Below are 57,671 nucleotides of genomic sequence, written 5' to 3' on the forward strand. Positions count from 1 at the left end.
TTCCGACTTCATGGAGTCGAGTTGCAGACTCCAATCCGGACTACGACAAGCTTTATGGGATCCGCTTACTCTCGCGAGTTTGCAACCCTTTGTACTTGCCATTGTAGCACGTGTGTAGCCCATCTCGTAAGGGCCATGATGACTTGACGTCGTCCCCACCTTCCTCCGGTTTGTCACCGGCAGTCTCCTTAGAGTTCTCAGCATAACCTGCTAGCAACTAAGGATAAGGGTTGCGCTCGTTGCGGGACTTAACCCAACATTTCACAACACGAGCTGACGACAGCCATGCAGCACCTGTCTCAGAGTTCCCGAAGGCACTAATCTATCTCTAGAAAATTCTCTGGATGTCAAGAGATGGTAAGGTTCTTCGCGTTGCATCGAATTAAACCACATGCTCCACCGCTTGTGCGGGCCCCCGTCAATTCATTTGAGTTTTAACCTTGCGGCCGTACTCCCCAGGCGGTCTACTTATCGCGTTAGCTTCGCAAAACAGCGCTTAAGCGCCAAGCTGCTAGTAGACATCGTTTACGGCGTGGACTACCAGGGTATCTAATCCTGTTTGCTACCCACGCTTTCGTACATGAGCGTCAGTGTCGACCCAGGTGGCTGCCTTCGCCATTGGTATTCCTTCAGATCTCTACGCATTTCACCGCTACACCTGAAATTCTACCACCCTCTGTCGCACTCTAGTCATCCAGTTTCAAATGCAGTTCCCAGGTTGAGCCCGGGGCTTTCACATCTGACTTAAATGACCGCCTGCGTACGCTTTACGCCCAGTAATTCCGATTAACGCTCGGACCCTCCGTATTACCGCGGCTGCTGGCACGGAGTTAGCCGGTCCTTCTTCTGCGAGTAACGTCACACCTAGTAGGTATTAACCACTAAGCTTTCCTCCTCGCTGAAAGTGCTTTACAACCCGAAGGCCTTCTTCACACACGCGGCATGGCTGCATCAGGCTTGCGCCCATTGTGCAATATTCCCCACTGCTGCCTCCCGTAGGAGTCTGGACCGTGTCTCAGTTCCAGTGTGGCTGATCATCCTCTCAGACCAGCTAGGGATCGTTGACTTGGTGCGCCATTACCACACCAACTATCTAATCCCACTTGGGCTTCTCTAAAGGCGAGAGCCGAAGCCCCCTTTAAGCCGTAGCTATTATGCGGTATTAGCAGTCGTTTCCAACTGTTGTCCCCCACCTAAAGGCAAATTCCCAAGCATTACTCACCCGTCCGCCACTCGTCAGCAACTAGCAAGCTAGTTCTGTTACCGTTCGACTTGCATGTGTTAGGCCTGCCGCCAGCGTTCAATCTGAGCCATGATCAAACTCTTCACTTTAAAGTGTTTCATTTAATCCTACTCAATAAATACTGTTCAAATAAATAAATTTGTTTGCACAGACACTTAAAAAATAGTAAATCTTTTTGTTACTATCATTCACAAGTGCCCACACAGATAATTAATTACAAGTTGTTAAAGAACATTTCGAACCCCGAAGGTTCTGGTTAAGACTGACTCTCATTTGAGTCGCTCAAGGCTTGTCTCAACCGGGATGCGCATTTTACACTTCCCGTTATCGTTGTCAACGATTATTTGAAATCTTTTTTATTTAGTTTTTGCAAACTTCCTAATCAATTTCAATCTCAAACTGCTTACTTAACTTTGTCTTTCTGCCGTTTGATGTCTCCCTGACAACATGGGGCGCATTATAGGGAGTTTCGGATTCAGCGCAAGCCTTTATTTCAAATTAATTACAAAAAACGTTTAAGTGGTCAAATACCAATCAATGCGGGCGATAACTCGTCTAAAAACATCATTTAACCTTAATAATCCTTGGCTAATTAAAGACAAAATATGAAAAACAGTTAGTATGGATAAATAGATTTTTTAAAGAAAACGCTTATGAATACACAATTTCAGTTATCGAACTTAAGTGAAGAACACTTTACTGACGTAATTCAGTTAGGAAATTTAGTGCATGGTGATGGTTATTTATTTCCTGACACTATTACTGCTATACATAGTAAAGGAATAAAAGACGGATTGAATTCTAGCTTTGTTCTGTATAAAGGAGATTTACTGGTTGGCTTCCGTCTTACTTACGCCCCTAACAATTGGCAACTCGATAGATGGTGTACTCCCGGTCTTTGGCCAATAAAGCAAGAACACGTTGCTTACTTCAAATGTAATACCATTCATCCTGATTTTCAGGGTAAAGGTTTAGGTGGAACTTTATTATCTGAGTCAATTTCAGTTTTAAAGAAAATGGGGGCAAAAGCAGGCTTAAGCCATATTTGGATGCAAAGTCCCGGAAATGCGTCATTTAAGTATTTTACTAAAGCTGGCGGAGTGCTAATTAAGACACATCCTAGACGCTGGCATGAAGATGAAAGCTTACCTAATTATGTATGTATTCTTTGCGGCGAAGATTGTTATTGTGATGCATCTGAAATGCTACTTGAATTTGATAAAGAGTAATTAAGTTTATGTACGATCCTTTAGTTAACAACCAATTGAACAATAAACAAGGCTTCCCTGAGTCTTATTGGAGCTCTACTGCCTTCCCTATCAATTACGATATGTTGGATAAATCTATTAATGCAGATGTGGTCATTGTTGGAGCTGGGTATACTGGTTTAAGTTGTGCTATTCATTTAGCCCAACAAGGTGTTAAAAATATTGTGGTTGTTGAAGCTAACGAAATTGGTTGGGGTTGTAGTGGCCGTAATGCTGGTTTTGTTTTACCTGGTTCAGGTAGGCTAGGCTATACACAGCTAGTTAATCGTTTTGGTCTTAGCCAAACTAAGAATTTACACGACGATTTTATGTCGGCCATTGAGCTAGTTGATACATTAAGTAGTCAAAGTAATACCAGTATAGATAAAACAGAGCTGGGTTATCTAAAGCTTGCCCACAGTAAAAAGTGGTTTGAAAAACTAAAAGACTCTGCTGATTATCTCCATAATGAATTCGACTACGATGTGGAAGTCATTTCTAAAACCGACTTTTGTCAGCAATATGTCGATCATAAAAACGTATTTGGTGCGATTCGCTATACTAATGGCTTTGGCATAAATCCACTTAAGCTAGTAAATAGTTACGCTGAGTTAGCGAGTTCTTTAGGTGTTAAAATTTATAACCAAAGTCCGGTTACTAATATACTCAAAAGTGGTCAACAACATTTGATTACAACCGAATTAGGTTCTGTATTATCCGATAAGTTAGTGATCGCAACGAATGGATATACACCTAAAGCATTAAACACCCCGATAAAAAACAAAATATTGCCAGTATTAACCAATGTTATTGTTACCCGTCCTCTTACCGCTGATGAATTAAAACGTTCTAACTTTAAAACGCATCAAGTGATGATGGATACGCGGGAATTAAAATATTATTACCGTCTTTTACCAGACAATCGTATTTTGTTTGGTGGGCGAGGCGCGATATCTGGCAAAGATGCTAAAAATCCTATTTATGCGGCTCGTTTATTATCCGAGCTCAAATCTTCATTTCCTGAATTGTCGGCATTAACGATTGATTATAATTGGATTGGTTGGATTTCTGTTGCCTTTGATCAAATGCCACATATACATAAAACAGCAGATAATATTTTTTATTCCACAGGATATTGTGGTTCAGGTGTGTCTTTTAGCGCTTATGCCGGTAAGTTATTGGCCAACCTTATCCAAGAACAAAAGGTGGACTCGCCATTAATATCGGAATTGCCGTATTTACCCTTTGCTCAATTTAGAAGAACCGGACAACGATTCTTTTATCAGTATGGTCGAATGAAAGACTGGTTAAGTTAATTCGTGCAGTTTCAATCGACTCTTTATAAAAAAGCCTCAATATTTGAGGCTTTTTTAGTTTCTTGGATTTAGGTGTAATACATCCTATCTATCTTCAAGAGCTTAATATAATAAGGTATAAAGTTTACGGCGGTATTTTCCTGCTAACACATCACCATCTGGCAAGTTAGCAATAATGTCTAAATAGAATTTTTTTGCTTCAGCAAAATTCATATCTGATTTTAGTATTTCAAACAGTAATTCTAAAGCTTCCTCGTTCCTATTAACTTGGCTAAAAGCCACGGCCAATTGTTGCTTTAATAGTAGTGAATCAGGATCCGCATCTAACTCAGCTTGCAGTTTCAAAACCTCTGGTGACTCAGCCGCATTTGACGCCAAATCTAATTTTGCTACTAACTGCTGATAAATAGAATCTTGGTTTACCAGTAATACACTGTCTAATAGGGTTTTCGCATCTTCTAATTTACCTAACTCAATACTTGCATGAGCAAACGCAAACAAAAACTCCATACGTGCTTGTTCTACTTCAAATGCACGTTTAAACAATGGATATGCTTCTATCCAATTACCTTCTTGGGCAAAAGCCGAAGCGCTGGCATACCAAGCATCTTCTTCTTTTGGTAAGTGTTTATTTAATAGTTCTAAAATTTCAGCTTCAGATTGCACACCAGAGAAACCATCAATCGGTTGGCCATCTTTCATTATGGCAACCGTTGGTAAGCTTTTCACTCCAAACTGTGCAGCAATCTGCTGTTGCTCATCGCAGTTCACTCTAGCTAAGATCAGATTATTTGGAAATTGTGACGCTATAGAAAACAAACTTGGGCTAAGTTGTTTACATGCCTCACACCAATCAGCCCAAAACTGCACCATAACCAAAGTATCTTTAGACTGCTCCAACAACACTTGTTGAAAGTTTTCTAATGTTATATCAACTATATTACTCAATATTCTGCCCCTAGCGACTTTCTCTTTGACTTTGATATGTGGGAAAAATAACTAAATACAATGATAGTCATCATATTTATAACAGCTGGATTAATTAGGTAGTTATATGTTGAATTCAGCCACAATGATTTTTCCCACAAAATAAAAAACCGTCGTTTGACGGTTTTTTTTATTTATTAACTGAAGAGCTTATCTGTTTAAAGATACAGAACTTCAATTATTTCGTATTCAGCGACACCTGATGGTGTTTGAATCTTAGCAACATCATCAACACTTTTTCCTATTAGCCCACGAGCAATAGGAGAACCAACGTAGATTTTACCAAGTTTAATGTCAGCTTCATCTTGTCCAACTATGTGATATTTGGTTTCTTCTTCCGTATCACAATTTAATATTGTTACGGTTGTGCCAAAAATCACTTTACCAGTATTTGGTAATTTAGTGACGTCGATGATTTGAACGTTAGACAACTTAGCTTCAATTTCTTGAATTCTGCCTTCGCAGAAACCTTGCTGTTCACGTGCTGCATGATATTCAGCATTCTCTTTTAGGTCGCCATGTTCGCGAGCAGATGCAATATCTGCCACGATACGAGGACGACTAACCGTCTTTAATTCAATCAACTCTAGACGCAAAGCTTCTGCGCCATGAATTGTCATTGGTACTTGAGTACTCATTTACTGAATTCTCTTATGTAAGTTTTGTAATGATTCTACACTACCACGGTCATCTGCAGTATTAGCTAAACAAGTAGCAAAAGCCGCATTTAATGTTGTTGTGTAGTTCGACTTGTATCTTAATGCACCACGGCGTAATACTTTAGAATCTTCAATCGCTTGACGACCTTCAACAGTATTAACAATATAAGCATACTCACCATTTTTAATACGGTCTAGTATATGTGGACGGCCTTCAAATACTTTATTTACTTTACGGCATTCGATTCCAGCATCTTCCAATACTTTTTGACAGCCTCGAGTTGCATCTAGTACAAAACCAGATTCAATTAGCTTTTTAGCTAAATCAATAACGCGAACTTTGTCTGAATCTCGAACCGAAATTAATGCGCGACCACCACGAGCTATTTCAATACCTGCGCCAAGTTCGGCTTTGGCAAATGCTTCTTCAAACGTATCACCAACCCCCATAACTTCACCAGTTGAGCGCATTTCTGGGCCTAAAATTGGATCCACACCTAGGAATTTATTAAATGGCATAACCACTTCTTTCACTGAAAAATATGGTGGGATGATTTCTTTCAACACACCTTGTTCAGCTAAACTCTTACCAGCCATTACTCTAGCGGCTACTTTAGCTAACGGTACCGCGGTTGCTTTTGAAACAAAAGGAACCGTACGAGCTGCACGTGGGTTAACTTCAATCAAATACACTTTGCCGTCTTTAACTGCAAATTGAGTATTCATCAAACCAACAACACCTAACTCTAACGCCATGTCACGCACCTGTTGGCGCATAACATCTTGTACATCTTGAGGTAATGAATAAGCTGGTAATGAACATGCCGAGTCACCTGAGTGGACGCCCGCTTGTTCAATATGTTCCATAATACCGCCAATAACCACATCGGTACCGTCACAGATAACATCAACGTCAACTTCAATTGCGTTATCTAAGAAGTGATCGAGTAATACCGGAGAATCATTGGATACCGATACGGCATCCGTCATATAACGACGCAAGTCAGCTTCGTCATAAACAATTTCCATTGCTCTTCCGCCTAGTACGTAGGATGGACGAACAACTAATGGAAATCCGATTTCAGCACTTTTTAATATTGCTTGCTCAGTAGAAGTAACCGTTGCATTTTTTGGCTGTAATAAACCTAAACGCTCTACCATTTGTTGGAAACGTTCACGGTCTTCAGCACGGTCAATTGAATCTGGCGACGTACCAATAATTGGCACTCCGTTGGCTTCTAATGCACGAGCTAATTTAAGTGGTGTTTGACCGCCATATTGAACAATAACGCCTTTTGGATTTTCAATACGTACGATTTCTAATACGTCTTCAAGGGTAATTGACTCAAAATATAATCGGTCTGATGTATCGTAATCTGTTGAAACCGTTTCAGGGTTACAGTTAACCATAATGGTTTCATAACCATCTTCACGTAATGCAAGAGAGGCGTGTACACAACAGTAATCAAATTCAATACCTTGGCCGATACGGTTAGGACCGCCACCAAGAACCATGATCTTGTCATTACTTGTTGGGTTTGATTCACATTCTTCATCATAGGTTGAATACATGTAAGCTGTATCTGAACTAAATTCAGCAGCACAAGTATCAACACGTTTATATACTGGGTGAAGATTAAAAGAGTAACGTTTTTTACGTACTTCCGATTCATTCATCGCTAACAAGTCAGCAATACGAAGGTCGGCAAAACCTTTACGTTTAAGTGAACGTAAGAAAGCTTCATCTAAACCTGCAAAGCCACGTGTTACCACTTCACTTTCAGATTTAATAATGTCTTCAATTTGTACTAAGAACCAAGGGTCGACATTGGTTAACTTAAAGATAGCATCTAAGTCCATGCCACTACGGAATGCATCGGCGATATACCAAATACGGTCTGGGCCTGGTTCTTTAAGTTCATGGATGATTTTATCGTGAGCACCTTCAGCTGTGAAGTCGATAATCGGGTCAAAACCAGATACACCCACTTCCAATCCACGAAGAGCTTTTTGTAATGACTCTTGTTGGTTACGGCCAATAGCCATAACTTCACCAACAGATTTCATCTGTGTGGTTAAACGGTCGTTAGAACCGGCGAATTTCTCAAAGTTAAAACGAGGTAACTTAGTGACTACATAATCGATTGTTGGTTCGAAAGAAGCAGGAGTCGCACCACCGGTAATGTCGTTACTTAATTCATCAAGCGTATAACCAACCGCTAACTTAGCGGCAATTTTAGCAATTGGGAAACCCGTTGCTTTTGATGCAAGTGCAGAAGAACGAGACACACGAGGGTTCATCTCAATAATAACCATACGGCCATCTACTGGGTTAACACCAAACTGAACATTTGAACCACCCGTTTCTACGCCAATTTCACGTAAAACTGCAATCGATGCGTTACGCATGATTTGGTATTCTTTGTCCGTTAATGTTTGCGCAGGAGCAACTGTAATTGAGTCACCAGTGTGAACACCCATGGCATCAAAGTTTTCGATAGAACAAATGATGATGCAGTTGTCGTTTTTGTCACGAACCACTTCCATCTCATATTCTTTCCAACCAATCAAAGATTCGTCGATTAATAATTCACTGGTTGGCGATAAATCTAAGCCACGTGTACATATTTCGTCGAATTCTTCTTTGTTGTATGCAATACCGCCGCCGCTGCCACCCATAGTGAATGACGGACGAATAATACAAGGGAAACCAATACGCGTTAATACGTCGTGAGCTTCATCAATTGTGTTACACGTTTCAGCTCTTGGACATTCCAAGCCGATAGACTTCATTGCTTTGTCGAAACGACTTCTGTCTTCTGCTTTATCAATTGCATCAGCAGAGGCACCAATCATTTCAACGTTGTATTTTGCTAACACGCCTTGTTTTTCTAATTCAAGTGCGCAGTTTAATGCCGTTTGACCGCCCATTGTTGGTAGTACTGCGTCTGGGCGTTCTTTTTCAATTATTTTTTCAACAACTTCCCAATGAATTGGCTCGATGTACGTTGCATCAGCCATATCAGGGTCTGTCATTATTGTGGCAGGGTTAGAGTTAACTAGGATAACTCGGTAACCTTCTTCACGTAATGCTTTACAAGCTTGAGCGCCTGAATAGTCAAACTCACAGGCTTGACCGATAACTATTGGACCAGCACCTAATAACAGAATGCTTTTTATGTCGGAACGTTTTGGCATAGGAATTCTTCTCTTAAATCTGTATTAGTTATTATTTACGTTCAGTCATTAGTTCGATGAAATGATCGAACAAAGGTGCTGCGTCGTGTGGACCAGGGCTTGCTTCTGGATGCCCTTGGAAACTAAATGCTGGTTTATCTGTGCGATGAATTCCTTGCAACGTACCGTCAAACAAAGATTTATGTGTCGCAATTAAATTGTCAGGCAGAGTACTTTCTTGAGCTGCGAAACCATGATTTTGCGCTGTGATCATCACTTTTTTGGTTTCAAGATCTTGTACTGGGTGATTACCACCGTGATGACCAAATTTCATTTTCTCTGTTTTAGCACCACTTGCGATGGCAAGTAATTGATGACCTAAACAAATACCAAATACTGGAATGTTAGTTTCTAAAAGAGATTTGATTGCTTCAACTGCATAAGTACATGGCTCTGGATCGCCTGGACCATTTGATAAGAAAATACCGTCGGGATTAAGTGCTAGAACTTCTTCCGCTGAGGTTTGTGCAGGAACAACTGTTAAACGACAACCGCGGTCGACCAACATGCGTAAAATATTGCGTTTAACACCATAGTCATAAGCGACTACATGAAAACGTTCATCTGCTAATTCTGAGTAACCTTGACCAAGCTGCCAACTGCCCATATTCCATTCATACGGTTTATCACAGCTAACTACTTTTGCTAAGTCCATTCCTTTAATACCAGGGAATTTCTTAGCTGCCTCTAACGCTTTTGCTTCATCAACTTCACCTGCAATGATACAACCGTTCTGCGCGCCTTTATCTCGTAAAATACGAGTCAACTTGCGAGTATCAATATCAGCGATGCCAACTACATTGTGTTTTTTTAAGTAACTACTTAAGTCTTGTTCACTACGAAAGTTACTAGCAACTAAAGGTAAGTCACGAATTACTAAGCCTTTGGCCCAGATTTTATCGTTTTCTTCATCTTCAGAATTAGTACCGTAGTTACCAATATGTGGGTAAGTTAAAGTTATGATTTGTTCAGCATAAGATGGGTCGGTAATTATTTCCTGATAGCCTGTCATTGAAGTATTAAATACTACTTCGCCAACTGACATACCTTCAGCACCAATTGCGGTACCTCGGAATATAGTTCCATCTTCTAGAACCAATAGCGCGGGTTGAGTCAAGATAACCTCCTAGCAATGATATGCAGATTTTTACGTTTTTATCTGCAAATGGTTAATCTTAGCCACACAAACCTGTTTTTTTTCATCTGACAAATGAGCAACAGCATTTGTGTTAGGCAAATTTGGATTATTGTAGCTAAGACTGAATCATTAGGCTAGGAAAAATTACATAAATTATATAAATAGTCCGTTTAGACGATTATTTTATGGTAACCCGCTATTTTATAACTTAAGTTGCTTCAAATTAAGCACATCTTGCATATCAAACAAGCCTTTTTGTTTTCCATCCAACCAGTTCGCAGCCCTTACTGCACCTTTAGCAAAGGTCAATCGGCTTGATGCTTTATGTGTTATTTCCAGACGTTCACCTATATCTGCAAACAAAACCGTGTGGTCGCCAACTATGTCTCCGGCTCGGACAGTCGCAAAACCTATGGTTTCTCGGCTGCGTTCGCCGGTATCACCTTCTCGTCCGTATACTGCAACTTTGTCTAAGTCACGATCTAATGTATCTGCAATTACTTGCCCTAACGCCATTGCGGTACCGGATGGCGCATCTTTTTTATATCTATGATGACCTTCTATAATTTCAATATCGCAGTCATCACCTATGGTTTTTGATGTCACTTCCAGTAACTTGTACATCAAATTAACACCCGTAGAAAAGTTAGCAGCAAATACGATAGCGATATGCTTGGAAGCTTGTTTCATCTTCTCTATCAATGACTCTGGCAAACCAGTGACACCAATGACCATGTTTAATTTGTGCTTAACGCAGTAATCTATATTTTCACTTAATGCTTCAGGTAATGTGAAATCTATCCAAACATTACAAGCTTTAGCTAAAGAATCTAAGTCTGAGCTTGCGACAACGCCTTGTTCGCCTATTCCAGCGATTAAGCCTGCATCCATCCCATTAAACGGTGAAGAAGCTCTAACAGAGCAAGCGTTTAGGCTAGCTTGTTGGTCGGCAGTTACCGCTTCAATAAGGTTGCGGCCCATACGGCCATTTGCGCCAAAAATTCCTACGTTTGCCATTATTACTCTCGTATTTTTAATATTGTTATAGATATGATGCTAATTGCATGAATATTACCGCAATACAGATATAAAAAAACCCGCTATCTGCGGGTTTTTAATTTTAATTCTGAATATGCTATACGGTTTAAACTATGGTGCTTTTGAAACCATAACCATGGCAGGTCTTAATAAACGACCATTCAAAGTAAAACCTTTTTGCATAACCGCAATAACGGTATTTGGCTCAACGTCTGCACTTGGTTGCATTGACATTGCCTGATGGAATTCAGCGTTGAATTTTTCGCCTTCCGGATTCACTAATTCGACACCAAACTTAGCAACTGCATCAATAAATGATTTTTGCGTAAGTTCAATCCCTTCGATTAACGGCTTTAATGCTTCATTTTCTTTATCAGAGAATTCAACAGCACGTTCTAGGTTGTCGATGACAGGAAGTAATTCATTCGCAAATTTTTCTAACGCAAATTTACGAGCTTTTTCAACATCAATAGCAGCACGGCGACGAATATTATCGTTATCGGCGGCAGCTCTAATGACAGAGTCTTTTTGCTCGTCAATAGTTGCATTTGCTGTTGCTAATTCTGCTTCTAACTTTGCGATATGCGCAATAGCATCAATTTCTTCTGATTGAACATCAGCTTGTGGGCTAACTGTTTCAGCAGCTTGTTCATTTTCAAATTGTTCGTTGTTTTGATCAGACATGGGGTTATAGACTCCAAACCATTCTAACTATAATAAAAAAAGGTGTTGTCGCATATTATGGGGATTGAAACTCTCGATTCAAGGCTGACGATAGAATATTCGCAGTAACATCAACTGCAGATATTACCGATGCATAATCCATACGTATTGAACCGACCACAGAAATATAACCGACAACTCTATTATCTTTGATTAATGGCTTAACAACAACACTACAATTAGAAAAAAGCTCAACACCTATTTCATCTCCAATGAATACTGATACACCGTTATGGTCTCTACTTTTATTAAACATCTGATTTAGTGACGAAACATTTTCAAATGACTTAATTAATTTACGCAATGTGTCTGTATCGGTTGAGATTTCATTATTTAATAATCGAGTTTGCCCAGATAAATATACAAGGGGCTCGTGAGCCTCCACTATGTCACCAAACAAAGTTTGTTTCACCAGTTCAAACACTTCAGGGTCTGACTGCTTAATTAAATAAGGTAAACGTTCTGCACCTTCGCTCATGGTAAAGCCGGACAATGCAATATTAAGTAACTGTATGGTTTGTTGTAAAATTAATTCAGAAACAGGTTGAGCTAAATCAACAAGCCTATTTTGTACATGGTCATGTTCATCTATTAATACACACAATAAACGCCTATCTGCCAAACGTACTAACTCTAACTGACGGATAACGAGATCGTTACTTTGTGGCATCACAACTAAACCGGTTAACCGAGTCATGTCGGCGATTAGTTTACTGGCCTTAGCACAAATAACTTCTGGATTAGATGAATAACCTAAACTGGCCGACAGCTTTTGCATGGTGTTCGGTTTACATTGGTTATTTTCTAATAAGTGATCAACGTAATGTCTTAACCCTTCTTTTGAAGGAATTCTACCAGCACTGGTATGGGGAGAAAAAATTAACCCTTCTTTTTCTAATGCCACCATTTCATTTCTGATGGTTGCAGAGCTCGCCGAAATCTCATCTGATGCTGAGATAGCCTTAGAGGATGTTGGGCTGCCACACTTTAAATAGTTTCTAATAACTAGATTTAGTATGAGTTCGCAGCGCGTATTGATTACTTTTTTTTGATTCAATGTTTTACCAGTCTTCTAATTCAGTCGAAAAAACGCTATAACCCAACTAGATAATCAATTTCTAGCTTATAGATACATTAATTAGGGCGTTTAGGAAAAATACAATGGCTCAGCACTTCAAAACAATTGGATTAATTGGCAAAGCAAATCACGATGCCACGATGGAGACTGTTGTCGACCTATATAACTTTCTCATTAATAAGGGTTATCAGCCCATAATAGAAGAAAGTGTCGCAAGTTATATTGACGATAAAAACTGTCAGGTTGTGAATTTAGTGGAGCTAGGCAAAAAGTGTGACTTAGCTATTGTCGTCGGTGGTGACGGTAATATGCTAGGTGCTGCTAGAACTCTGAGTAAATACGATGTAGCAGTAATAGGGGTAAACAGAGGTAATCTAGGTTTTTTAACAGACTTAAATCCCGATGATTATGAAACGTCATTAACCCAAGTATTAGCGGGCGATTATAAAACTGAATTACGCTTCTTATTAGATGTGTCGGTTTATCGTGATGGCGAATTAAAAGCCAGTAACTGTGCAGTAAATGAAGTGGTACTGCATGCCGACAAAGTAGCCCATATGATTGAGTTTGAAGCCTTTATTGATGGCTCTTTTGTTTTTCATCAGCGCTCTGATGGGCTTATTGTATGTACACCGACAGGTTCAACGGCCTACTCATTATCTGGTGGCGGACCGATTGTTCATCCTAATTTGAACGCGGTTACCTTAGTACCTATGTTTCCGCATACCTTAACTAGCAGGCCATTAGTTGTTGATGCGGATAGTGAAATCAAAATTATTGTATCAAAAGCAAAAGATTCACTTTTACAAATCAGTTGCGACAGCCACATTATGTTAGCGGTTAGACCTGGTGATGAAATTGTCATTAATAAACATCAGCTCGGTTTACGATTAGTGCACCCAATGGCGCATGATTATTACAGCGTACTAAGAAAGAAATTACATTGGGGTAAACAGAACTACTAATTCAACCAGCATTTAAAATGAATTTTTTATAGACATGTCTAAATTTTTAAACTACTGTACATTACAACAGTTATTAATCTTTTGATGTGTTTATATGTTAATTTCTTTAGCTATTAAAAATTTTGCGATTGTGAGCCAATTAGAAGTCAATTGGCATCACCAAATGACGACGATTACCGGAGAAACCGGCGCTGGTAAATCCATTGCGATCGACGCTTTAGCTCAAGCGCTTGGTGAACGTAGTGAAGCGTCTATGGTTAGAGCAAATACAGACAAAGCAGAGGTGATTGCCTCTTTTGATGTATCTAAACTAACAACAGCTCAAAATTGGCTAAAAGAAAACGAACTATTTAATGATGACGATTGTATTTTACGTCGTGTGGTTACTAAAGAAGGTCGTTCTAAAGCTTATATTAATGGCATCCAAGTTCCTGCATCACAATTAAAAGCAATTGGCAGTTTACTCGTGAGTATTCATGGCCAACACGCACATCAATTATTAATAAAACCAGATCACCAACGTTTTATGTTAGACCAGTACGCTGGTAACTTAGAACTACTTAATAAGTTAAAACTGGTTTATTCAAATCTACAATCTACAACCTCGGAGTTTAAACAACTTACTGAAAAACAAGCCGAATTCAGCGCTCAAAAACAGCTACTACAATATCAAGTTGATGAGCTAAATAATGCTGAACTTACTGACGGCGAGTATCAGGAAATTGAAAACGAACATAAACGTTTACACCATGCTAACTCACTCCAAGGTGATACTCAGAATGCGCTGGATATTCTGCATGAAAACGACAACGGGAATGCATACTCTGCATTACAGTCTGCACTTTCCTTATTACAAAAGTCAGCTAACTTAGACTCAAGACTTAATCCGACTATAGAATTGTTAGATTCTGCCTTAATCCAATTAGATGAAGGAACCAGTGAACTACGTAATTATATTGATCAATTAGAGCTAAACCCACAGCGTTTAATTGAAGTTGAACAAAGATTAAACTTATATGTTGAGTTAAGTAGAAAACATCAAGTGTTCCCAGAGTTACTGATAGAAAAATTAACCTCATTAACTGATGAATTAAACAAGCTAGCTAATTCTGACACTCGTTTGTTAGAACTCGAGTTAGAAATTGAGCAAGCCAAGACTAGCTATAAAGAGTTAGCTCTTGCGTTAACAGAAAAACGTTGTCATTTTGCTCAGCAACTTAATAAAAAAATAACAGCTAGTATGAAACAACTAAATATGGCGGATGCCGTATTTAATATTGATATCAGTTCTGACCCAGAAACATACAGTCAGTTTGGCTCTGATAAGGTTGAATTTCTTGTAAGTGCAAACCCAGGGCAACCATTGCAACCGTTATTAAAAGTTGCTTCAGGTGGTGAATTAAGCCGTATGAGTTTAGCGATACAAGTGATCATTGCTCAGAAAGTAACAACCCCTACCCTATTATTTGATGAAGTCGACGTTGGTGTATCTGGACCTACAGCCTCTGCCGTTGGTAAGTTAATGAGAGAGTTGAGTAACAATACCCAAGTAATATGTGTAACTCATTTACCACAGGTAGCTTGTTATGGTCATCAGCAACAATTTGTAAACAAACAAACCTCTACAGGCACAACCCAAACAAGTATGGAGGCATTAGACCAATTAGGCAGAATTGATGAACTTGCGAGATTATTAGGTGGTGATACCATTTCCGCAACAACAAAAGCTAATGCTCAAGAATTATTATCAATTGCTCATGCACACTAGTTATACACACCAATTCCAATTAGCTATACAGGGAGTTGCCCTAATAATGAATATTGTAAATCCCTTACAGAAAATTAGAGATTTATTGGTTTTACCGTTATATTAATACTTGTGTATTTTTGAGTAAATTGGGAACGGTAATATTTTGCACAATAAGATCTTAGTTCAGACTACGCTATTAGTATTATTTGTTCTATCCAGCAAATTGGCTGCGGAGCAGTTGTCATTTAAAAAAGTTAGGACTGGAGATCAGACTAAGTTTAGCTATAAATGGAAAGATGCTGATTCTGAAATTTTAGAACTGGATTTCAAGCTAGCGACAAAAAATGTTAACGGTGACTTTCGACACTTTAAAGCATTAACGCCGTCTCGTTTGCAAATGTACTCTGTCAAAAAACTAAAACAAGCAATAGCAAAACTAGATCCAAGAAAAGGCAGTGTGAAAATAAAATCTCGTTACCAAAACGTTGATTTTGAATTTAGAAGTTCTGATAAAGCTTGGATGGAACAACAATCAGCTGCATTACATGAAGTATATAATTCATCTTTAAAAGAATTTTTACACAAAGAATACTATATTGAATTTCAACCAATAGGCTACCAACCTGACAAATCGCATCTAACCTATAAACCTGACCACGTAAGGTTTGCTACAGAGAGCCAAGAATCGTTTAGGCCGCTGATCAAAAGTCTCAGTCAAAAATTGCCAGAGGCAACGGCTAGAACCACTGCAATTTTTCTATTATCCTTCTTTCAGTCGATACCTTACAGTACCTTAGAGTCAAGAATAGAAACCAATGGTGCTGGATTTTCACCACCGATAAAAGTGTTAGCAAACAATAGAGGTGATTGTGATAGTAAAGTGACTTTAATGGCCAGCATAATTAAAGCTATGTATCCGAAGCTACAAATAATAATTGTATACGTCCCTGATCACGCTCTAATTGGACTGCACGTCTCCCACCTAAGTACTGACTATCGCTTAGACGTAGAAGGGTTACATTACTCTTTAGCTGAGCCTACAGGGCCTAGCTTAATTGAATTTGCAGAAATATCGGAACGTTCTAAAAGGTTTATCGACTCTGGAATATACCAGGTAGAATCTTTCTAATTGTTATGTTTTTAAAGCTTAATCTATTTACTTTTCCTAGAAAATCACTACAATGCGCGCTGATTAAAAAATGTTCTTTAGTAATTAGTTTATATGCTGAGTAAAATCCGATTTAATTATTGGACTTTACCCATGGCTTTTTGTCACGTATAAATTATTACGTTCTTTCTAAAAATAGGTGATTGAATTATGCAACCGATGTTAAACATCGCAGTTCGTGCTGCTCGTAATGCTGGAAAAATTATTGCTCGTGGATATGAGCAACTAGATTTAGTACAAGCTGAATTAAAAGGTACCAATGACTTTGTGACCAACATTGATAGAGAAGCAGAAGATTCAATCATCTCTACACTAAAAGCTTCATTCCCAGACCATTCATTTGTTGCCGAAGAAAGTGGCGTGACAGAAGGTGACTCCAAATACCAATGGATTATCGACCCTTTAGATGGCACAACAAACTTCATTAAAGGCATACCACACTTTGCAGTTTCAATTGCATTAAAAGTTGACGGTAAATTAGAACAAGCTGTAATTTTTGACCCAATTCGTGGTGAATTATTCACAGCATCTAAAGGTTCTGGTGCTCAACTTGACGGTAAACGTATACGCGTATCTAAAGCAAAAGACTTAGCAGGAACTTTACTTGCGACAGGTTTCCCTTTCAAACAGAAACATCAAATCGCTCCTTACTTAGCAATCTTCTCAGACTTGTTCTTACAAGTTGCTGATATGCGTCGAGCTGGTTCAGCTGCCTTAGACTTAGCCTATGTAGCAGCAGGCCGTATGGAAGGTTTCTGGGAGATGGGTCTTAAGCCCTGGGATACAGCTGCAGGCCAGTTAATTGCAAAAGAAGCCGGTGCCGTAGTATCTGATTTTGAAGGTGGTGATAACTACGATAAATCAGGTAATATCGTTGTAGCAACACCAAAAGTATTAGGCGGGATTTTAAAAGCAATTCGTCCACATTTAAATGATGGTTTACGTAGTAAGTAAGCTCATTATTAATAAAAAAAACCGACTTTATAAGTCGGTTTTTTGATGCCTAGAATTAAGTGAACACGTTCAAGTTATAATTGAAAAATAGAAATTATAATAGAAACATGTTTTGTTATAAGTTAATAATAACTTTAACTTATTATTAATTTATATCTAAGGCTAGATAGCTTGTATAAGCCCTATCTCTGATGTCTATAGAGCAAGCCTAAACATGTTTAAACTTTAGTAACTTTTCGCGCCATATCACTCTATGAATTCAAGACATAAAAAAACCAGCAAATGCTGGTTTTTTATAAGAGTCAAAGTATTAAAGCGCTAAACCTTTACGGCTTGCAGTTTCTTTAACATAACCTAACCAGCTTTTCGCTGTTTTAACTGAACTCTTATCTTTTGTAGCAGCATTAAATGCATCGTATGATGCTTGCCAATTTTCTAAGTAAAAGTGAGATTCACCTCTTAGAAGATTCAGCATACCTTTGTTTTTGTATCCAGCTTTATCAGCTTTCTCAAAAGCAGCTAATGCATCTTTATACTTCTCAAGTATCATAAGATTGTTACCTTGTTTCCGGAAAAGATCTCCATCATTAGATAACTTAGCAGCTTCACCGAAGTAAGCAGCTGCTTTCTTATATTCTTTAGCATTTTGAAAAGTACTAGCCATTATTGATAATGAGTTGTCATTTTTCTCAATCAAACCGCTCTTTATATACTTTTCTTGGATAATAGCCGCTTTATACGGAATCCCCTTAGTAGCATATAACTGAGCAAGACGCTTCATTTCTGAATCTTTTTTCAAATATCCATTTTTATGCGAAACATCAAAAGCAGACAAAGCTTTATCATAATCTTCTATTAGTGCATAGAAGTTACCTAACTGAACCCACCACTTTGGATCTTCTGGAAACGTTTTTACAAGTACTTCTGTAGCTTCTGTCGTTTCCTTATACATCTTTTGCTCATAATAAGCAGCCATCACTAGTATGTAAGGGTTTTGATTCAGTTTTTCTTGTAAAGCAATAGACTTCTTAGCAGGTGCAATGACTTTGTCATATTGCTGCATTTGATGATATGCATTAGCGATACCTAAATAAGCTTGAGCATCTTCATCTAAAGAAAATGTTATATACTCTTTATAATATTTAACAGTATCTTCATATTTCTCAGCTTGCATAGACAAAGCTGCCATATTTTTAAGTAACTCTGCATGATCTCTAAAAGCTAGTTCATTAGACTCTACTGCAGATTTCATTCTTGCAATAGCTTCTAATCCTTTACCTTCGATCCCAGCATACATAGAACCTATATAGCGATCTACATTAGCTTTATCAAAACTCCCTTTAGGGGATAACTCTAATAATATAGCTAACGCTTCCTCAACTTGTTCTTCCTGATAAAGTTCAAATGCTTTTTGCACTTTCTTACCAACACGTTGACCGAGGGCTTTACCTCCACGAGCTTTTTGGCGTTTTTTCAACTCTTCTTGCTTATCTGCAGGCACTTTTGCTTCTACGAAAGGGGCAAAAGTAACGCTTAGCGAAATAACAGCACAAAGGAATAAATTAAAAACATTTTTCATATCTATTAATTCCCTAGTTTAAAGTCTAATTGAACACTTAAACCTGTCTGGTGTTGTGGTTTACCATCAACCATTTTAGGCTTGTATTTCCACTTACGTAAAGCTTTACGGGCTTCACGGTCGAATACACGCTTAGGTTCAGCATTGATAACTTGTACGTTCTCAACACCGCCAATTTTGTTTATTTCAAAACTCAATTGAACCCAACCCTCAATACCATCACGAGCAGCTTTTGTTGGAAACTTAGGCTCAATACGAACGATAGGCGTTGCGTCACCATCACGTAATAAAGCACCAGGCCCACTTAACCCTATAGAACCACCAACATTTACCGACGGCATATTGAAGTTAAAACTACTGTCAGAAATTTGTTGTTCAGGCTCCGGCTGATCAGGCGGTGGTGGCTGTTTCGGCGGCGGCGGCGGCGGCGGCGGAACCAGTTTTCGTTGCTGAGTTTCACTATCTGGTGGAGTAGAATTAATTTCGACTACTATCTTTTCTTTTTCAACATCATCAGGGCTAGAGCCACTTGATATTAAAAAAGCCATAAAGACAAATAAACCGAAAGTGACTACTACACCAAGTATGATTGATGTAATAAATCTTTTCATTCTACTTTTTCTCCGCTGCGATTGAAATTTTATCTATTCCAGCCGCTTTGATAGCATCCATAACTTCAACAACAACACCATGTTTAGCGTCTTCGTCTGCTTGAATAATTACGATATCAGTTGGTTGCTCGGCAAGCATACTCTCTAAACGAGCCCCAACCCTTTCAATATCTACTGCAGATTTGTCCATCCAAACTTCGCCATTTGCTCTAATAGCAATAAAGATGTTGGCTGAAGGTTTTGAACTTGCTTGAGCTGCTTTAGGTTTTAATACGTCAATACCGGCTTCTTTTACGAAAGAGGTAGTAACGATGAAGAAGATAAGCATGATAAACACGATATCAAGCATCGGTGTCATATCAATTGCAGCGTCATCATCTTCACGGAAACGTTGTTTACGTGCCATAGTTCAATCTCCTAATGATGTGGCAAGCTATCTACTAGCTTTTCTTTTGCCACTTTAACTCTTGTTTCTAACCTTGTGCTGAAAAATATTCCAGACAAAGCCGCAACCATTCCTGCCATTGTAGGGATTGTTGCCATAGAAATACCAGCAGCCATCAAACGTGGGTTACCAGTACCTTGTGTTGCCATAGTATCGAATACAGCGATCATACCTGTAACCGTACCTAGTAATCCGATTAACGGACACATAGCAACAAGAGTTTTAATTATTAACATTCTTGCATTTAGTTTTTCGGACGCCTCAGAAACCCAAGCATCACGGATTCTATGTGCACTCCAAGATGTGGTATCTAATCGAGCTTCCCAATTTGAAATAATTGAGTCACGAAGTTTCGGATATTCCAAACTAAGGAAATACCAACGCTCGATCATTAATGCCCACATAATAAGAAGAGCAGCAGCTACGAAATATAATACGAAGCCGCCAGTCGCAATAAAATCCCTGACAGATTCCCATAGGCCTATCAGGTATAACATTACGCTTTCTCCTTCTCAGCATGTGCAGCGATGATACCAGCGCTTTGCTCGTCAAGAACATGAATAATGCTCTTAGCTCTTGCAGCAACAATACTATGCACAAAGATTAATGGTAGTGCAGCAATGATACCCATAGCTGTTGTTACCAATGCCATTGAGATTGAACCAGCCATTAATTTCGGGTCACCCGTACCAAACAATGTAATTTGTTGGAACGTTTCAATCATACCAATAACCGTACCTAATAGACCTAAAAGAGGTGCTACAGCAGCAAGGATCTTGATTGTATTGATACCGCGGTCAATACGTGGTGTTTCACGTAAAATGGCTTCATCTAATTTAAGTTCTAAGTTTTCTACATCAGTAGTCTTATTTTCTTGGTAGATTTTTAAGATACGACCTAATGCATTATCATCAGAAGGATTATCAGTATCTTTAAGCTGAGCTTTCATTTTCGTGCTTTCAGTTAACGTAGTGTATAAGCTGAATGCCGCAATGAATAAACCTAAGAAAAGAACAACAGTAATTACATAACCTGGAGTACCACCTTGATGATAACGGTCAGATAATGTAGCTCGTTGTGTATTAAGACGTAAGATACCACCACGTGAAGGGTCAACATAGAAAGGTACTAATTCGCCAGCACTTGCTTCTTGTAAAGCATTTGCAGAAGAAACATAGTAACCATCAGCAGCTTTACCTAGTGGTTGAATTTTTCCAACATCAGAGTTGTAAATCAAGTACTCATCTTCAGCGATTAAGTTGAACGAACCAACACGAGTAACTTTCTTAGTAACAGAACCACCAGCTAATTGAGCAACTTCAGCATCAAATACTACAACTTTGGCAGATTCAGTCATTTCAGTTTGCAGAGCAATCCAAAGGTCTTCTAATTCTTTAGTTGTTGGTAGTTTTTTAGCTTCAGCAAGTTCAGCTAATAAAGCAGAACGGTCGCCATATCCAGGTTGACCTGAGATATTAGAAGCGGTAATTGAACCAATAGTGTTACTTGCTGCACGGCGTACAACACCAAACATTTCACCTAAAGTGCCTTGGGCATTTTTAAGTTCAGTTGCTCGTTTTATTAACGTAAGGTCGTTTTGAGCATATTGCTTTTGTAAACGGTCTCCACGTGCTTTTTCGTCTTTAAGTTCTTTTTTAGCTTTATTTAATAAAGCTTGTTTGTCCGCTTTAGCAGCCAAAAACTCTTTTTCACGTTTTTTGTTTAATTGGCCTTCAGAGATACGGTCTTTTTTCACCTGATCTAAAAGCTTGTCTAGTTCACCTGCAGCACTAACATTAAAGCTAGTTGCTACTAAAGCTGCAGCTAAAACTAATGAATTTAATACTTGTTTCATGTTTTTACTCCGCTGCAAAAATTGGTAATTTAATTAATTCATATGGTGCTTGTTTGCGCGCCATGCGAATAGTTAAAGTAATATCACTAAGATATTCATCACCTAATTTTTCCCAAGCACGTGTAGTATTATTCCATACCCACGCATTCTTAAGATCTTTTGATTGAGCTACAAGCGCAATACGACCTACGTGAACAAAGTCAGCTGATACTTCTTTACCATCAAAAACTTCCGTTCCTTGCCAAGCAACAACTGCAGAACCGTAATCTTTTTCAATTTCATACGCTTCTAATACTTGACGGTATTTTTCAGAAGTACTTACTTTAGGGTTGATCATTAGAGCACGTAGTTTTTCAACACGGGCTAAACGTCTATCTAATTTAATAGGAATATCAGCATTAACAAACTGGTCTAACATATCGATCATGCTATACATAAGCGGAACAACATTTCGCTTAGTATTTTCAATCTCTGCTATTTGACCTTCAAGTGATGCAATTTCATCATTCTGAGCAGCAACTAGTTTAGCAACATGGTCGTTGTAAACTTTGTTAATTTCAGTTTCATCAACAACTGCACGATATTCGATAACGATATCTTGAGTTTGTTCTTGAATAGAATCGATTTTAACCTGCGATTGTGACGCGGCTTTATGAATTGTACGCTCTGCAGCGTGAATTTTTTCCAGTGGATCTGCCGCCAGTGCAGAACCAGTAAATGCAATCGCACTTACAAGAGCTGACGCTACTAGATTTAGTTTCATCTTAGACATAGTTCCCAACCAATGTGTGTATTTAATTTCTTATTTTTAGAGCAAATACTCTTTGCTCATTAAATTTATACATGAATAATCGCTACAGAGTCTCCCAAACATATTCAACAATGTCAATTTAATAGAGGACCAATATTTGCTCTTAGTATTCACTTGAACAAATTTACAACAATAAAACCTTAATCTCATAGTAAATGCGGCCAATAACCAAGGATTAGGGTCGACAATTTTAATAAAAGTTCATCATTTATTTTGAATTTACAATAAAGTCAGTTGTTGATTAAAAAGTTTTAATGTTTTTGGAGAATATATTGCCAAAATAGCTTCAGCAATTGGATAGATTTGCTTCTCTATATAGTGTTCATAGTCAGGTATAAGATTCGGCTCGTCAATCTTGGGTCCATTAATTCCAATAATGTATTCAATACTACTGCCTTTTCTATAAAGTTCGCGATTACCTTGCGAGTTGGCTAAACGCGCGGCTTTGATATGCGGAGGCGTTGTTTTTACATAACTGGCGATATGTTGCCTAATTCGTTTTCGGTAAATTAGTAAATGGTCAAATTCCCCTTTTTTCAACTTACTAATGATGGATGATATATATTCATCACAATCCAATTTAGCGAACACAAGTTGAAATAATTTCATCTGAAATGTTTTGGCTAACTCAGTCCAATCACTTCTTACTGTTTCCATTCCTTTGAAAATAAGCTCAGGTTCTGCATTTTTATGTTGTTTCATTCCAGCATAACGTTTCTTTGATCCGGATTCTGAGCCTCTAATTGTTGGCATAAAAAACGGAGAAAAATGAGTCTCAAACTCCAATTCCATTTTGTTATCTAAATTAAAGTCCTGCTGAATTTTTTGGTTAAACCAGTTGTTCAACTCTACTCCCAATTGCTCAGCATCTTCAGCCTTAAACTTTGAATCATCCAAACTGACAAAAACAGAGTCTGTATCTCCATAGATAACGCTTAAGCCTTTCTGTTCAAACCATAGTTTTGATTGGTTCAATACCCAATGTCCACGCATAGTAATTGAGCTTGCTAATTTAGTGTCATAAAAGCGACAACCTGAAGAACCTAATACACCATAAAAACTATTCATGATGATCTTAATCGCATTGGATAATACTTTGTTACTATCCGCTTTGGCTTGTTCTCTTGCTTGCCATAATTTATCCAATATAGAAGAGAGTATGGCTTTGTCACGGCTAAACTCTCCCCCTCTAAAACCAGGTATTCTGTGTTCAACGTCTAAAGACCTAGCCTCAAGCAAAGCAACGGGGTCGATATTAAATGTTCTCATAATACTTGGGTACAGGCTTTTAAAGTCAAACACCAAGACATCGTTATGGATGCCAGGTATCGAGTCCATCACAAAACCACCTGGACTATTTACATAATCTTGAGCAGACACTAAGTTTGGCGCTACCCAACCTTTCCTATGAGCATGAGGTAAATATAAATTGGTGAATGCTGCAACTGAACCTCCGACTCGGTCAAGTTCAACACCTGTAAGCTTGGTTCTAGTAATAACAAACTCGACTAATTTTTCTTTACTGAATATTTTGGAAACCAAAATACAATCTTGTAAGTTATATTTTATTAATGAGGTGGGATCGTTCTGGTATAAATGTTTTATCTCTGCGAGTTTATCCCCTGCACTTTCTTGAATTAACTTTTGCTCACCGAGTATTTGACTGGCTACATTGTTCAGTGAAAAGCTAGGAAATGAGTAAGTAGCATTTTTCATTACTTCAATGCCATCAAGTACAACTCTTCCTGCTATATATACTTTATCTGGATAACGTTGTTCGCCATCTCTATTACCATCTATAAATTCTAACTCAGAACCATCACGGCCAAGTTTTAACTTAATGCCATTGCGTTTAGCCGCATTGACTAATACTCGAACATCAAACTTTACAAAGTTCCAACCTATAATTAAATCTGGGTTTAACTCAGCGACGAGTTGATTAAACTTTAACAACAACTCCCATTCGCTATCGAGCCATATAGTGTAATCAGGTAAGCCGTCAGGTTTGATGACGGGTTCATCATCATTTTGCATTCCGTTGTACAGGACAAACTCGACGGAGTCACTTTCACTGCAATTAGCTTGAATCCCAGATGTTTGAATGTCAGGCTCTTGACTGTCAAGCTCTTCAATACCGGCACTTTGAGCACCAGAGATTTGAATAGCCTTATCATTGTGTATGTTGGTACCGTGCAAGCCGATTGAATAAAGGTAGCCTTGCTCGTCACATTCAATATCTATCGATAAGGTGGAGAAAGATGGATTGTAAAAGCCTTGTTTGATTTGAGCGTGATTGATCACGCTTACAGATTTTACGGAGTTAGATTGTGACTTTAATTGCTCTATTCCAGTAAAGCATAATTCGCCTTGGATAAACCTTTCCATTAAGTATCTATCTATTGGCTTTATATCTGCTTCTAACAACTCTATCCTGCGCTCTTCGGTTAACTTTCTTAACCTGTGGTAATCCTTTAAAGATTCACTATACAAACCGAATACAGCTTGACCGTCAAAAGAAGTTAATTCTAGATCTTTAAAGGCTATATTTAATTTAGCTTGCTGGCATAAAGCTAATATCTCAGTCTTGTCTGACTCAAAGGCAAAACAAACGGCTTTTTCATTTTCAATGATCAATTGATGAACTCCATCATCGGATTTCACCCATAATTCAAACACACAACGACCATTGCGGTCATATTGTTTACGAGTTAATAAAAAACCATTTTGTTTTTCTTGTGTCATCAAATTTTTAATTCATGTTAATAAAGCGATATCACCGCTATAATAGCCGCGAAGAATAGCTAATATCAATTGCATTAAACATAACTAAATTATCAATTAGCTAAATAAAATATCCTACGGAGTATTAGTTGGACTGGATAACTGAGTTTTCAGAGTTTATAAATTTATCACCTTCTATAATAGGGGTTCTAATCCTAGCTGCCTTTGCCGCAGGTTATATAGACGCAATTGCAGGCGGAGGCGGATTATTAACGGTCCCAGTGTTGTTATCATCCGGTTTACCACCTCATGTTGTATTAGGTACAAATAAATTAGCATCCACCTTTGGTTCTTTCATGGCCAGTTACACGTTTTATAAACGCCAATTATTTTCTCCAGCATTTTGGAAGTTAAGTGTTATATCAACAGCGGTAGGTGCAACCCTGGGCACAGTAATCGTTAGCTATATTGATGCAGAGAACCTTAACAAAATCTTGCCTATATTTGTCGGATTCAGTGCTCTTTATGCATTATTCAACCGAATGAAAGCGGAAGACTCAAATCAACTCCCAGAAGTTAACTCTACATTAAAAAACAAACAGGTTGGCCAAGGTTTGATCTTAGGGTTTTATGATGGATTTGCAGGCCCTGGCACTGGTGCTTTTTGGACTGTCAGTAACTTATTCTTATACCGACTGAATATTTTATTAGCTTCTGGAGTTGCCAGAAGTATGAACTTCATTAGTAACATATTCTCTTTAGCTGCTTTTATATATCTAGGTTATGTTAATTTTGCAGTTGGCTTATTAATGGGTGTATTTTTGATGTTAGGTTCGTACAGTGGTGCGCATTCAGCGATTAAATACGGTAATAAGTTTATTCGCCCGGTATTTACTGTGGTGGTTTCTTGTATGGCTTTAAAACTTGCCTTTGACGCTTGGGCTTTATAAATTGAATACACTTATTACTCAGCTGACCTTACAGTCAGAAAAACTGAAAGAACAAATCAAGGGCTTAAAGCTCAATTCACAACAATGGTTTGCCAATAGCGATATATTTCGCTCCTCAGGCTTTGCCACTCGTAGTGAAGATATTAGTGATTATTTACTAGAGTTAACGGCGACCATTAACAAACTTGCCAAAGTCACCGACGAACAACATATCGCTTATTTGTCTGAACGAATAACCCAACAGTTTTCGTGCCTCAAAGGCTTGGTTAAGTCCAACGAGATCAATTTAAAAAACAGTCAATATAGTAGAGATAGAATTCGTAACTTAAGTAAAGTTAAGAAATTTACAGTTAAAGCCTCGCAGTCGAGCCAGGAGTTATATGCCGAGCTGTCAAAACTACAAGAGTTTGAGCGTCGCTTACTCGACAAGGTTAGTGAGTCTCAACAACAACTTTCTATGTATAAAGGCAACGCTAATAGAATGGCCTTGCAACAAGACGTGTTAACCAATCAACAAAGACTCGGGCGTTGTCGCCAAGCATTAAGTAAAATAGAAGAGTCTATTCAGAAGCTAGACAATAATAACTAACCTTATGACTACCCTATCTTTACCTTTGGTATTTCACCCTATTTATAGTCAGTTAACACTTCCCAAAAATCACAGATTTCCGATTGAAAAGTATTTAACGTTAAAAGATGCGGCCATAAAAAAGCATGGAAGCAAAGTCAATGTTAACTTAGTAAGTCATCCAATTAGCACCGAGCAACTTAAACAAATTCATCAAACAGATTACATACATAATTTTCTGACTAATAAGCTCACCGACAAAGAAATGAAACGTATTGGTTTTCCCTGGTCGGAGCAATTTGTAAGTCGTACTTTAACCGCTGTTGGCGGAACCTTACAAACCGCAAGACTTGCGGTTGAACATAGCGTAGCGATAAACCTTACAGGTGGATACCACCACGCTCATCCGGATTTTGGCTCTGGCTTTTGTGTATTTAACGACTTGTCCATTGCCGCACAAACGCTTCTTGATGAAGGTAAAGTTAATCGGGTACTTATTTTCGACTGTGACGTACATCAGGGTGATGGAACCGCCACTTGTGTTGCGGATAATCCTGACATTTTTAGTTTGTCTATTCATTGTGAAAAGAACTTCCCAACGAGAAAACAGCAAAGTGACTGGGACATAGGGTTAGATAAACATCTAGAAGATGATCACTATTTAGCACAAGTTAATGACGCGCTAATATCGGCATTTCATTCATTTAAACCTGACTTCATTATTTACGATGCGGGTGTCGATATACATCAAGACGATGACTTAGGTTTGCTGAATATCACCACTGAAGGTATTTACCAACGAGACCTTATGGTCTTTCAACTAGCAAAACAACATAACATTCCAGTTATGGCGGTTATAGGTGGTGGTTATCAAAGAGATATCAAGGCATTGACGGATGTTCATATACAACTTATAAATGCAGCGATTGATACCTTCATTAATTAACTAGTCCGCTAGTATCAACGGTTAATCCCACCTACCAAGATTTTTGATTTGAAAGCCTAAATAATATCGATAGTAATTTTCTGATTGATTCTTATAAATACGGTGCTATTGTCATAAACAAAGGAACTCAGATTAGGAAAATGTTTATGCAACTCAATGACGACATTCACAACTATTACGAAAAATTGGTTCTCGAATACATAATTGCAAATCGTTTGGATAAACGATTCTCAACTGAATTTTTATCTGACTTATGCTGTATCGTATTAAACCAATTACCATCTAAGTACATTAGACATGAAGTGGACATGGCATTTTATTTACCGGTAGCTGAACGTTATGAAATGGAAATGAATGTAAGAGAATCAATTGGCCGAGCGCTTGAATTTATGGACTCCAAAGAATTACGAGAAAACGAAATTGAGTGAAAATTTAACACCCTATAATGAAACACAAACACTAGAAACTGCTGAGCAACATATTCAATTAGCCGTCGATTTGATTTACTTACTTGAGTCAAATGAAATGCCAGCAGAAACAGTACTCAAAGCACTCGATATTGTCGCGGCAGACTTTAAACAAAAGTTGATCCCAAGCTAATATCTCTGCATTAATAAATGAATAATAGCCCAAACAAAAAAAGAGCCTCAAGGCTCTTTTTTGTTTTAACAATTTACCACGTCCTAATTAAGGTTATAAACCTAATACAACCTTTTCAGACTTTAGTGAATTAGCTGTAAATTTGATAATCGCAAACGATACAATAATTGTGATTATAGAGCCTCCAACAAAAGGTAGATAACTTTCTAAGTCCCCTCTTATTAATTGGCTAATCGCTTGTTGTTGAGCAAAAATTGGAATGTAACTAAGCGCTGCATTCTTATAATTCATAATTTCCAATACCATAGGTAAAAATACAGGTACCATGATTGTGTATTGAATATAAGATTGTGCTTCTTTAAACGACTTAGCATGAAAAGCCACGGCCAATTGAAATGCGGCGGCAAACAAAGCTAATGGCAATAACAGTAACCAAATCGTTAGGCCTAACTGCAGATCAAAGTTAAACGCCATTCCAGCCTTATGCAATGGAATAAACGGAATAACCAGGGCGGTTAAGACAATACTTAAAGTAGCACCAACCGCGCCAAAAAAAGCAGTATTCATTGCTTTTGCTATAACAACTTGCAGCGTACTTACCGGTTGCATAATTAACAGTTCTAATGAATTACGCTCACGCTCACCAGCACTACAGTCTATCGCCACATTAGTGGACGACACAAAAGCAGCAACCAAAATCATCACACCTAACATCCCCAAGATCAAGGCAGACTTAGACGACGGTGAACTGGTATCGTTCTCTTCAATATGAATTGGACTTAATAAGCTAGGTGAAATACCTCTTGCGGTTAACTTCATTGTCACTAATTGACTCTGGTATCTATTAACCACGGTTTTGATACGAGATATTTCTTCTCTAGAGCCTTTTTTAGAATAATCAGCTAACAAGGTAATTGTCGCTTTCTGCCCTTGCTCCATCTTCTGCGCAAAGTCATCGGCAAACGTAAGGGTGATTTTAGAATGCTCAAGGCTTTCACCATCTAACTCAAACGTCTTGCCCGCTTCAGGCATATCAGCATGCAGGATTTTACTTTGCTCTAATAAGGCTACAACATGAGGCGCTTGTTGTTGGTTCTCAATACTAATATATAGCTCATCAACCGACGTACTCTCTTCTAATGTAAACGTCATAATAGCCGCAAAGAAAATAGGTGGTAGAAATGCACCTAATAGCGCAGCAAAAATAGAACGCTTATCACGAATTGAGTCCAAGAACTCCTTGGTAAATAATGTTTTTATCATGCTGCTATCCCTTCATCACTTCCTATTAATGCTACAAATGCATCTTCAAATTCTGTTTTACCAGTACGCTCACACAACTCTTGTGGTGTACCTACCGCTGCAACTTTACCGTTAGCAACGACAATAACCTTGTCGCACAAAGCTGCCACTTCTTGCATTACATGTGACGAAAACAATATGCATTTTCCTTGTTGTTTTAATTCCAACAGTATTTCACGCAATATCCGAGTACTCATTACATCAAGACCACGAGTAGGCTCATCTAGTATTAAATTTTGTGGTTGGTGGACTAAGGCTTGTGCAATGATCACTTTCATTCTTTGACCTTGAGAGAATCCTTCACAACGACGGTCTGCAATGTCAGCTATATCTAACTTTTCGATTACATCATCCAAAGCTTGTTCTTTCTCTTTGCCTTTTAAACCATGTAAACCGGCAAAATAAGATATTTGCTCACGAGCCGTTAAGCGCTCATATAAACCAAATTTATCTGGGAATATGCCTATTTCTTTACGTGCTAATTGAGGTGACACTTGACTGTCGACCCCATTAATTAAACCTGTGCCCTCTTCTGCTTCCAATAAACCATATAACACTCTTAATGCTGTGGTTTTACCCGCACCATTTGGTCCTAATATTCCAGTGATCTGCCCGTCTTCGGCTAAAAAGCTTAAATCGTCTAAGGCCTTTATATCGCCAAAATGTTTTACTAAATTATTTACCTGTAACATTTGATGATCCTTTCTAATGAAGTTGATTTAAGTTAGTGAAGAATAAATTAGGCACCGACTTTTCTGCGCAACTAAAGTCAACCTCGTCAAACGAACCTTTCTGCATAAAATCTTTTACCGCATCCATACACATTCTTAATGATGCTACATGAGAGCCATTTTTAATCACAACGTGTTTTGAGTTAGCTAACGACTTATCCGCCATTTCACCATAAGCAGGAGGTGTCACAGGATCGTATTTACCAGAGAACAATAATACCGGAACATCTACCGTTACTGGCTCAGCAAAGTCTTCTGGAGCTTGCCATTTAGGCCAATACTTACAAACGTCAGTAAAGTTAGTGAATCCTAACTCACCATTAAAATAGTTATCTGCATCATTTTTAAAGTCAGACTCAACCGCTCTAGGCATATCTTCATTACAAATAATATTCATTGTCAGTCCCGTGTATAAACTGCCAGGAGCATGTTCATCTGAACCACTACTTTGGCTGATCATAGCCGCTAAAGGACGATAATCGCCATTGGCAGATGCATTAACGATATATGGCAACAACTGACGAGACGATAAAGCATATAAGGTGCTTCTTAACGTTTCCGTCACTTTACTTTTAGTTAATACTATCTCTACTTTCAAACCTGTAATTGGATGGTAAATAGATTGTTTAATTGGCTTTTCCAACTTGCTTAACAGATTTAAATAATCTTGTTTTAAATTAGGAAAAGACTTATTGCAGTATTCGTGAGCTTTACAGTCTTCAACTAAGTAATCAAATGCACGTTCTGATGTTTTACCAAAAAAACCAACAATCAATTCCATTGGCGCATTACTATCTAACGTTGCCGTTTGAATTGACTCAGGATGATTTTTTAAATACGCAAAACCGGCTCTGGTACCGTAAGAACCGCCAAAAATGTGAACCTTTTGATAACCCAATGCTTGGCGCACTGCTTCAAAATCTTCAATTGATTGATAGGTGTTATAACTTGGTAGGTGAAAGTCTGAAAAGCTAGTTAAGCAATCGTTCACTTCCTGCTGAAGATTTAAACTATCAGTATCTACCACCAACGGGTCAACATACTCAGCGGTGTCGCATAACAGTCCGTTTGATTTACCTGTACCGCGTTGGTCAACCAATATAATGTCATGTTCTTGTCTAATATCGCTCATAGCCATATTTAATGCATTGGCTAATTCTGTCGCAGCTTGACCTGGACCTCCAGCTAAAAACATCACAGGCAACTCTTTACTTTGTTCTTTAATTTTAGGCAGTACAACTACGTTTAAAGACAATTTATTATCATCTGACATTTCTACATCTGGGTTTTCAGCAACATCAAGCGTGCCACACAAGACTTTACTTTTAACACCCAAGACAAAACACGCTTCTAGTTCTAATTTTGGCTCAAGATCAGGCTCTGACGCGGATACTAGATTAGGCGCCATCAATCCTAACGATATGAGTAAGGTTAGCAGTTGTCGTTTCACAGTTAACTCCATGTAATTTCTTCTTTTGGCAAAAGTGCATAAAAATAAGTGGCTTAAAACTTTATAGGTAAGCACGCATAATGTAAATAAAAGAACCATTTAATAAAGTTACAATTTGTAACTCTATAAATATAAACCATTGTTTTTAAGTAAAAATAAAATTCAAGTCGTGTAAATAGTATGAAGGTTATAAATACTTGCTAACAAATTCCTCCATACTACCTAAGTTAATTTCCTAACTAACATCAATTTAAGATAATTAAAGTTATTAATATTTATGCCGTTAGCTTTCTATTACTTATATGGCTTTATCACAAAAATTATTAGAAATTTTACTATTATCGAACTATACCTTTGAACTGTACCTTTAAGTTATAGGTTAGATTTGAATTAAAAATATAATAAGAATAATTTAGAAAAAACAACAGGGCAGGTATGTATTATGATCCTAAACAAATTATCCATCCGCAAGAGGCTTTTGATTATTTCGATTGTCCCTATTACGCTTATCGCGATTACTCTTGTGGTAATTTTTGACAGTCAAATTAACAGTTTAATAAAAACCCAAACAGACTCAGCAACCAATATGCTACGTCACGAGAAAAAACAAGAACTCAAAAACATTGTAGATGTGGCGTATAACACAATTAAACCTGTCTACGATGCAAACGGTACCTTAGAGCAAGGACTCGAATTATTAAAACGCATGGACTTTGGTAAAGACGGTTATCTTTTTGGCTACGACTCAAACTCAGTTAGAGTATTTAGTGGTGGTTCAAGCGCAGGTATAGGAAAAAGCTATAAAGACTTTAAAGATGTGAACAACGTATATTTAATTAACGACTTAGTTACTGCAGGCAAAAACAATCAGTTTGGAAGTGGTGAGCAATTTGTTACTTATCACTTTCCTCGCCAAGGTGAAAAAGTAGCATCGGAAAAACTGTCTTATGCCATATTCCTACCTAAATGGAATCTAATGGTCGGTACAGGCGTCTATGTTGATACCATAGAAAAAGAAATTGCCGTTATAGAAAACCAAGTACGTGATGCACAAAGCCAAGTATTGGCATTCGTATATATTCTGACTATTGCTCTTATCGTTGTGATGGCTGTTATTGGAGTTTGGGTTAGCCGCTCTATTCTCAATCCATTAGCTAATGTATCCGATGCAATAAAAGAGTTAAGTCAAGGTAATGGCGATTTAACCAAACGTATTCCTATACAGGATAAGTTTGAAACCGGCATACTAGCCGAGCATCTAAACAACCTATTATCCTCTTTGCAAAACAGCATAAAAAGTGTATTCGATGTGTCTAAAGCGGTTAATTCAGAAACTAACATTTTGCTGCAGCAAGTAGAGCAAATTAAACAAATCAGTGAACGACAAAGTGATGCAATTGGAACCGTAGCAGCGGCATCTACCGAAATGTCAGCTTCAGCTGGTGAAGTATCAAATAACGCAGCTAGTGCCGCCGAGGCAGCCAAAGTAGCTAATGGCAATGGTGAATTAGCGTTAGAAAAAATTAAACAAAGCAGTAATGAAATGGGAATTCTTAGCCAAGATATTCGTGAAGCCAGTAGCGTTATTGACCGAGTAGGTACTGATGTTGAAAACATTATCGCAGTGTTACAGGTAATTGAAAGCATCTCAGAACAGACAAACCTACTTGCGTTAAATGCAGCTATAGAAGCAGCTCGAGCTGGTGAATTAGGACGTGGCTTTGCTGTTGTTGCTGACGAAGTAAGAAATCTAGCGAGTAAAACTCAAGGAAGCACTGAAGAAATTCAAAATATGATCCAAAAACTGCAAGAAGGTTCACGCTCTGCAGTAGATGCTATGGGTAAGAGTATGACTCGCAGTGACTCGGCAGAAAAAAGTGTCACCGAGACGTCTGAGCAATTAGATCTGATCGCTGAATCTGTTGCGGTAATTATGGATATGAATGCGCAAATAGCCTCAGCGTCTGAAGAGCAAAGTCTTGTTGGCGGTGATATTGGTCAGAGAATTGTTGAAATTTCAGATCAGACAGATGAGTTAACAGAAATTGCTCAGCTTAATAACAACACATGTGAAAATTTACGCCTGAGAGCGGGTGAATTAGATAAAGTTGTTGGGCAATTTAAGATTTAACGCTTAAAGCTAAATAACGCGTACAATATAATGCTGCCTTTACTCTTAAAGGTAGCATTTTTTTATGCATGCTAATCTAGTAGCAATTCTAGTTATGGCATTTCTTTAGCGTAATTTCTTAAACGTAGCTTCTTGATAATATTATTTGAAGTGTGGTTTTTGCTTGATGTTGCACGATGATGCTTGAAGTATAAGATTGGTGGCAACTCCACCAGCTACATCCCGGCACACGAGTCACTTGCTGTGGCTGCTCCCTTCCGGGTCTGACCAAGTTCACGAGCTATCGTTGCGAGAGAACCAATGGAGTTACCATAGTGCTACCTAAATATGAGATTAATCTCCTATGTAAGCGGCGCGCATTATTACTTAAACTCGAATTAGTTGCAAGAGTCTATGCAAAAAGAACAATAATTAGTTGCAAGAGTCTATGCAAAAAGAACAATATATAGATTGGACTTTTTACGTTAGAATTCGGCTATCAACTTTATGTTATGTAACCGGATTAAATAAAAACTAATAATGATATTCTCTTCTCCAGCTAAAGAATCAACCAACGCATTATTATTAACGGGCGGTGGCGCACGAGCTGCTTACCAAGTAGGTGTCCTAAAAGCCATTGCTTCACAATTACCTCGTAATCAAAAATCCCCTTTTAAAGTCATCTGTGGAACTTCCGCAGGAGCAATTAATGCGGTTTCTATGGCTTGCCATGCTTCTTGTTTTCACCTAGGTGTCAAAAAAACAGAGTGGGTATGGAAGAATTTTAAAACTGAACAAGTTTATGTTGGTACTTGGTTCGGTGTATTTGGTTATATTTTAAAAAATTACTTTTCTAAGTCATCCAAAGGTGGCAACGCCAGAGCAACCAGTTTATTAAATAATAAACCACTGGAAAATTTACTGTCTGGATTAATAGATTACAAACGTATTGATAGAAATATCCTAACGGGTCACTTAGATGCAATTTCAGTTGCGGCGTCTAGTTATAGCGATGGCGATAGTATTGCGTTTTTTCAATCTAGTGAGAACTATGCGTGGCAAAGAGCAAAACGAAAAGGCGTTAAAACCGTATTAACAACGCGTCATTTAATGGCCTCTGCGGCAATTCCATTGTTATTTCCAAGTGTAAAAATTGGCACATCATACTTTGGCGATGGTGCAGTACACCAGTTATCACCATTGAGTCCAGCTATACATTTAGGTGCAAATAAAATATTAATCATTGGTGTGGAAGAGCCTAATAAAGATAAGTATTTCGGCGAATCTGACTTTCAACCGAATACAGCAACCATTACCGGTCACTTATTAGATACTATATTTACCGACTCTCTTAATGCCGATATAGAGAGAATGGAGCGAATAAACTCTACCCTTAATTACGCCTCAGAAGACAAAGCGGGATTAAAGAAAGTAGAAACCTTATTAATTAACCCTAGTAGCTGCTTCAACAAATTAGCGGCACAGCATTATAAAAAAATGCCACCAGCGATACGTTTCTTATTACGTTTAATTGGTATTAAGAAAAAGTCTGAGTCCACTCTGCTTAGCTACTTAATGTTTGAGAAACCATTTACTAAAGAGCTTATTAACTTAGGTTATGAAGATGGTTTAGCAAGAAAGGATGAAATTATGGCGTTTTTGGATTTAACTGAAGAACAAGCTAAAACCAATAACTTATAAACCACTAGTTATAAAGTAAATATTTAAACCGCTTACTTTAATCACCTACCTTAAAATGACGGCTAATGACGTAGCATTGAAAAAGTGACTGTGCTGCAATAGTAACATCACTTTTTACACTAACCTGTCATTAAATAACGCTCAGCTCTTTCGACTCTACGAGGTTTACCTTTAATAATAATAGTATCTAATGCTTCAATAACGGTATTTTCATCAGGAGAAGCCAGTTCAGCGCCACCTCGTCTTAGTCCTACGACTTCCACTCGACGCAAAGTTAAATTAAGCTCAGATAAACTGCGTTTAACTGCAAATGCATCTGACGGAATCGCAATAGCGTGAATATATTCTAATAAGTCTCGTCTACTGGCGGTGACTTCAGTGACATCGCCTGGATAAAAACCATGTAAATGGCCATAACGATTTTCTCTTTCTTTTCTAATTCGTTTTAATACACGAGACATAGGAACGCCGGACTCGAACAATACTTGTGACACTAACATCAAGCTTCCTTCAAGTGCTTCAGGCACAACTTGATCGGCACCATCTTCTAGAATCTCTTTAAGGTTTTCATCGGTTTTAGTTCGCACCATAATGCGAGCTTTGCTGTTTAACTCTTTGACGTTTTTGATCACCACGTGTGCTTTGGCCATATCACCAAAAGTGATGACAATTAATCTAGCGTTAACGGCACCTGCAGCTTCCAAAATGGCTTTATCTCTAGCGTGACCGTATTGTACATTCTCCCCTGCGGCCTGAGCTTCACTTACTCTTACCGGGTCAACATCTAATGCTACATAAGGCACAGCCTCCGTTTTGAGAAAACGGCTTACAGTTTGCCCTACTCGGCCAAAACCACAAATAACCACATGATCTTTTAACTGAGTTTCAAAATCGGCATTGGCCACTTCACTATGACTGTCATCTTGTTTACCTCGTAACTTATCAAGCTTATTCACTATCTTAGTATTGTTAGCAATAATAGAAGGCGTTACAGCCATGCTTAACACGCCAATACCAATCAAGGTGGAAGATAAATCAGCACTGAAAATATTTAGTTGTTGAGCAAGCGCAACCAGTACAAAGCCAAATTCACCTAACTGGAACATCATGAGTCCAGCACTCCAACCATCTTTGCGCGTTTCACCAGAGATAACCGCAAGTTGCTTGATCACTAACGTTTTAACAATTAATAAAGTAGCAAGGCCGGCTAATATCCATTCCCAATGTTTGAGCATAACAACAACATCTAATTGCATGCCCACACTAATAAAAAACAGTCCCATTAAAATGTCACGAAATGGACGTATATCGGCTTCTAACTGATGCTTATATTGGCTTTCACTTAACATCATTCCGGCTAAAAATGCTCCCAGCGCCATCGACAACCCAAAGAAACTGGTTAACGTACCAGCCATCACGGTGACTAAAATTGCGGTTAATACAAATAACTCATCGGTTCTTACCTGTGCCACCTGATTAAAAACTTTTGGTAGTATCCACTTACCAACTGACAATAAAATGGCAACCACAATAGCGCCTTTACCAAGCGCCATTAAAAGAGCAACAACAACATTCTCACCGCCGTTTGACGCTAACAAAGGCATAGCAATTAAAAACGGAACTACTGCAATATCCTGGAATAACAAAATACTGATCGCGATTTGGCCACGCTTAGTTTGGGTAATACCGCTTTCATTTAATGACTTCACCACCACTGCAGTAGAGGACAAAGCAAAAATACAGCCAATAACAAACGACGTTGTACCGTCAACACCAGCGATAAAACTGGTGCCCATTACTAACAACAAAGTAATGATCACCTGAGCACTGCCCACCCCGAAAACTAAATGGCGCATAGCAATCAATTTGGGAACGGAAAATTCTAAACCTAACGAGAATAATAAAAACACGATCCCAAGTTCAGCTACTAAGGACACTTCATCTGGAGATGTGATCAAGGCTAACGCATGGGGGCCAGCAATGATGCCAGTGACTAAATAGGCCAGTATAGGAGGTAGTTTGATGTGCTTAAAAAACCAGACAATAAAAACGGAGGTCGCCAATAACAAAATAAGCTCAAAGAAATAACCGTGTGACATAAATACAAGCTCCTTTTGGCAATTTATTGCCGACTATATGTTCAGAGTTTAACCAATTAAATTAAGTTATACATTTATTTCATAGAATTCAACACATTGCATTTTTGGCACATTTCTCGCTTAGTTTCTACCAAGTGAAATTAATCGACCAAATACGGGGGGCAATGTGGATTATATTAGTCACTTAGACGCATTAAGCTCAGAAGCCAACGCTAACATATTAGCGACTTGGTCAAGTTATTCAAATACAGAGCGTGAAAGCGACTCTTTAGTTGAACAACTCCAAACTACATTAGATGTAGAAAAATTGTTATCTATTTATCTTAGCGCAATTGCAGCTCAATATAAGATAAGTTCGGTTGAACTCGATACATTCCACGGAAAATTTAAATCGGGTAAGCGAAATAAGTCTTCGCAAACCATGACATTACCTATCCGAATCAACGATCGCCTTATGGGTCGTATTAGCTATTTCTCGGAAAAGCCGATAACTGATATCTTGATGTCATCTTTAACAAGTCATCAAAAGAAGCTTATTTATCCTTTGCGTAACGCCTTAGCATTTTGGCAGTTACAACAAATGGCATTGAAAGATCCATTAACTGGCATAGGTAATCGTGCCATGTATGACGACGCGATTGAATACAAGGTACAACATGCATCACGTTTTAAAGAAACGTTTGTATTAATGCTGTTGGACTTAGACAATTTTAAAACCGTCAATGATACCCATGGACATTTAATGGGCGATGATATTTTATCTGGCTTTGTCACTCTGGTTAAAGATTGTTTGCGCGGTACAGATCAAATGTTTAGATTTGGTGGTGACGAGTTTACTATTTTATTGGAAAAAGAAGGATTGAACGGCGCACATATTGTTGCCGCTAGGATCCATCACGCTATCAGTAAAAATACCACATTCAATAAATACAAAGTTAGTACCAGTATTGGCTGTGCTTGTTTTAATGAAAACGACACGCCTAACGATTTATTTGCTCGTGCAGATAAAGCGCTTTACGCGGCGAAAGATGCAGGTAAAAACTGCATGAAAATTGCGTAACTAGTATAACTACCCCAGGAGTTGGCCTTCGGGCCGCTCCACCCAACTTATATACCAATATAAGTAACACCTTGCCAAACATTCATTCTTAACAAAACTCACAGCACACCTAAAATTTATAAAACGAACTAAAGCAGCACAAGCGCCAAGCTTGTTCTTTAAAAACATCCATTCATAAATAATTCATAAAAAAGGATGGTTATTTTTAACATCTGATATAAATTACATTACTATATTGCTTCACACCGACAGATATGGAGATTTTTTGTGCGACTTATCAATACCCTACTGCTAACGTTAACGTTTTTAATACCGCAAGCTCAAGCTGAATCATTACCCGATTGGTTTGTAAATCCACCAGGCGACAGCATGTTATGGTTCTACTCTGTAGGTATGGGTGAGACTAAGCAACAAGCACAGCAAAATGCTCTTGAAGAATTAAGTGCTCGTTTACAAGTAACTGTCGACTCTAATACACAGCAGTTTGTTGAGTCTAAAGAAGGTAATACTGATTTATACTTAGAAACAGACTCTCTGTTATCTACTACAGGTTTAATTTTTACCAATATAGAAATGGTTAAATCCGCTGAATATAACAATGAAATCATTCAACTAATAAAAATAGACCGACAAGCTTTTTTTCAGCAGCAGCATGACTCCATTAAGCAACAGTTAACTAATTTCTTACCGGATAAGGAAGAGCTAACTGAAAAAAACTTAAGTCCTACGCTGGTCAAATTAATTCAATACAATCAAATCAAATCCAGCATAGATAATAAGCTGTCACTATTAGATTCTTACGCATTTAACACCATAGATTTAGCCGAACTAATCACTAAGCTGCAACTCATTGCTCAATCAGTATCCCGCACAGTTGGTTACAAAATTGTAATGGCGAACGTAGATCAAACTAATGCCACCGACATTAAATTTTCCATCATTAAACAACTACAAACCATAGGGATCACGTCCGACCAAAAAGAACATACACTGAGTATCGTTTTTGCCGGAATCAACCAAGAACAAACAACAACTGAGTTCCACTTTGCAATCAAGATGTCCGCAGAGCTAATCTATTTGCTGGATGATTCGATAATTTACCAATTCCCAATGACGGCCACCGTTTTCAACCAAAGTGCTGAATTAGCCGAACAACAGGCATTAGAGTCGATTCAATTACAGTTGGGTAGTTATCAATGAAAGTCATCCAAACTATAGCGTTACTGGCAACGACCTTGTTAGTAGGTTGTGCGATTAGTGTAAAAGATGGCGATGATATTCAGTTTCACAATCATAAAATCGTTAGTGAATTTGTTGCTAAGTCGTTACCACGAGAGCAACGTTTACAACGTATAACGAGCGATATTCAAAAAGTAGGATTTAAACGAATTAGAGTTTCTGGCGTTTTTGATACATTCAGCGATAGCGCGTTAAGTATTTTTAAACATCAGAACAGTATTATGACTGAGCATAAAACGATGCTCGACAATCACAGAGATGTGTTGTCATTTTTAATGGCCAATAAAGGCAAAGACAAAGCGCAACTAGCCCAAGCTATTGCAGACTTTGATAAGTCAGCCAGAAACGAACAAGAAAAAATTGGACCTAAGATTAAAGAGTACGAAAGAGCATCGCAAAAAATCTCTGATGAAAATACCAAACTAACCGCTTTGATCACAGCTCAAACATTAAAGTTAGCTCATATTATTTATTCACAAGGCGATGACTTACTCGGTGTTCAAGGCATACAAATGTTATTTAATGCGAGTAAAGTAAATGAAGCTTATAATTTAGCAGAAATACGTTTGCATTTAGCTAAAGTTGCCAATGAATTTATTAACGACGAAAAAGCCATTATTGATATTGCAAAGCAATTACAATCATTGCAAGACGCTGATTAACAGGAAATAAACAGATGAAGTTATTAACGACGACAAGCACCCTAATTTTTGTCATGACAATGGTTGGTTGCACCAGTTCTACAAAAATAAAATACCCAGAACAACAAACAAACTTAACTGACGCACAAGCACTCAATTCAAAAATAATCGTCGCTAAATCTGCTTACGAGTTTGAAGATAAAGACATCGAAGTCCCTGGTAATTTCAACGTACAAGGTATCAACAGTTGTACGTTTGATATCAACAATGAATCTGATGACTGCCCACTTAAAAAGCCAATAATCAGAGTTTACTTTGACGGCAATAACAGCACCAGCCAACAAAAAGAAGAGAAGAAAGTATTAGAGTCTCTGAATAATAAGAAGTTAGGCTTAATGTTTGAGAGCCAGTTAGCTGGATTAAACCGTTTTAGAATTGTTACCCAAGACGATATAACGGCACAAGAAGTTGCCTCACAAATAAAAGAACAGTCAGCAAAAACAGTGGCAAGTGTTATGAAAGAAAATAGAACACTACGTCCAGACTATTTATTAAAAATAGACACTATAAAAACGGCCGACCGTTTTTATGCTGAATACAACGGTATGGCTCAATATGCAGTAGAGCTAACCGTTAGTGTTATCGACCCGTTTACCAAAGAAAAATTATCGTATCCAAACATAGGTAAAATTCGTATTGATGGTATTGATGTTAAACCAAAACATGAATTGGTTTACACAGAGGTGAATGGCAAGTATTACACCGGATTTGATTACACAAGTCCTGACAACATTAATGCAGTATTTAGCAAAATAGCGTCAAAAGCTTTTGATGTGATGTTATCCAGAATGTTAACCGAAATGCCAGTTTCAGCTCAAGTTACCGGCTTAAGAGGTGACCAAATAACATTAGATAGAGGCCGTAACGCTGGAGTGTTAACTGACGATACTTTCATTTTATTTAAATATGACGGCGGTTTTGTTGATCCAATTGCCGTTGCTATTGCCAAGCCATCTTCTGAAAGCGCGATTGCTACAATTGTGAAATGGAAAAATACCGATATCGCTGACGACTTAAAGAACAAATCGGCTAAAGGTATTTACCGACCAACTCGTGGCGAGCAAATTTTTGCCGTTTCTATTGGTCTTCCTAGCTCATATTTAAAAACAAAAATGTAAGTTGAACATTATGAAAAATATACTGTTATTCGTATTATCTATATTTGGTGTATCAGCATATGCCGATACCAGCGACATTAAATTTGATTATCAGAAAAGTGAAAAAACATTAACAGTATCTGGCGATCTCTGTACTTATGGAAAAAGGTCGAAGCAAAAATTACCTGAAGCGGTTATAAATAATATTCATCGTTATGTGAAGGATTACAATAAAGACTTCATTGAACAGATAAGAAATATAAAAACAGGCATGTTTGGCCGACGTCTCAATACAGCGGAACTGGCCGTAATCTATCAACTTAACGATAAACATTTAAATATGGATTATTATTTTGAAGGAAATAATGCCTGTGTGACTTATCAGGCGATTGTAACGCTAGATTTCACTAACGATGACAGCACGTACTTTAATTTCGCTCAGCCTGATTCTTGGACGTTCCTAGCTAAAACTAATGACTTATTCCAAATCAATAATGCCATTAAATCTGTTTATCCAGAAATAGCATTAAAAAAACCAGACTTACCGCAAAACGAACAATCGGCATTAATCGTTTTATCTAAGGTAAGTGAATCATTTTCGTTATATAAATTTGATGCTGTAAAATTCAATCATATTAAGCTGCTTGCACTAAACAGTGTATTTGTTAACGCTCCTGAACCTTACCAATCCGCAATGGAAGAGTATTTAACTAGCTACCAATTCAATGTTGCAACGCAAGTGAAAGACGCCAACTGGTACTTACACATTACGCCAAAACAAACAGAAGAAGGTATTTCATTTAGAGTAAGCTATCAGTCTAAAACGTCTGTAAATAAAGTCGTTAAGAATGACCCATATATCTTGCCTTCACTACCGACTAGTAACGATGATGAATTAAAAGATGTCATCTTATTACATTTGGAAATGATGGAATTTGTTCAGTTACTAGAAAGTCCTTAACGCTTGGTAAAACATTAACATTTATCAATCAACTAGCTGAAAACAAAAAACGGATTATTCATATAATCCGTTTTTATTTGTTAAAGCTAAACTAACAACACTGAAAGTTACTAATTCATTGATTAATTACCTTCCAATCAGGTCCATAATATTTTTCGGTTATTTGGTCTAATACACCGTCATTTATCAGAGCTTGAACCGCGTTATTTAACGCAGGGATCTTATCTGTATGTTTAGATTTTTTAGATAATTGCACCCACTGTTCTTTCTCACCAAGGTTTAGTTTTTTACTAAAGTCGACCTTCCCTAAACCATTATTAGTTCTTAACACATAGTGCAGAACAAATGCCGACCCAGCGACTGCATCTACACGGTCGTGCATTAGCATTTTTATCACTTGTTCGTATTGGTTAACTTCCATGATTGCAAGTTCAGAGTCACTATCGAATCTCTCACTTAAATGAACACCTCGTCTAACCGCAATAGAAATCCCTGCTAAATCATCATAACTATTAAGTACTATTGGCTTTCGAGCAACCACAGCGACCTTAACGGCTCGGATTTTAGCAACGTAATCCACCATATAAGAACGAGATTGAGATCTAAATACAATGCCACCATCATGTTTACCTAGCTCTATCCCTTGCCATATTCTTGGATAAGGCATTAAAAATGTATTAATACACAAGTTAGAATACTTGGCGATTGCGTTAATAATATCAACCTGAACACCGGTAACTTGACCTGTATCATTCACATATCCCAACGGTTCACTATGGATAACATGAAAGTTTAAACAATCATTTTTACTAATTGCTAAGCTTGGATACAGAAATATAATAAAAGCAAATAAGTAGAAAATTTTCACCATACTAGACACCTAAAGATCTGTTATAAAACAAGAACTCTTTTATCGCAGTAAGAATTCATTAGAGTATATGCAGTGATGGATAAATAAACAAAATATAGTTTAAAGTGGTTTTGGAACAGCCTACAAAATTCACATTCACTTCTTCCTTGTCAAAACTCGACCATTACAATAACCTGTGAAAATGACAATTTAATAAATGAACTAATCGAATGGAACTACAAGACACTTCTCCTGAAAGACGTAATCTTAATTTATTCGCAATTTTGGCAATTACTTATTCTATTGGAGGAGCTAGTTTTGTTGATGGACAAGTCAAGTTAGCACTAATTAATGCACAGTTTACTAATGTTGGCTATTTGGCAATTCTGTTTATTCTTGGTTTTTTCTGGGTGACATTACGTTGTTACATAACCCATAAATGGCAATTTCAAAATGCTAGAAATAAAGGCTTATATTTGTGGAAGCCTCCAACTGAAAGCTCAATTGAAAGTAAACTACGCAGTAAATCTCCCGGCAATACTAAAATAGTACAAGTCGTTAATCACCAATACTTTTGCTTAACAGATCGTAAAGCGTCTAATAAGTCACACTTTCCACTCGAGTATTTACACGATCATCCAGATTGCAAATCAATTAAGTTAAATAAAACTGAAAAGCTAAGAGTTAATATTGCAGCCTTTTTTAATTCAAATGAAATGTCTGCAATGCTAGGAACGTTTATATTCTGTGTAATTGGCTGGGTTTGTGTATTTTTTGAGGTTTATCAATATTGTAACCAATGACTGTGGGAGTGATAAGCTACGAGTATATTTCAATAGACCTGTATTTTATTGAAATGGATAAATGGTGTCCCCACCAGGACTCGAACCTGGAGCAGCAGCTTAGGAGGCCGCAGTTTTATCCTGTTAAACTATAGGGACAGTAAGACTGATTACCTTTCCTGTGCGAATCTCGTACCGAAAAGGTAAATATGCTCTCGCCAATTATACCTAATTAAACTTGCTAGTGAAGTTTAATATGTCCCTATTAACTGTCTGTTTTATTGAGCTTATTTGTTAATCAAATTAGCAAGTTGTTACTTTATTTAAGCAACGAAACTTGTTCATGTTCAAATACAGCTTCCAGAGGAGTTAATTGCTCTGACTCAATATCATCCAACTCAGTAACATAACTCATTAAACAACTACTACGTTTGGTGATAGCTTTAGCTAAGTATTTACCGTCTTGAGATTTAATTAATACGGTATCACCGGTATTAAAGTCACCAATCACGCTAAGTAACTGATCACTGGTTAAGTCACCAATGCCATCTAAAACTGTTTGTTCACCAGACTTATCAACTACAAATTCACCTTGTGAGCGTGTTGTGTGTTTTAGCCAGTGCGTTCTATCACTCATTGGGGTTTGTGATGGTTCAAATATAGTCCCTGGATTTTCATCTCTCAATAAGGCTGGGAATACATCTGGTTTTTCACCGTTGATTATATAAGTCGTAATACCATGAGCGGTTGCTTTCTCGGCAGACTCTACTTTAGTCGCCATACCGCCAGTACCCACTGAGTTCGTTGTACTCATATCTAAGTTTTTAACTATCGCAGTGATAGATTTAACCAGTGGAATTAATTTAGCGTTGCTGTCTTCTCTTGGGTTACCTGTGTATAAACCATCAACATCTGTACATAACACAAGACCATCAGCGTTTACGGCAGCAGAAACAATAGCCGCTAAATTGTCATTATCACCCACTTTAAGCTCGTCTGTGGTTATTGTATCGTTCTCATTAACGATAGGTAAAATGCCATAACTTAATGCTTTGTCGATCGTGGCAGAGACACTTTGATAACGTTCAGGGTCGGCTAAGTCGCCGTGAGTTAATAGTATTTGGCAAGTTGGGAAGTCGAATAATCGGTCCCATGTACTTATCATGTCTGCTTGTCCTGCGGCAGCCATCGCTTTTTTCATAGCAATAGAATCGCAGTTACTTTTAGGAAAATATTGTCTACCAGCGGCAATTGAGCCGGAAGATACTAAAACGACTTCTATGCCGCGGCTGCGACATTCAATAATAAACTGAGCAATAGGAAATAATTTATGAGGGCTGCAACCTTTTCCATCTGGTGCAATTAGAGCGCTGCCAACTTTTAAGACGATTCGTTCGAAGTTTGAAAATAAAGCCATAGATCCAGTAAATAATAATATAAGATAATACTTAGTATACTAACCATTAATTAAATATCAACTGGCGAAAAGGAATAACATAATCATTACTTATAACAAATTGTGATTATATTTTAATCTAAGACCCGCAATAACTGAATATTTGCTCTAATAAATTTAATTATTACACTAATTAGTTTTATTCTATCTTTTTAAAAATAACTAAACTTGTGATTGTGATGTAAGACAATTAGGTTGCATAAGTAGTCTAGATTAAGACTACTTTAGATAATGGAAAACGGTGCAAGGTGCGGAGTAAACTTAGAAGGAAAATTAAGGTTTATGGATTGAATCAATTTCACCAATTTTTAACATAGGTGCAGCATCCAATTCTTCTGCATTCATCATGCTAGCAATACGTTGAACACTTGATAATAAAAGAGTCTGTTCCCATGCTTCAATGTTTTCAAACTTTTCAATGAAGCTTTCTTCCATCGCTCTAGGTGCATCATTTAATGTGATCACGCCTTGGTCAGTAAGGTATAAAGATACCTTTCTGCGGTCGATACTGTCTCGTTTTCTAACTAACAGCTGTTTGATTTCTAATCTATCCAAAATACTTGTAACGGTAGCTTGAGATAAGTTAATGCTGTCTGAAACTTGTTTTGAGGTTAAACCTGGTGCCGCCAACACTTCTTGTAGAACGAGTAATTGAGGACCTGTGATCCCAACGGCTTTGCTTAATTTTTTAGAGCGTAGGTCGATTGCTCGAATGATTTGTCGAATTGACACGAACAATTCTTCATATTTTTCCAATAGTGTTCACCCGCCATATAAGTGTAAAGGGGGTGAACTTTACCCCTGTTAACTGCGCAAATCAAACAGGGATATAAAGGAATTCATAAGTTTACTTATTAATTTGGAGCCGTTTCCTTTTCTTGCTCGCATAATAATCTTTGTTTTTCCACTTCTGGACATTGCCACTTGTCACCTGGATTTGGTACACGCATCCATTTAGCAACTAACCAGATACTCCAATAAACCATAAAGCCTGCGAGGATAGAATCACTTAGAAAGTGCCCACCTTGCATGACTCGGATCATACCAACGGCAGAGCCAATACCTAAACCAATGTAAAACCATTTTCTTGAACCAAACAACCAGCCTAAGATCATGAAATAGAAGCCCATTGCGGCATGTCCACTAACAAAAGAACAATTACGTTCACACTGATCTGAAATAACCCAAGCTGGTGAAAAGGTTTTATCACCGCCAAACTCAACAACCGCTCTCGGACGAGCTCTATCCCAGCTGTCTTTAAATACGTTATGAACGATAATGCCTGGGCCGATTAACAAGGCGACTAACGCAAACCAACATAAGTGACGACGTATTTTACAATACGTTGATTTAAATCCCAACAATAGGAATACAAGCATCAATGGTAATAATACTTTTGGCATATCTCTAAAGATGTCATAGGTTATTTGCACTAATGGGGTTTCATTAAAATAAAATCCATCAGTTTCATCATAAAATTGTCTTGTTACCCACAAATCAATTTCAGGGACTAAGTAAAATAGTAACGAGACCGCTACAAACACAAATAAGGAGATCCAAGTCTTTGTATTACTGGAAGATTCATTTTCAATTTCTGGCTTTTCTTCAGCTGTTATACTGGAATTCATATTCAACAATCCTTTCAAAATGTTGGCATATTGTATGTATCTTTGAGCAAGCTGCAACAAAATATTGCCAGCTTACGCTAATTTAGGGAAAACCCTTTACCAATTGGACTAAATATTCTGTATAATCGCCCGTCCATCAATGATTGATTATTTTTTAATCAAATCTTGTTACTGAATTTGAGCTACGGGTACACCAATAATATGCAATCTCAATTGTCTGCTTTGACAAAATCAAATAAGCCACCACAAGCTACCGTTATCTCGGAAAAGAAGTTATGGGATTACCCTAAGTATTGGGCGGAATGTTTTGGGCCTGCGCCTTTTTTACCAACCACCAGAGAAGAGATGGATCAACTCGGTTGGGACAGCTGTGATGTTATTATTGTTACCGGTGATGCCTATGTAGACCATCCTAGTTTTGGTATGGCGGTTATTGGCAGAATGTTAGAAGCACAAGGTTTCCGAGTTGGTATTATTGACCAACCAGACTGGCATTCAAAAAATGACTTTCAAAAACTAGGTAAACCAAACCTATATTTTGGTGTTGCAGCGGGCAACATGGACTCCATGATCAACCGTTACACTGCCGACAGAAAATTAAGACACGATGATGCGTATACCCCAGACAACATTGGTGGCAAACGTCCAGACCGTGCAGTTACCGTTTACTCTCAACGTTGTCGCGAAGCCTATAAGGGTGTACCAATTGTAATTGGTGGCATCGAAGCTAGCTTACGCCGTATTAGCCATTACGATTACTGGTCTGACAAAGTTCGCCGTTCTGTGCTGGTAGATTCAAAAGCCGATATGTTGATATTTGGTAATGCTGAACGTCCACTTGTTGAAATCACGCACAGAATTTCTCGTGGTGAAGACATCAAAGAAATTAAAGATGTTCGTGGTACTGCGATCATGGTGAAAAACGCATTAGAAGACTGGCAAGGTATAGACTCAACGCATATTGATAAGCCGGGCATTATCGATCCAATAATGAACCCTTACCAAGAATATGATGCAAACACTTGTGATAACAAAGACCAAGCGATTGCAGACAGTGCAGTAGATCCAAGTGCAAACGCAAATGGTGGCAGCCAAGCGATTGTGGTTCAACCATATAACCGAGTAAAAGATAAAACTCAGTTACGTCGTCCCTGGGATCGTGTTTATATTAAATTACCCGCTTATGAAGTGGTTTCTAAAAACCAAACTTTGTATGCTCACACCAACCGTATTTTACACCAAGAAACTAACCCTGGTTGTGCTAAAGCATTAATGCAGCGTCATGGTGATAGAAGTATTTGGATTAATCCTCCTGCATTTCCACTGGAAACAGAAGAAATGGATTTTGTATTTGGTATGCCTTATGCGCGTATTCCACATCCAAAATACGAAGGCAAAAAAATCCCTGCTTACGACATGATAAAAACCTCAGTTAATATTATGCGTGGTTGTTACGGTGGTTGTACTTTCTGTTCTATTACGGAACATGAAGGTCGTATTATTCAAAGTCGTTCTGAAGATTCAATTATTCAAGAAATTGAACAAATTCGTGATGTAGTGCCTGGCTTTACCGGTGTTATATCAGATCTTGGTGGCCCAACAGCAAACATGTATATGTTGCGTTGTCAGTCAGCGAAAGCAGAAGCAACGTGTCGTCGTGCATCTTGTGTTTATCCAGATATTTGTAAACACATGGACACAGACCACGAACCAACTATTAAGTTGTATCAACGAGCTCGTGAATTAAAAGGCATAAAGAAAGTACTTATCGCCTCTGGTGTTCGTTATGACTTAGCGATACAAGATCCACGTTATGTTAAAGAATTAGTAACGCATCACGTTGGTGGTTATTTAAAAATTGCACCTGAGCATACCGAAGAAGGTCCATTATCTAAGATGATGAAACCGGGTATGGGCAGTTACCACAAGTTTAAAGAGTTGTTTGAGAAGTACTCTAAAGAAGCCGGTAAAGAGCAGTATTTAATACCTTACTTTATTGCAGCACATCCAGGTACAACAACCAAAGACATGATCAACTTGGCTTTGTGGTTGAAAGAAAATAAATTCCGTTTAGACCAGGTACAAAACTTTTATCCGTCGCCAATGGCAACGGCTACAACTATGTATCACACAGAAATCGATACATTGCATAAAGTTAAGAAAACCAATGAGACAGTTGCGATTCCTCGTGGTGAAAAAGAACGTAGATTGCATAAAGCGATATTACGTTACCACGATGCGAAAAACTGGAAGATGATCCGTCATGCATTAAAAGACATGGGATTAGCTAAACTTATTGGCCATGGTGTTCATCACTTAGTACCGCCAGCATCTGAGAACGAAGAGCGTTTAGGTAATTATCGTCCTGGTTCTAAAAATAATGCTCAAGGTAAAGGTCAACGCGCATTGTCTCGTCATACTGGTTTAGGTCAATTTAAACCAGCGGTTAAATCGGATGCTAAGTCGGATACTAAATCAGAGAAAAGACCTATCGGTAAAGGGAAACCAACAAGTAACTCTAAACCTATGGCTAATAAGCCGTCGAGTAAAAATTCAAATGGTACTGGCGCTAAAAAGTCAGGCAATAAACCAGGCAATAGAAGCCGCATAAGGTAATTAAGATGTCAGACGTAAAAAAAGAATTCTTTGCAGAAATTCAAGCAACACAAATGCTTTGGGCATTACAAGATAAAGCAAATGAAGGTTGGGTAATTGTAGACTCAGCTAATTTTGAAGATGCTGAAAGTATGCCTTTATGGTCAACTGAAAGCATGGCACAAAAAAGCTGTACTGACGATTGGGCTGACTATAAGCCAACTCAAATCTCAGTGGCTGACTGGCTTGAGTTTTGGTTTGAAGATTTATCAGAAGACAACATGATCATTGGTCTAGATTGGCAAGAAGAAAAAGAATGTGTTGAGTTGGAATTAGGCGATTTCACTAAAGAAATCGCTGACATCGAAAAGTTATCGTAACTTTTTGCTAACCAACTTTACTAAAAAAAGCGCTAACGATTACTCGTTAGCGCTTTTTTAATGTCTGCTATTTAAATTAGCGTTAGCTATATAAATATAGATCTAATCGCTTAATAGTAGTCGACTCTTTTTATCGTTCTTGAGCGTGTATTTATTTGATACAACTCATGTACTAATTTCATATCTAATTCTAACTCTGTAGCGTAAGTGCCACCGACTGGGTAAACTTTAACGATTTTAGCGCCCCGTATTACCCCTGAGACTTTAGAACGTAACTTATCGTCCGATGATACCAAGTTCTTAACTTCTGACTTACCTTGTATCTGCTGGCCATAAACTTGCTCAGTTAATTCTCGGTATGCGTCTAATTTAGATGCGCGCATCGCCATAATGTTTTTTATTTCAATACTATCACCAGGTTGAGCTTCAATTGGCGCATAACCAATCGCTCTAAGAACTGGAAAAGTTTTAGGCTCTTCGTATTCCCAAACCACGTGTTTGTCCAAGAACATGCCACAGCCAGATAATATAAAGGCAAATAATATTGCTATGCTTGGTACTAATTTTGATTTTATAAATTTCATTAAGGCAATTCTCTAGTTATCACTTATGAGTATTTAACAATCATGTATTCAATTATTGAGCCAATCACAATCCATACAACTAATAGTATTTAACTTATTATTTTATAAGGTTTTTTTCAATGTAGATCTTTGGCGTAGTTTTTGCTGTTCTAACTACCAAAGCGGTTATTGTTTATTAGTGACAATTTATTGTCGTATACAGTAACAAACAATCAATTTTAATTATCCACCATTAGTGAATATCAATATGCTTAATAACATGACTGTCACCAAAATCTGTTTAACTGTAGCTCTAATGCTTAACGTCACGATCGCTAATGCACAATGGTATGAAGCTACCGGACAAGCAAAAGTACGCAATGGTGACTATAAAAGTGCAAAAACTAGAGCATTACAAGATGCCGTAAAGCAAGCTATGTTATTTTCTGGTGCCAATGTATCCAGCGTGCAAAAGATATCAAAAGGATTATTAGTTGACGACCAACTTCAAGTTCAAGCTCTCGGTATTGTTGATCAAATTGAAATTGTAGAAGAAAGACAAAGTGGAGATATGTTTACTATCACAGTACGCGCCGATATCTTTGCCGAAAATGAAGAATGTCATTCATCAGAATTTAGTAAAAAAGTGGCGATAACACAGTTTCCAATTCAACATTGGGCTGATGCAAATATCGGTAATTTATATCCATTAGAAAAAGAAATACCAAGAAAAATTCAAACCTTATTAAAAAATGAAGCCAATGGAATATACCCAGTCACCTGGTTAGATAAAAAATTAAATGTTAATAACGACTTTGAGCAACAAGGCCAAATGCGTCACGAACTAATTGATGCCGTTGCCAATAGTGCAAATACCCAATTTGTTATGTTTGGTCGTATTACCGATCTTTCATTTGGAGTTGAGACCAACGACTACAAATTTTGGCAAGACGATAAATTTGAACGTTTTTTTGCTCTAGATATCTTAGTCGCCAATGCCCTAACCCATGAAGTGTTATACCAGAATAGATACAATACCGAAGCAGAATGGGGAATACCTAAGAACCAGCAAGTAAATGTCACTAGCCAAAATTTTTGGCACGACAGTTATGGTGTCGCCATTGAGAATTTATTATCCGACATGCGTAACGACTTAGTGGCGGTATTCAGTTGCCAAAAATTACAAAGTAAAATCATGAGCGTGAAAGATGGTGGGAAAATTCAGCTTAATATTGGTCGAGCTCAAGGTGTTAATATTGGTCAGGAATACCACGTTTCATATAGAGCCGATAGTATTGATGATAGGAACAATCTATTAACTAATTTTGTGGTTAGCCCTTACCGAGTAAGGATCACTCAGGTTTATCAAAACACAGCGATTGCCGAGAGTTTAGACTCTGCCTTTATGAATAACGTACAGGTAAACGATGTAATTGAATTAAAAGACTGGGATGATGCTTGGTAGAGGTAAAATATTTTTGCTTTTAGCTATTTCTTACTTGAATGATCAGTTGGAATATCTGTATATTAAGTCCCTTAAAGCGTAATGTTTAATTGAGGGATTAATATGTCTATTGAAGCACTTGCAAGTGTTAGCGGAATCGATACCAAACAGGGATTAACCAACTGTATGGACGATGAAGATTTATATATGTCAATCATAGGCATGTATGTTGAACAGTTAGCCGAAAACCTGCCACAGTTAGCTCAAGCGCACTCAAAACAAGATTGGATAGAGATAGGTAAGCTTGCTCACTCAATTAAAGGCGCGTCAGCAAGTATTGGTGCATTTGAAATCCAAGCAATATCGGCCGTTATAGAAAAAGCGGCAAAGCATGATGAAATTTCAGTTATTACGGATAACTTTGAATCTTTTACATCTTTGTTAGATACCACATCTACCGCTCTGAAACAGACACTATAAAACAGACACTATAAAACAGAGACTATAAAATAGACTCTGTTTCTAATTCTTCTTTTCTTAGCTCTTCTGATTTCAACTTTTCTAATTCAGCTGGCTTAGTTTCATCTTCTAACGCTGGCTTTTGACCTGCTAACGCAAATAAATCAAACTCTTCTGGTGTTTCGCTGATCAAAACCTTATCGCCATTTTTCAACATCTGGTACACCATTTCTATATCTGGATTACGCAACCTAATACAGCCGTGTGTTGTACGTCCGCCTATTGAATTAGGGTTTGATGTACCGTGTAAGAAATAGGAATTACCAAAATGCATAGCATAATTGCCCATAGTGCCACGTGAACAACGTTCGCCTTTAGCTATTTTATTCTTAAACTCGCCAGACATTTTAGGAGGTATACACCAATTAATTCCGTCAGGATCAAATAATTGAAACTCAACTTCAAACTCGCCTTCTGGAGTGTAATAACATTTACCACCTTTCTCTTCAGGCAAACAACGATCAAAACCAAGAGCAACCGGCGTACGCATTAACTTTTCTTTTTTACCGTCAACAACTTCATACACTGATAATTCAAAGCGTTTTTTGTCAATAACAGCAAACCGTTTACTCCCCGATTTACGTTCATATTTCAGTGGTTTAGTACGGTCTTGGTATTGAGCTGACTTTTTTATCCAAACAGGTTTATCTAGCGCTTGCCAGGAATTTTCACTGACATAACCTGTGGCTTTAATTATATATCGGTCTTCTGAAGCTGAAGTGAATACAGTGTCTTTTTTCCAAATCGCGGTTTTAGCCGGCTCTGCTTCAATTTTTTCGCTATTAACAGAATCTGTATTAAGTGATTCGGTATTTACAGAGTCAGCACTTAAAGCACTTTCTGTTTCGTTTGAAGGGTCTTCGGCTTCACTTGAGCTATCTGGTTTTACCGTTTGTGGATTATAAAAATAAACTTTAGTATCAGCTAGTAACTTATATCTTTTAGCATCTACACCTACAGTGTGAAGAGCTCTGTACACAATAGTCCTAGCAGAGTTTTCTTTATAAGGAATACGCAGCTTTAATGGCTCAGATTTCTTTATGAATAGATCAGTTTCCAGTGGTTGCCACTGTCCTTTAGGGAAATGGCCAGAAATAGTGATCCACTCATCTGATTCAGAATCTGAGGTAAACAAGGTTCTTTTCGCCCATTGTTCAACAATAGAGCCATTTGGTGAATCTAATACAGCAACACTATCTAAAGTTAAATAGGTTTTTGCAGCCCAAGTTATTGGACTCATTAACACCATAGCTAAATATAAAAACGATACTACAAACTTCACTTATCTTTCCTTTATTATGCTCAATACGTCATTTACTTTTGAGACAAGGTCTCTATAAGTTAATTACGCTTAGTATATTATATATTCATACAAGAGGTATTATTAATCACAGTTTTTGCAATTTTAACTGCATATAAAGCAAATGTTAATTGCTAATCAATTCACTCTGCGTCAGAGTGAATATAATTCTTATCAAAACCTAACCTGAGATAGTTATTATGAAAATTACCAAACCTTTTACACTACTACTTGTTCTGTGTTCACTGTTATCGTTCGGTTCAGCCTACGGCGAAGATGAAAGTTACTTTGTGGGTGAAATTTCCTCACAAGATATTCTGTCTAACTTTTCAAACTTTGCTCAACATAGTAACGACGTAGACTATTCAGAATCAGATTTAAGCACATTAAAAAATTTAGATGCTGATATCCAAATAAAAGTATTTTTTGGTCAGTGGTGCCATGACAGCGTCCGTGAAGTACCGCGAATTATTAACCTATTAGAACAAGTTAATAACTCAAATATAAAACCTTGGTTTTATGCATTAGATACAAGTAAGTCAGATCCAAAAATGTTGGCAAAAGAGCACGGCATAAAGAAAACACCAACCTTAATAATCTACCGAGACAATATTGAATTAGGCCGAATCTTAGAAGTTCCAGAGTCAGACTGGGCAATCGACATTAGCCAGTTACTAAATAAAAACTAATTTGAGTTAACGGCTATTAATCAACAGCCCTTACTTAGCTATTAGTCGATTGTTATTTTCTTTAATAGCTAGTTAACAAAACGCCTTCATAATGAAGGCGTTTTTTATATTCTATTAAAACAATCTGTTTATAACCGCTTACTTTATTCTTCTTCAGATTGCTCTGAGTTAGCAACAGGTTTCATGTGCGGGAATAAAATTACATCTTTAATTGTTGGCGAGTCAGTAAACAACATAACCAAACGGTCAATACCGATACCTTCACCAGCGGTTGGTGGTAAACCAAACTCTAATGCTTGAATGTAATCTTCGTCGTAATGCATAGCTTCATCGTCGCCTGCGTCTTTCTCAACAACCTGTTTGCTGAAACGCTCAGCTTGATCAGCCGCATCATTTAACTCAGAGAAACCATTAGCAAGCTCACGGCCACCAACAAAGAATTCAAAACGGTCAGTAACAAAACCATTCTCATCGTTACGACGTGCCAGTGGAGAAACTTCCCATGGATACGCAGTAATGAATGTAGGCTGGTCTAATAACTCTTCCGCTGTTGCTTCAAAGATTTCACACAAGTATTTACCTGCGCCCCAAATTCCGTCAACTTCAGGCTCTTTAATATGCAGGGCTTTCGCCATTACTTTTAATGTCGCTAAGTTGTTCTCTGGGTCTTGAATAGCCGCTTTCCATTCTGGATTGGCAGTCGCTTCAGGATAATATTTTAATACCGCATCAGACATAGTTAAACGTGTGAACGGTTGACCAAAGTCGTATTCTTTAGTTTCTACAACATTGCCGTCTGTATCTTTAACTGTGTTAGTAATAACAGCTGAACCTAAGATGTCATTCGCTAATGTACGTAACATCTCTTCTGTGATGTCCATTAGGTCTTTGTAATCTGCATACGCTTGGTAGAATTCAATCATAGTGAATTCTGGATTATGACGCGTAGATAGACCTTCGTTACGGAAGTTACGGTTGATTTCGAATACACGTTCAAAACCACCAACCACTAAACGTTTTAAGTAAAGCTCAGGCGCAATACGTAAGTACATATCACGGTTCATTGCATTGTGATGTGTCACAAATGGTTTTGCGGTAGCGCCACCAGGGATAACTTGTAACATTGGCGTTTCAACTTCCATATAATTACGGTCAGTTAAGAAACGACGAATTCCATCAACAATTTTAGAACGGATAAAGAAAGTATTACGCGTATCTTGATTAGTGATCAAGTCTACGTAACGCTGACGATACTTAGCTTCTTGGTCTGTTAAGCCGTGGAATTTTTCTGGTAATGGACGTAATGACTTAGTTAATAATTCATATTCAACCATATCTACGTATAAGTCGCCTTTACCTGACTTATTAAGGGGACCTGTAACACCAACAATATCGCCAATGTCCAATACACCGTATTTTTCTTTTAATACTTTTTGCGTGTCTTTCGATGCATACGCTTGAATGCGGCCAGACATATCTTGTAGTAACAAGAATGGACCACGTTTCGCCATAATACGACCCGCGATAGAAACAACCGTGTGTGCTTCAATCAATTCTTCTTTTGATTTTTCACCAAATTCTTTTTGTAAGTCTTCAGCATAATGTTCACGACGGAACTTATTCGGATGACCATTAGCACTACAGTTAGCGCGGATTGCGTCTAATTTAGCACGACGCTCTGCTATCAATTTGTTTTCGTCTTGAATTTGGTCAGTCATATTATTCTCTAATTAGCATTAATCTATTTTACTGGGCTAGTTTTTCTTATTTAAACTAACTTAACTTTCAATTTTTTATCAATTTGTTTTATGAATTTTACATTCATCAATGGACAGTTTTTTACTATAAACCAGATTTCAAACTAGCTTCTATAAACTTGTCTAAATCACCGTCTAATACTGCTTGAGTATTGCGGTTTTCAATACCGGTTCTCAAATCTTTAATGCGTGAGTCATCTAATACGTATGAACGTATTTGACTGCCCCAACCTATGTCAGATTTTGAATCTTCTGCCACTTGTTTTTCAGCATTTTGTTTTAACATTTCCAACTCATAAAGTTTCGCTTTTAGCTGCTTCATGGCTTGGTCTTTATTCTTGTGTTGTGAACGTTCGTTCTGACATTGCACTACCGTATTAGTCGGTAAGTGAGTAATACGTACCGCAGAATCTGTAGTATTAACGTGCTGACCACCGGCACCTGATGCACGGTAAGTATCAATTTTTAAATCTGAGGTATTAATATCAATGTCTATATTGTCATCCACTTCAGGATAAACAAACGCAGAGGCAAATGATGTGTGACGTTTGCCACTTGAGTCAAACGGCGATTTACGCACTAAACGATGTACGCCCGTTTCAGTACGGCACCAACCAAATGCATATTCACCAGAGAAGCGAATTGTTGCACCTTTAATACCAGCAACA

General features: G+C 37.8%; 50 protein-coding genes, 1 tRNA gene, 1 other RNA gene and 2 other annotated features (1 of these 54 only partly in view). Of the genes, 24 read left to right on the forward strand and 28 right to left on the reverse strand.

Going from position 1 to position 57,671, the window contains the following annotated elements; all coding sequences use genetic code 11:
* Window positions 1-399: a sequence feature (16S ribosomal RNA rRNA prediction is too short), on the reverse strand.
* Window positions 400-458: 59 nt separating this feature from the next.
* Window positions 459-1,324, reverse strand: a sequence feature (16S ribosomal RNA rRNA prediction is too short).
* Between the two features lie 572 nt (window positions 1,325-1,896).
* On the forward strand, window positions 1,897-2,472 hold the full coding sequence (locus BTO11_RS16055; protein ID WP_105053546.1) for a GNAT family N-acetyltransferase: 576 nt from the start codon (window positions 1,897-1,899) through the stop codon (window positions 2,470-2,472).
* A gap of 8 nt (window positions 2,473-2,480) precedes the next feature.
* Window positions 2,481-3,806, forward strand: coding sequence for an NAD(P)/FAD-dependent oxidoreductase (locus BTO11_RS16060; protein ID WP_105053547.1), 1,326 nt, complete (start codon window positions 2,481-2,483; stop codon window positions 3,804-3,806).
* A 102-nt stretch (window positions 3,807-3,908) separates the two neighbouring features.
* Here the strand turns inward: BTO11_RS16060 and BTO11_RS16065 are convergent, their stop codons facing one another.
* From BTO11_RS16065 to hrcA, 7 genes are all read right to left on the reverse strand, one after another.
* Window positions 3,909-4,754 carry a tetratricopeptide repeat protein gene (locus BTO11_RS16065; protein WP_105053548.1) on the reverse strand — a complete coding sequence of 282 codons (846 nt, stop codon included), beginning with the start codon at window positions 4,752-4,754 and terminating at the stop codon, window positions 3,909-3,911.
* Between the two features lie 197 nt (window positions 4,755-4,951).
* Entirely contained in the window at window positions 4,952-5,431 is a 480-nt protein-coding gene (gene greA / locus BTO11_RS16070) for a transcription elongation factor GreA (protein WP_105053549.1), read from the reverse strand.
* Window positions 5,432-8,650: a carbamoyl-phosphate synthase large subunit gene (gene carB, locus BTO11_RS16075; RefSeq protein WP_105053550.1), complete on the reverse strand. Its 3,219-nt coding sequence runs from the start codon at window positions 8,648-8,650 to the stop codon at window positions 5,432-5,434.
* 31 nt (window positions 8,651-8,681) lie between these two features.
* Window positions 8,682-9,806 (reverse strand): glutamine-hydrolyzing carbamoyl-phosphate synthase small subunit, encoded by a 1,125-nt coding sequence (gene carA / locus BTO11_RS16080; RefSeq protein ID WP_105053551.1) that lies wholly within the window; start codon window positions 9,804-9,806, stop codon window positions 8,682-8,684.
* 222 nt (window positions 9,807-10,028) lie between these two features.
* Complete coding sequence (gene dapB, locus BTO11_RS16085; RefSeq protein WP_219846501.1) at window positions 10,029-10,847, reverse strand: 4-hydroxy-tetrahydrodipicolinate reductase; 819 nt, start codon at window positions 10,845-10,847, stop codon at window positions 10,029-10,031.
* A gap of 129 nt (window positions 10,848-10,976) precedes the next feature.
* Window positions 10,977-11,549 (reverse strand): nucleotide exchange factor GrpE, encoded by a 573-nt coding sequence (grpE, locus tag BTO11_RS16090; protein WP_105053553.1) that lies wholly within the window; start codon window positions 11,547-11,549, stop codon window positions 10,977-10,979.
* Window positions 11,550-11,604: 55 nt separating this feature from the next.
* Window positions 11,605-12,645, reverse strand: a complete 1,041-nt coding sequence (gene hrcA / locus BTO11_RS16095) for a heat-inducible transcriptional repressor HrcA (RefSeq protein WP_105053554.1) — start codon at window positions 12,643-12,645, stop codon at window positions 11,605-11,607.
* Between the two features lie 104 nt (window positions 12,646-12,749).
* Here hrcA and nadK point away from each other — a divergent pair, with 104 nt between their 5' ends.
* From nadK to suhB, 4 genes are all read left to right on the forward strand, one after another.
* Window positions 12,750-13,631, forward strand: coding sequence for an NAD(+) kinase (gene nadK, locus BTO11_RS16100; protein ID WP_105053555.1), 882 nt, complete (start codon window positions 12,750-12,752; stop codon window positions 13,629-13,631).
* Between the two features lie 94 nt (window positions 13,632-13,725).
* Window positions 13,726-15,399, forward strand: a complete 1,674-nt coding sequence (gene recN / locus BTO11_RS16105; protein WP_105053556.1) for a DNA repair protein RecN — start codon at window positions 13,726-13,728, stop codon at window positions 15,397-15,399.
* Window positions 15,400-15,544: 145 nt separating this feature from the next.
* On the forward strand, window positions 15,545-16,510 hold the full coding sequence (locus BTO11_RS16110) for a hypothetical protein (protein ID WP_105053557.1): 966 nt from the start codon (window positions 15,545-15,547) through the stop codon (window positions 16,508-16,510).
* Window positions 16,511-16,699: 189 nt separating this feature from the next.
* Window positions 16,700-17,503: an inositol-1-monophosphatase gene (gene suhB, locus BTO11_RS16115; protein ID WP_105053558.1), complete on the forward strand. Its 804-nt coding sequence runs from the start codon at window positions 16,700-16,702 to the stop codon at window positions 17,501-17,503.
* A gap of 310 nt (window positions 17,504-17,813) precedes the next feature.
* Here suhB and BTO11_RS16120 read toward each other — a convergent pair whose 3' ends face one another.
* The 7 genes from BTO11_RS16120 to BTO11_RS16150 form a co-directional block, all read right to left on the reverse strand.
* A complete protein-coding gene (locus tag BTO11_RS16120) occupies window positions 17,814-19,082 on the reverse strand; it encodes a tetratricopeptide repeat protein (RefSeq protein ID WP_105053559.1) in 1,269 nt (422 codons plus the stop codon).
* A gap of 5 nt (window positions 19,083-19,087) precedes the next feature.
* Entirely contained in the window at window positions 19,088-19,693 is a 606-nt protein-coding gene (locus BTO11_RS16125) for an energy transducer TonB (RefSeq protein ID WP_105053560.1), read from the reverse strand.
* A 1-nt stretch (window position 19,694) separates the two neighbouring features.
* Window positions 19,695-20,099, reverse strand: a complete 405-nt coding sequence (locus BTO11_RS16130) for an ExbD/TolR family protein (protein ID WP_105053561.1) — start codon at window positions 20,097-20,099, stop codon at window positions 19,695-19,697.
* Window positions 20,100-20,110: 11 nt separating this feature from the next.
* Entirely contained in the window at window positions 20,111-20,635 is a 525-nt protein-coding gene (locus BTO11_RS16135; RefSeq protein ID WP_105053562.1) for a MotA/TolQ/ExbB proton channel family protein, read from the reverse strand.
* Window positions 20,635-21,993 carry a MotA/TolQ/ExbB proton channel family protein gene (locus tag BTO11_RS16140; RefSeq protein WP_105053563.1) on the reverse strand — a complete coding sequence of 453 codons (1,359 nt, stop codon included), beginning with the start codon at window positions 21,991-21,993 and terminating at the stop codon, window positions 20,635-20,637. The genes BTO11_RS16135 and BTO11_RS16140 overlap by 1 nt, the downstream gene beginning before the upstream one ends.
* Before the next feature lie 4 nt (window positions 21,994-21,997).
* On the reverse strand, window positions 21,998-22,765 hold the full coding sequence (locus BTO11_RS16145; RefSeq protein ID WP_105053564.1) for a DUF3450 domain-containing protein: 768 nt from the start codon (window positions 22,763-22,765) through the stop codon (window positions 21,998-22,000).
* A gap of 258 nt (window positions 22,766-23,023) precedes the next feature.
* Window positions 23,024-25,546 (reverse strand): DNA polymerase II, encoded by a 2,523-nt coding sequence (locus BTO11_RS16150; RefSeq protein WP_105053565.1) that lies wholly within the window; start codon window positions 25,544-25,546, stop codon window positions 23,024-23,026.
* Between the two features lie 128 nt (window positions 25,547-25,674).
* On the opposite strand from BTO11_RS16150, the gene BTO11_RS16155 reads away from it, so the two are divergent.
* The 5 genes from BTO11_RS16155 (at window position 25,675) to BTO11_RS16175 (ending at window position 28,589) form a co-directional block, all read left to right on the forward strand.
* On the forward strand, window positions 25,675-26,475 hold the full coding sequence (locus BTO11_RS16155; protein ID WP_373295216.1) for a TSUP family transporter: 801 nt from the start codon (window positions 25,675-25,677) through the stop codon (window positions 26,473-26,475).
* A 1-nt stretch (window position 26,476) separates the two neighbouring features.
* Complete coding sequence (gene priC, locus BTO11_RS16160) at window positions 26,477-27,064, forward strand: primosomal replication protein PriC (RefSeq protein WP_181135942.1); 588 nt, start codon at window positions 26,477-26,479, stop codon at window positions 27,062-27,064.
* 4 nt (window positions 27,065-27,068) lie between these two features.
* Window positions 27,069-27,989 carry a histone deacetylase family protein gene (locus tag BTO11_RS16165; protein ID WP_105053567.1) on the forward strand — a complete coding sequence of 307 codons (921 nt, stop codon included), beginning with the start codon at window positions 27,069-27,071 and terminating at the stop codon, window positions 27,987-27,989.
* A 146-nt stretch (window positions 27,990-28,135) separates the two neighbouring features.
* The gene (locus tag BTO11_RS16170) at window positions 28,136-28,417 is read left to right on the forward strand and encodes a late competence development ComFB family protein (RefSeq protein ID WP_105053568.1); all 282 of its coding nucleotides are present in this window, start codon (window positions 28,136-28,138) and stop codon (window positions 28,415-28,417) included.
* Complete coding sequence (locus BTO11_RS16175; RefSeq protein WP_105053569.1) at window positions 28,410-28,589, forward strand: YbaM family protein; 180 nt, start codon at window positions 28,410-28,412, stop codon at window positions 28,587-28,589. Before BTO11_RS16170 ends, BTO11_RS16175 begins: the two co-directional genes overlap by 8 nt.
* Window positions 28,590-28,682: 93 nt before the next feature.
* Here BTO11_RS16175 and BTO11_RS16180 read toward each other — a convergent pair whose 3' ends face one another.
* The 3 genes from BTO11_RS16180 to BTO11_RS16190 are packed head-to-tail and all read right to left on the reverse strand — an operon-like array spanning window position 28,683 to window position 32,072.
* The gene (locus BTO11_RS16180; protein ID WP_105053570.1) at window positions 28,683-29,852 is read right to left on the reverse strand and encodes an ABC transporter permease; all 1,170 of its coding nucleotides are present in this window, start codon (window positions 29,850-29,852) and stop codon (window positions 28,683-28,685) included.
* Window positions 29,849-30,583 (reverse strand): ABC transporter ATP-binding protein, encoded by a 735-nt coding sequence (locus BTO11_RS16185; RefSeq protein WP_105053571.1) that lies wholly within the window; start codon window positions 30,581-30,583, stop codon window positions 29,849-29,851. Before BTO11_RS16185 ends, BTO11_RS16180 begins: the two co-directional genes overlap by 4 nt.
* Window positions 30,584-30,596: 13 nt before the next feature.
* Window positions 30,597-32,072 carry an alpha/beta fold hydrolase gene (locus BTO11_RS16190; protein ID WP_181135943.1) on the reverse strand — a complete coding sequence of 492 codons (1,476 nt, stop codon included), beginning with the start codon at window positions 32,070-32,072 and terminating at the stop codon, window positions 30,597-30,599.
* A gap of 478 nt (window positions 32,073-32,550) precedes the next feature.
* Here BTO11_RS16190 and BTO11_RS16195 point away from each other — a divergent pair, with 478 nt between their 5' ends.
* Window positions 32,551-34,203: a methyl-accepting chemotaxis protein gene (locus BTO11_RS16195; protein WP_229793404.1), complete on the forward strand. Its 1,653-nt coding sequence runs from the start codon at window positions 32,551-32,553 to the stop codon at window positions 34,201-34,203.
* Window positions 34,204-34,409: 206 nt separating this feature from the next.
* Here the strand turns inward: BTO11_RS16195 and ffs are convergent.
* Window positions 34,410-34,506: signal recognition particle sRNA small type (ffs, locus tag BTO11_RS16200), an RNA gene on the reverse strand.
* A 216-nt stretch (window positions 34,507-34,722) separates the two neighbouring features.
* Here ffs and BTO11_RS16205 point away from each other — a divergent pair.
* Window positions 34,723-35,883: a patatin-like phospholipase family protein gene (locus BTO11_RS16205; protein WP_105053574.1), complete on the forward strand. Its 1,161-nt coding sequence runs from the start codon at window positions 34,723-34,725 to the stop codon at window positions 35,881-35,883.
* Between the two features lie 119 nt (window positions 35,884-36,002).
* Here the strand turns inward: BTO11_RS16205 and BTO11_RS16210 are convergent, their stop codons facing one another.
* Entirely contained in the window at window positions 36,003-37,982 is a 1,980-nt protein-coding gene (locus tag BTO11_RS16210) for a monovalent cation:proton antiporter family protein (protein ID WP_105053575.1), read from the reverse strand.
* 166 nt (window positions 37,983-38,148) lie between these two features.
* Here BTO11_RS16210 and BTO11_RS16215 point away from each other — a divergent pair, with 166 nt between their 5' ends.
* From BTO11_RS16215 to BTO11_RS16235, 5 genes are all read left to right on the forward strand, one after another.
* Window positions 38,149-39,042, forward strand: a complete 894-nt coding sequence (locus BTO11_RS16215) for a GGDEF domain-containing protein (protein ID WP_105053576.1) — start codon at window positions 38,149-38,151, stop codon at window positions 39,040-39,042.
* 267 nt (window positions 39,043-39,309) lie between these two features.
* The gene (locus tag BTO11_RS16220) at window positions 39,310-40,242 is read left to right on the forward strand and encodes an LPP20 family lipoprotein (RefSeq protein ID WP_105053577.1); all 933 of its coding nucleotides are present in this window, start codon (window positions 39,310-39,312) and stop codon (window positions 40,240-40,242) included.
* Window positions 40,239-40,943, forward strand: coding sequence for a hypothetical protein (locus BTO11_RS16225; protein WP_105053578.1), 705 nt, complete (start codon window positions 40,239-40,241; stop codon window positions 40,941-40,943). The genes BTO11_RS16220 and BTO11_RS16225 overlap by 4 nt, the downstream gene beginning before the upstream one ends.
* A gap of 14 nt (window positions 40,944-40,957) precedes the next feature.
* Complete coding sequence (locus tag BTO11_RS16230; protein ID WP_105053579.1) at window positions 40,958-42,100, forward strand: hypothetical protein; 1,143 nt, start codon at window positions 40,958-40,960, stop codon at window positions 42,098-42,100.
* A 10-nt stretch (window positions 42,101-42,110) separates the two neighbouring features.
* Entirely contained in the window at window positions 42,111-43,040 is a 930-nt protein-coding gene (locus BTO11_RS16235) for a hypothetical protein (protein WP_105053580.1), read from the forward strand.
* Window positions 43,041-43,155: 115 nt separating this feature from the next.
* Here the strand turns inward: BTO11_RS16235 and BTO11_RS16240 are convergent, their stop codons facing one another.
* Window positions 43,156-43,911 carry a substrate-binding periplasmic protein gene (locus BTO11_RS16240; protein WP_105053581.1) on the reverse strand — a complete coding sequence of 252 codons (756 nt, stop codon included), beginning with the start codon at window positions 43,909-43,911 and terminating at the stop codon, window positions 43,156-43,158.
* 209 nt (window positions 43,912-44,120) lie between these two features.
* Here BTO11_RS16240 and BTO11_RS16245 point away from each other — a divergent pair, with 209 nt between their 5' ends.
* Window positions 44,121-44,693, forward strand: a complete 573-nt coding sequence (locus tag BTO11_RS16245; RefSeq protein WP_105053582.1) for a hypothetical protein — start codon at window positions 44,121-44,123, stop codon at window positions 44,691-44,693.
* A gap of 62 nt (window positions 44,694-44,755) precedes the next feature.
* Here BTO11_RS16245 and BTO11_RS16250 read toward each other — a convergent pair.
* The 4 genes from BTO11_RS16250 to BTO11_RS16265 all read right to left on the reverse strand — a co-directional run bounded on the left by BTO11_RS16250 (window position 44,756) and on the right by BTO11_RS16265 (window position 47,756).
* Window positions 44,756-44,831, reverse strand: a tRNA-Arg gene (locus BTO11_RS16250).
* A gap of 160 nt (window positions 44,832-44,991) precedes the next feature.
* Entirely contained in the window at window positions 44,992-46,089 is a 1,098-nt protein-coding gene (proB, locus tag BTO11_RS16255) for a glutamate 5-kinase (protein ID WP_105053583.1), read from the reverse strand.
* A gap of 312 nt (window positions 46,090-46,401) precedes the next feature.
* Window positions 46,402-46,884, reverse strand: a complete 483-nt coding sequence (locus BTO11_RS16260; protein ID WP_105053584.1) for a MarR family winged helix-turn-helix transcriptional regulator — start codon at window positions 46,882-46,884, stop codon at window positions 46,402-46,404.
* Between the two features lie 98 nt (window positions 46,885-46,982).
* A complete protein-coding gene (locus BTO11_RS16265) occupies window positions 46,983-47,756 on the reverse strand; it encodes a phosphatase PAP2 family protein (RefSeq protein WP_105053585.1) in 774 nt (257 codons plus the stop codon).
* Window positions 47,757-47,957: 201 nt separating this feature from the next.
* Here BTO11_RS16265 and BTO11_RS16270 point away from each other — a divergent pair, with 201 nt between their 5' ends.
* Both BTO11_RS16270 and BTO11_RS16275 read left to right on the forward strand, forming a co-directional pair.
* Window positions 47,958-50,372, forward strand: a complete 2,415-nt coding sequence (locus BTO11_RS16270) for a YgiQ family radical SAM protein (RefSeq protein WP_105053586.1) — start codon at window positions 47,958-47,960, stop codon at window positions 50,370-50,372.
* A gap of 5 nt (window positions 50,373-50,377) precedes the next feature.
* Window positions 50,378-50,731 carry a DUF2750 domain-containing protein gene (locus BTO11_RS16275; protein WP_105053587.1) on the forward strand — a complete coding sequence of 118 codons (354 nt, stop codon included), beginning with the start codon at window positions 50,378-50,380 and terminating at the stop codon, window positions 50,729-50,731.
* A gap of 110 nt (window positions 50,732-50,841) precedes the next feature.
* On the opposite strand, the gene BTO11_RS16280 is transcribed toward BTO11_RS16275, so the two are convergent.
* Window positions 50,842-51,315: an LPP20 family lipoprotein gene (locus tag BTO11_RS16280; protein WP_105053588.1), complete on the reverse strand. Its 474-nt coding sequence runs from the start codon at window positions 51,313-51,315 to the stop codon at window positions 50,842-50,844.
* A gap of 295 nt (window positions 51,316-51,610) precedes the next feature.
* Here BTO11_RS16280 and BTO11_RS16285 point away from each other — a divergent pair, with 295 nt between their 5' ends.
* The gene (locus BTO11_RS16285) at window positions 51,611-52,759 is read left to right on the forward strand and encodes a flagellar assembly protein T N-terminal domain-containing protein (protein ID WP_181135944.1); all 1,149 of its coding nucleotides are present in this window, start codon (window positions 51,611-51,613) and stop codon (window positions 52,757-52,759) included.
* A 102-nt stretch (window positions 52,760-52,861) separates the two neighbouring features.
* Complete coding sequence (locus BTO11_RS16290) at window positions 52,862-53,218, forward strand: Hpt domain-containing protein (protein ID WP_105053590.1); 357 nt, start codon at window positions 52,862-52,864, stop codon at window positions 53,216-53,218.
* A gap of 22 nt (window positions 53,219-53,240) precedes the next feature.
* Here BTO11_RS16290 and BTO11_RS16295 read toward each other — a convergent pair whose 3' ends face one another.
* A complete protein-coding gene (locus tag BTO11_RS16295; RefSeq protein ID WP_105053591.1) occupies window positions 53,241-54,539 on the reverse strand; it encodes a L,D-transpeptidase in 1,299 nt (432 codons plus the stop codon).
* A 218-nt stretch (window positions 54,540-54,757) separates the two neighbouring features.
* Between BTO11_RS16295 and BTO11_RS16300 the strand changes: the two genes are divergently transcribed.
* Window positions 54,758-55,246 (forward strand): thioredoxin family protein, encoded by a 489-nt coding sequence (locus tag BTO11_RS16300; protein ID WP_105053592.1) that lies wholly within the window; start codon window positions 54,758-54,760, stop codon window positions 55,244-55,246.
* 143 nt (window positions 55,247-55,389) lie between these two features.
* Here BTO11_RS16300 and lysS read toward each other — a convergent pair whose 3' ends face one another.
* Together lysS and prfB are read right to left on the reverse strand one after the other, a co-directional pair.
* Entirely contained in the window at window positions 55,390-56,964 is a 1,575-nt protein-coding gene (gene lysS / locus BTO11_RS16305) for a lysine--tRNA ligase (RefSeq protein ID WP_105053593.1), read from the reverse strand.
* A gap of 124 nt (window positions 56,965-57,088) precedes the next feature.
* Window positions 57,089-57,671 (reverse strand): peptide chain release factor 2 gene (prfB, locus tag BTO11_RS16310; RefSeq protein WP_105053594.1) (it continues 516 nt past the right edge of the window). Within the gene, window positions 57,089-57,671 belong to an annotated coding region that runs on past the window's edge; the region does not span the whole gene.

The organism is Psychrosphaera saromensis (assembly GCF_002954545.1).
GTDB classification, from domain to species: Bacteria; Pseudomonadota; Gammaproteobacteria; order Enterobacterales; family Alteromonadaceae; genus Psychrosphaera; species Psychrosphaera saromensis.

Excerpts from the sequence above, each read along its gene's own strand:
- BTO11_RS16165 (WP_105053567.1), top strand. The coding sequence starts at position 27,069 with ATGACTACCCTATCTTTACCTTTGGTATTTCACCCTATTTATAGTCAG.
- BTO11_RS16270 (WP_105053586.1), top strand. The coding sequence starts at position 47,958 with ATGCAATCTCAATTGTCTGCTTTGACAAAATCAAATAAGCCACCACAA.
- BTO11_RS16060 (WP_105053547.1), top strand. The coding sequence starts at position 2,481 with ATGTACGATCCTTTAGTTAACAACCAATTGAACAATAAACAAGGCTTC.
- nadK (WP_105053555.1), top strand. The coding sequence starts at position 12,750 with ATGGCTCAGCACTTCAAAACAATTGGATTAATTGGCAAAGCAAATCAC.
- BTO11_RS16205 (WP_105053574.1), top strand. The coding sequence starts at position 34,723 with ATGATATTCTCTTCTCCAGCTAAAGAATCAACCAACGCATTATTATTA.
- BTO11_RS16280 (WP_105053588.1), bottom strand. The coding sequence starts at position 51,315 with ATGAAATTTATAAAATCAAAATTAGTACCAAGCATAGCAATATTATTT.
- BTO11_RS16140 (WP_105053563.1), bottom strand. The coding sequence starts at position 21,993 with ATGAAACAAGTATTAAATTCATTAGTTTTAGCTGCAGCTTTAGTAGCA.
- BTO11_RS16210 (WP_105053575.1), bottom strand. The coding sequence starts at position 37,982 with ATGTCACACGGTTATTTCTTTGAGCTTATTTTGTTATTGGCGACCTCC.
- BTO11_RS16240 (WP_105053581.1), bottom strand. The coding sequence starts at position 43,911 with ATGGTGAAAATTTTCTACTTATTTGCTTTTATTATATTTCTGTATCCA.
- BTO11_RS16265 (WP_105053585.1), bottom strand. The coding sequence starts at position 47,756 with ATGAATTCCAGTATAACAGCTGAAGAAAAGCCAGAAATTGAAAATGAA.
- suhB (WP_105053558.1), top strand. The coding sequence starts at position 16,700 with ATGCAACCGATGTTAAACATCGCAGTTCGTGCTGCTCGTAATGCTGGA.
- BTO11_RS16235 (WP_105053580.1), top strand. The coding sequence starts at position 42,111 with ATGAAAAATATACTGTTATTCGTATTATCTATATTTGGTGTATCAGCA.
- BTO11_RS16225 (WP_105053578.1), top strand. The coding sequence starts at position 40,239 with ATGAAAGTCATCCAAACTATAGCGTTACTGGCAACGACCTTGTTAGTA.
- BTO11_RS16170 (WP_105053568.1), top strand. The coding sequence starts at position 28,136 with ATGCAACTCAATGACGACATTCACAACTATTACGAAAAATTGGTTCTC.
- carB (WP_105053550.1), bottom strand. The coding sequence starts at position 8,650 with ATGCCAAAACGTTCCGACATAAAAAGCATTCTGTTATTAGGTGCTGGT.
- BTO11_RS16055 (WP_105053546.1), top strand. The coding sequence starts at position 1,897 with ATGAATACACAATTTCAGTTATCGAACTTAAGTGAAGAACACTTTACT.
- BTO11_RS16120 (WP_105053559.1), bottom strand. The coding sequence starts at position 19,082 with ATGAAAAATGTTTTTAATTTATTCCTTTGTGCTGTTATTTCGCTAAGC.
- BTO11_RS16135 (WP_105053562.1), bottom strand. The coding sequence starts at position 20,635 with ATGTTATACCTGATAGGCCTATGGGAATCTGTCAGGGATTTTATTGCG.
- BTO11_RS16130 (WP_105053561.1), bottom strand. The coding sequence starts at position 20,099 with ATGGCACGTAAACAACGTTTCCGTGAAGATGATGACGCTGCAATTGAT.
- greA (WP_105053549.1), bottom strand. The coding sequence starts at position 5,431 with ATGAGTACTCAAGTACCAATGACAATTCATGGCGCAGAAGCTTTGCGT.
- BTO11_RS16300 (WP_105053592.1), top strand. The coding sequence starts at position 54,758 with ATGAAAATTACCAAACCTTTTACACTACTACTTGTTCTGTGTTCACTG.
- BTO11_RS16285 (WP_181135944.1), top strand. The coding sequence starts at position 51,611 with ATGCTTAACGTCACGATCGCTAATGCACAATGGTATGAAGCTACCGGA.
- BTO11_RS16185 (WP_105053571.1), bottom strand. The coding sequence starts at position 30,583 with ATGTTACAGGTAAATAATTTAGTAAAACATTTTGGCGATATAAAGGCC.
- BTO11_RS16125 (WP_105053560.1), bottom strand. The coding sequence starts at position 19,693 with ATGAAAAGATTTATTACATCAATCATACTTGGTGTAGTAGTCACTTTC.
- lysS (WP_105053593.1), bottom strand. The coding sequence starts at position 56,964 with ATGACTGACCAAATTCAAGACGAAAACAAATTGATAGCAGAGCGTCGT.
- BTO11_RS16230 (WP_105053579.1), top strand. The coding sequence starts at position 40,958 with ATGAAGTTATTAACGACGACAAGCACCCTAATTTTTGTCATGACAATG.
- grpE (WP_105053553.1), bottom strand. The coding sequence starts at position 11,549 with ATGTCTGATCAAAACAACGAACAATTTGAAAATGAACAAGCTGCTGAA.
- BTO11_RS16275 (WP_105053587.1), top strand. The coding sequence starts at position 50,378 with ATGTCAGACGTAAAAAAAGAATTCTTTGCAGAAATTCAAGCAACACAA.
- proB (WP_105053583.1), bottom strand. The coding sequence starts at position 46,089 with ATGGCTTTATTTTCAAACTTCGAACGAATCGTCTTAAAAGTTGGCAGC.
- BTO11_RS16150 (WP_105053565.1), bottom strand. The coding sequence starts at position 25,546 with ATGACACAAGAAAAACAAAATGGTTTTTTATTAACTCGTAAACAATAT.
- BTO11_RS16290 (WP_105053590.1), top strand. The coding sequence starts at position 52,862 with ATGTCTATTGAAGCACTTGCAAGTGTTAGCGGAATCGATACCAAACAG.
- BTO11_RS16180 (WP_105053570.1), bottom strand. The coding sequence starts at position 29,852 with ATGATAAAAACATTATTTACCAAGGAGTTCTTGGACTCAATTCGTGAT.
- BTO11_RS16245 (WP_105053582.1), top strand. The coding sequence starts at position 44,121 with ATGGAACTACAAGACACTTCTCCTGAAAGACGTAATCTTAATTTATTC.
- BTO11_RS16145 (WP_105053564.1), bottom strand. The coding sequence starts at position 22,765 with ATGTCTAAGATGAAACTAAATCTAGTAGCGTCAGCTCTTGTAAGTGCG.
- recN (WP_105053556.1), top strand. The coding sequence starts at position 13,726 with ATGTTAATTTCTTTAGCTATTAAAAATTTTGCGATTGTGAGCCAATTA.